At 40.5% G+C, this 57,671-nt stretch carries 48 protein-coding genes and 3 tRNA genes (1 of these 51 only partly in view); 33 read left to right on the forward strand and 18 right to left on the reverse strand.

What is annotated here, in order from left to right; all coding sequences use genetic code 11:
- On the forward strand, positions 1 to 1,785 hold a 1,785-nt coding region (locus G529_RS0108330), incomplete at its 5' end, for a T9SS type A sorting domain-containing protein (RefSeq protein WP_026915092.1).
- Positions 1,786 to 1,858: 73 nt separating this feature from the next.
- Here G529_RS0108330 and G529_RS0108335 read toward each other — a convergent pair.
- Positions 1,859 to 3,001, reverse strand: a complete 1,143-nt coding sequence (locus tag G529_RS0108335) for an acyl-CoA dehydrogenase (RefSeq protein WP_026915093.1) — start codon at positions 2,999 to 3,001, stop codon at positions 1,859 to 1,861.
- A 92-nt stretch (positions 3,002 to 3,093) separates the two neighbouring features.
- Between G529_RS0108335 and G529_RS0108340 the strand changes: the two genes are divergently transcribed.
- The 10 genes from G529_RS0108340 to G529_RS0108385 all read left to right on the forward strand — a co-directional run bounded on the left by G529_RS0108340 (position 3,094) and on the right by G529_RS0108385 (position 10,205).
- The gene (locus G529_RS0108340) at positions 3,094 to 4,158 is read left to right on the forward strand and encodes an anhydro-N-acetylmuramic acid kinase (protein WP_026915094.1); all 1,065 of its coding nucleotides are present in this window, start codon (positions 3,094 to 3,096) and stop codon (positions 4,156 to 4,158) included.
- A gap of 65 nt (positions 4,159 to 4,223) precedes the next feature.
- On the forward strand, positions 4,224 to 5,450 hold the full coding sequence (locus G529_RS0108345) for a Glu/Leu/Phe/Val dehydrogenase dimerization domain-containing protein (RefSeq protein WP_026915095.1): 1,227 nt from the start codon (positions 4,224 to 4,226) through the stop codon (positions 5,448 to 5,450).
- A gap of 113 nt (positions 5,451 to 5,563) precedes the next feature.
- Complete coding sequence (locus tag G529_RS0108350) at positions 5,564 to 6,265, forward strand: MotA/TolQ/ExbB proton channel family protein (protein WP_026915096.1); 702 nt, start codon at positions 5,564 to 5,566, stop codon at positions 6,263 to 6,265.
- A 1-nt stretch (position 6,266) separates the two neighbouring features.
- Complete coding sequence (locus tag G529_RS0108355; RefSeq protein WP_026915097.1) at positions 6,267 to 6,659, forward strand: ExbD/TolR family protein; 393 nt, start codon at positions 6,267 to 6,269, stop codon at positions 6,657 to 6,659.
- A 3-nt stretch (positions 6,660 to 6,662) separates the two neighbouring features.
- Complete coding sequence (locus G529_RS0108360) at positions 6,663 to 7,487, forward strand: hypothetical protein (protein ID WP_026915098.1); 825 nt, start codon at positions 6,663 to 6,665, stop codon at positions 7,485 to 7,487.
- Complete coding sequence (locus G529_RS0108365) at positions 7,488 to 8,708, forward strand: bifunctional folylpolyglutamate synthase/dihydrofolate synthase (protein ID WP_026915099.1); 1,221 nt, start codon at positions 7,488 to 7,490, stop codon at positions 8,706 to 8,708.
- Between the two features lie 157 nt (positions 8,709 to 8,865).
- Complete coding sequence (locus G529_RS0108370) at positions 8,866 to 9,678, forward strand: hypothetical protein (protein WP_026915100.1); 813 nt, start codon at positions 8,866 to 8,868, stop codon at positions 9,676 to 9,678.
- Positions 9,679 to 9,806: 128 nt separating this feature from the next.
- Positions 9,807 to 9,880, forward strand: a tRNA-Val gene (locus G529_RS0108375).
- Positions 9,881 to 9,987: 107 nt separating this feature from the next.
- Positions 9,988 to 10,062: transfer RNA gene (locus G529_RS0108380), tRNA-Val, on the forward strand.
- Between the two features lie 68 nt (positions 10,063 to 10,130).
- Positions 10,131 to 10,205 (forward strand) — tRNA-Val (locus tag G529_RS0108385).
- Between the two features lie 241 nt (positions 10,206 to 10,446).
- Here G529_RS0108385 and G529_RS0108390 read toward each other — a convergent pair.
- The gene (locus G529_RS0108390) at positions 10,447 to 11,763 is read right to left on the reverse strand and encodes a UDP-N-acetylmuramoyl-tripeptide--D-alanyl-D-alanine ligase (protein WP_026915101.1); all 1,317 of its coding nucleotides are present in this window, start codon (positions 11,761 to 11,763) and stop codon (positions 10,447 to 10,449) included.
- A gap of 65 nt (positions 11,764 to 11,828) precedes the next feature.
- The gene (gene gldJ / locus G529_RS0108395) at positions 11,829 to 13,523 is read right to left on the reverse strand and encodes a gliding motility lipoprotein GldJ (protein ID WP_026915102.1); all 1,695 of its coding nucleotides are present in this window, start codon (positions 13,521 to 13,523) and stop codon (positions 11,829 to 11,831) included.
- 417 nt (positions 13,524 to 13,940) lie between these two features.
- On the opposite strand from gldJ, the gene porV reads away from it, so the two are divergent.
- From porV to G529_RS0108440, 9 genes are all read left to right on the forward strand, one after another.
- Positions 13,941 to 15,095: a type IX secretion system outer membrane channel protein PorV gene (gene porV, locus G529_RS0108400; protein ID WP_026915103.1), complete on the forward strand. Its 1,155-nt coding sequence runs from the start codon at positions 13,941 to 13,943 to the stop codon at positions 15,093 to 15,095.
- A 73-nt stretch (positions 15,096 to 15,168) separates the two neighbouring features.
- Positions 15,169 to 15,651: a cytidine deaminase gene (gene cdd / locus G529_RS0108405; protein ID WP_026915104.1), complete on the forward strand. Its 483-nt coding sequence runs from the start codon at positions 15,169 to 15,171 to the stop codon at positions 15,649 to 15,651.
- A gap of 111 nt (positions 15,652 to 15,762) precedes the next feature.
- Positions 15,763 to 16,764 (forward strand): pyruvate dehydrogenase (acetyl-transferring) E1 component subunit alpha, encoded by a 1,002-nt coding sequence (gene pdhA / locus G529_RS0108410; RefSeq protein WP_026915105.1) that lies wholly within the window; start codon positions 15,763 to 15,765, stop codon positions 16,762 to 16,764.
- A 3-nt stretch (positions 16,765 to 16,767) separates the two neighbouring features.
- The gene (locus G529_RS0108415; protein WP_026915106.1) at positions 16,768 to 18,477 is read left to right on the forward strand and encodes a pyruvate dehydrogenase complex dihydrolipoamide acetyltransferase; all 1,710 of its coding nucleotides are present in this window, start codon (positions 16,768 to 16,770) and stop codon (positions 18,475 to 18,477) included.
- Between the two features lie 63 nt (positions 18,478 to 18,540).
- Entirely contained in the window at positions 18,541 to 19,506 is a 966-nt protein-coding gene (locus G529_RS0108420; protein WP_035695873.1) for a M28 family metallopeptidase, read from the forward strand.
- Positions 19,499 to 20,182 (forward strand): SDR family NAD(P)-dependent oxidoreductase, encoded by a 684-nt coding sequence (locus G529_RS0108425; protein WP_026915108.1) that lies wholly within the window; start codon positions 19,499 to 19,501, stop codon positions 20,180 to 20,182. Before G529_RS0108420 ends, G529_RS0108425 begins: the two co-directional genes overlap by 8 nt.
- 3 nt (positions 20,183 to 20,185) lie before the next feature.
- Complete coding sequence (locus G529_RS0108430) at positions 20,186 to 20,785, forward strand: SprT-like domain-containing protein (protein WP_026915109.1); 600 nt, start codon at positions 20,186 to 20,188, stop codon at positions 20,783 to 20,785.
- Positions 20,786 to 20,787: 2 nt separating this feature from the next.
- Positions 20,788 to 21,879 carry a mannose-1-phosphate guanylyltransferase gene (locus G529_RS0108435; protein WP_026915110.1) on the forward strand — a complete coding sequence of 364 codons (1,092 nt, stop codon included), beginning with the start codon at positions 20,788 to 20,790 and terminating at the stop codon, positions 21,877 to 21,879.
- A gap of 1 nt (position 21,880) precedes the next feature.
- A complete protein-coding gene (locus tag G529_RS0108440; RefSeq protein ID WP_026915111.1) occupies positions 21,881 to 23,314 on the forward strand; it encodes a DUF389 domain-containing protein in 1,434 nt (477 codons plus the stop codon).
- A 104-nt stretch (positions 23,315 to 23,418) separates the two neighbouring features.
- On the opposite strand, the gene G529_RS0108445 is transcribed toward G529_RS0108440, so the two are convergent.
- On the reverse strand, positions 23,419 to 24,183 hold the full coding sequence (locus G529_RS0108445; RefSeq protein WP_026915112.1) for an ABC transporter ATP-binding protein: 765 nt from the start codon (positions 24,181 to 24,183) through the stop codon (positions 23,419 to 23,421).
- A gap of 3 nt (positions 24,184 to 24,186) precedes the next feature.
- Entirely contained in the window at positions 24,187 to 24,924 is a 738-nt protein-coding gene (locus tag G529_RS0108450) for an MlaE family ABC transporter permease (RefSeq protein ID WP_026915113.1), read from the reverse strand.
- Between the two features lie 117 nt (positions 24,925 to 25,041).
- Here G529_RS0108450 and pafA point away from each other — a divergent pair, with 117 nt between their 5' ends.
- On the forward strand, positions 25,042 to 26,673 hold the full coding sequence (gene pafA / locus G529_RS0108455; RefSeq protein ID WP_026915114.1) for an alkaline phosphatase PafA: 1,632 nt from the start codon (positions 25,042 to 25,044) through the stop codon (positions 26,671 to 26,673).
- Here the strand turns inward: pafA and G529_RS0108460 are convergent, their stop codons facing one another.
- From G529_RS0108460 to gcvP, 4 genes are all read right to left on the reverse strand, one after another.
- Positions 26,674 to 27,522 carry a glycosyltransferase family 2 protein gene (locus tag G529_RS0108460; protein WP_026915115.1) on the reverse strand — a complete coding sequence of 283 codons (849 nt, stop codon included), beginning with the start codon at positions 27,520 to 27,522 and terminating at the stop codon, positions 26,674 to 26,676.
- 35 nt (positions 27,523 to 27,557) lie between these two features.
- The gene (locus tag G529_RS0108465) at positions 27,558 to 28,079 is read right to left on the reverse strand and encodes a methyltransferase domain-containing protein (RefSeq protein WP_026915116.1); all 522 of its coding nucleotides are present in this window, start codon (positions 28,077 to 28,079) and stop codon (positions 27,558 to 27,560) included.
- Positions 28,079 to 29,137 carry a 3-oxoacyl-ACP synthase III family protein gene (locus G529_RS0108470; RefSeq protein ID WP_026915117.1) on the reverse strand — a complete coding sequence of 353 codons (1,059 nt, stop codon included), beginning with the start codon at positions 29,135 to 29,137 and terminating at the stop codon, positions 28,079 to 28,081. Before G529_RS0108470 ends, G529_RS0108465 begins: the two co-directional genes overlap by 1 nt.
- Positions 29,138 to 29,266: 129 nt before the next feature.
- The gene (gcvP, locus tag G529_RS0108475) at positions 29,267 to 32,116 is read right to left on the reverse strand and encodes an aminomethyl-transferring glycine dehydrogenase (protein ID WP_026915118.1); all 2,850 of its coding nucleotides are present in this window, start codon (positions 32,114 to 32,116) and stop codon (positions 29,267 to 29,269) included.
- A 131-nt stretch (positions 32,117 to 32,247) separates the two neighbouring features.
- On the opposite strand from gcvP, the gene G529_RS0108480 reads away from it, so the two are divergent.
- Positions 32,248 to 33,084, forward strand: coding sequence for a UbiA prenyltransferase family protein (locus G529_RS0108480; RefSeq protein ID WP_026915119.1), 837 nt, complete (start codon positions 32,248 to 32,250; stop codon positions 33,082 to 33,084).
- On the opposite strand, the gene G529_RS0108485 is transcribed toward G529_RS0108480, so the two are convergent.
- The 5 genes from G529_RS0108485 to G529_RS0108505 form a co-directional block, all read right to left on the reverse strand.
- Positions 33,053 to 33,319 carry a hypothetical protein gene (locus tag G529_RS0108485; protein ID WP_026915120.1) on the reverse strand — a complete coding sequence of 89 codons (267 nt, stop codon included), beginning with the start codon at positions 33,317 to 33,319 and terminating at the stop codon, positions 33,053 to 33,055. The two genes, G529_RS0108480 and G529_RS0108485, sit on opposite strands and share 32 nt — an antisense overlap.
- Positions 33,320 to 33,321: 2 nt before the next feature.
- Complete coding sequence (locus tag G529_RS0108490) at positions 33,322 to 33,873, reverse strand: sigma-70 family RNA polymerase sigma factor (protein ID WP_026915121.1); 552 nt, start codon at positions 33,871 to 33,873, stop codon at positions 33,322 to 33,324.
- A gap of 91 nt (positions 33,874 to 33,964) precedes the next feature.
- A complete protein-coding gene (locus G529_RS0108495; protein WP_026915122.1) occupies positions 33,965 to 35,995 on the reverse strand; it encodes a M3 family metallopeptidase in 2,031 nt (676 codons plus the stop codon).
- A gap of 206 nt (positions 35,996 to 36,201) precedes the next feature.
- On the reverse strand, positions 36,202 to 36,693 hold the full coding sequence (gene purE / locus G529_RS0108500) for a 5-(carboxyamino)imidazole ribonucleotide mutase (RefSeq protein WP_026915123.1): 492 nt from the start codon (positions 36,691 to 36,693) through the stop codon (positions 36,202 to 36,204).
- A gap of 1 nt (position 36,694) precedes the next feature.
- Positions 36,695 to 37,858: a 5-(carboxyamino)imidazole ribonucleotide synthase gene (locus G529_RS0108505; RefSeq protein WP_026915124.1), complete on the reverse strand. Its 1,164-nt coding sequence runs from the start codon at positions 37,856 to 37,858 to the stop codon at positions 36,695 to 36,697.
- Between the two features lie 122 nt (positions 37,859 to 37,980).
- Between G529_RS0108505 and G529_RS16375 the strand changes: the two genes are divergently transcribed.
- From G529_RS16375 to G529_RS0108520, 3 genes are all read left to right on the forward strand, one after another.
- The gene (locus tag G529_RS16375; protein ID WP_084509766.1) at positions 37,981 to 39,093 is read left to right on the forward strand and encodes an adenylate kinase; all 1,113 of its coding nucleotides are present in this window, start codon (positions 37,981 to 37,983) and stop codon (positions 39,091 to 39,093) included.
- A 3-nt stretch (positions 39,094 to 39,096) separates the two neighbouring features.
- Positions 39,097 to 40,092 (forward strand): GTPase ObgE, encoded by a 996-nt coding sequence (gene obgE / locus G529_RS0108515; protein ID WP_026915126.1) that lies wholly within the window; start codon positions 39,097 to 39,099, stop codon positions 40,090 to 40,092.
- Positions 40,093 to 40,161: 69 nt separating this feature from the next.
- Entirely contained in the window at positions 40,162 to 40,683 is a 522-nt protein-coding gene (locus G529_RS0108520) for a DUF4136 domain-containing protein (protein ID WP_026915127.1), read from the forward strand.
- A gap of 85 nt (positions 40,684 to 40,768) precedes the next feature.
- Here the strand turns inward: G529_RS0108520 and G529_RS15675 are convergent, their stop codons facing one another.
- From G529_RS15675 to G529_RS0108535, 3 genes are read right to left on the reverse strand one after another with little or no spacing between them, the layout of a single operon-like run.
- Positions 40,769 to 42,463, reverse strand: coding sequence for an OmpA family protein (locus G529_RS15675; protein ID WP_169513787.1), 1,695 nt, complete (start codon positions 42,461 to 42,463; stop codon positions 40,769 to 40,771).
- Positions 42,464 to 42,475: 12 nt separating this feature from the next.
- Positions 42,476 to 43,408 (reverse strand): PorP/SprF family type IX secretion system membrane protein, encoded by a 933-nt coding sequence (locus tag G529_RS0108530; protein ID WP_026915128.1) that lies wholly within the window; start codon positions 43,406 to 43,408, stop codon positions 42,476 to 42,478.
- 22 nt (positions 43,409 to 43,430) lie between these two features.
- Positions 43,431 to 48,497 (reverse strand): T9SS type B sorting domain-containing protein, encoded by a 5,067-nt coding sequence (locus G529_RS0108535; RefSeq protein ID WP_026915129.1) that lies wholly within the window; start codon positions 48,495 to 48,497, stop codon positions 43,431 to 43,433.
- Positions 48,498 to 48,676: 179 nt separating this feature from the next.
- Between G529_RS0108535 and G529_RS0108540 the strand changes: the two genes are divergently transcribed.
- The 8 genes from G529_RS0108540 to G529_RS16190 are packed head-to-tail and all read left to right on the forward strand — an operon-like array spanning position 48,677 to position 56,530.
- The gene (locus tag G529_RS0108540; RefSeq protein WP_157514593.1) at positions 48,677 to 49,555 is read left to right on the forward strand and encodes a tetratricopeptide repeat protein; all 879 of its coding nucleotides are present in this window, start codon (positions 48,677 to 48,679) and stop codon (positions 49,553 to 49,555) included.
- Between the two features lie 44 nt (positions 49,556 to 49,599).
- Entirely contained in the window at positions 49,600 to 50,952 is a 1,353-nt protein-coding gene (locus G529_RS0108545) for a UDP-N-acetylmuramate--L-alanine ligase (protein WP_026915131.1), read from the forward strand.
- 34 nt (positions 50,953 to 50,986) lie between these two features.
- A complete protein-coding gene (radC, locus tag G529_RS0108550) occupies positions 50,987 to 51,682 on the forward strand; it encodes a RadC family protein (protein ID WP_026915132.1) in 696 nt (231 codons plus the stop codon).
- 11 nt (positions 51,683 to 51,693) lie between these two features.
- Positions 51,694 to 52,983, forward strand: coding sequence for a polysaccharide deacetylase family protein (locus G529_RS0108555; RefSeq protein WP_026915133.1), 1,290 nt, complete (start codon positions 51,694 to 51,696; stop codon positions 52,981 to 52,983).
- A complete protein-coding gene (locus G529_RS0108560) occupies positions 52,970 to 53,659 on the forward strand; it encodes a YjjG family noncanonical pyrimidine nucleotidase (protein WP_026915134.1) in 690 nt (229 codons plus the stop codon). The genes G529_RS0108555 and G529_RS0108560 overlap by 14 nt, the downstream gene beginning before the upstream one ends.
- A 42-nt stretch (positions 53,660 to 53,701) precedes the next feature.
- Complete coding sequence (locus G529_RS0108565) at positions 53,702 to 54,253, forward strand: hypothetical protein (RefSeq protein WP_051201403.1); 552 nt, start codon at positions 53,702 to 53,704, stop codon at positions 54,251 to 54,253.
- A gap of 1 nt (position 54,254) precedes the next feature.
- Complete coding sequence (locus G529_RS0108570) at positions 54,255 to 55,664, forward strand: DUF5723 family protein (RefSeq protein WP_026915136.1); 1,410 nt, start codon at positions 54,255 to 54,257, stop codon at positions 55,662 to 55,664.
- Complete coding sequence (locus tag G529_RS16190; protein ID WP_051201404.1) at positions 55,661 to 56,530, forward strand: hypothetical protein; 870 nt, start codon at positions 55,661 to 55,663, stop codon at positions 56,528 to 56,530. Before G529_RS0108570 ends, G529_RS16190 begins: the two co-directional genes overlap by 4 nt.
- Here G529_RS16190 and G529_RS0108580 read toward each other — a convergent pair.
- Positions 56,527 to 57,671: the 3' portion of a replication-associated recombination protein A gene (locus G529_RS0108580; protein WP_026915137.1), read on the reverse strand. 130 nt of this gene lie beyond the right edge of the window; 1,145 of the gene's 1,275 nt are visible here — the last part of the coding sequence; the start codon falls outside the window, past its right edge — the gene reads right to left on this strand; the stop codon is at positions 56,527 to 56,529. The genes G529_RS16190 and G529_RS0108580 overlap by 4 nt on opposite strands.

Below are 57,671 nucleotides of genomic sequence, written 5' to 3' on the forward strand. Positions count from 1 at the left end.
GGAACCTTAACAGTCAATGAAAACCCCGCACCGTCGGTAGATGATCAATCAGTCTGTGCAGGCGCTACCGCAAAATTTAGTACTGCAGATCTTGGAGATGGTTTTACCTACCAGTGGTATCTGAATGATGTTGCTATCGATGGAGCAACCAATAAGGAATATACCACGGCAGCCTTAACACTGGCTGAAGACGGTGATATTTATAAAGTGATTGTGACCGATAAAAATAACCCGACCAATTGTACTGGAGATGATTTTGGAACCTTGTCTGTAAATGCAAACCCAGTGATTACAACAGAAGAGCCGCAATTAACCTGTCAAGGTGAAAGACCGTCGATCAAGGTAACCTCCGATACAAATGGGCTCGAATTCAGGTTAGTTGTTAAAGGTCAATCTGGCGTCGAGTTTACGGATTATCCAATTGATGGATATGACAATTTGAACTATGATACCTCCTATGTTCTGACTGCGAAATCTAAAACGGGTCCAGCATTCTGTGAGACAGATTATGAATTTACCACACCAGTGGAGTTAGATATTCCATCCAGTGTCACTTTAATGGTGAACAGTCCTACTTGTGACTCCTATGATGGTTCTACATATTTTGGCAATATTCAGATTACGAATCATTTTCCAGGATATATGTACGCCGTGGTAATGCAGTCAACATTTGTTGACATCGAGAGTGTGCCGCCATCAGCATATGCAAACTACGACTCAAGCAGCGGTTTAATTGCGAATATTGGAGTAGGTAATTATTATATCATTGCTAAGAGTCCCGATGAATGCCTGTCGGCAATTGCGCCTGCCATATTGATGACTCCAGATTGCCTAACCTGTGAAACGGCCTTCGCTAAAGATACAGCGAGCGCAGACGGCATGGATAGTTCCTATTGTTTTATTACAGAAAGCCCATTTGATGACAACGTGGATGTTCTTAACAGTGAAAGATGGGGTTGGACCAATGAATACAGTCTGTCAGAATATGTCACCTGGACAGAAAATGAGCCTTTGATTCTTAATCTATATGCAGCAGCAGGTCAATGTGATATATCGAAAGGAGCTCTAGCAGGTTATGTGAAAGTCTACTTTGTTGGAGATCGTGATACAGGTGCTGGATCATTTAAAGTTGAATATATATCTAACGAGAGTGAATTAGGATGGCTTATCGAAGGCGCTCAATTCTATATAGGAGAAGATCCTTACCCAAAGAACGGAAAAGGTAAAAATGCCGATGAGTTTACTGTAGCACCAGGAAAATATCCGTTTACGATAGATACAGATGCAACCAATCACGTACTACTTGACGCTCTCGAATGCGATGGTGTAGATAAAATATATATTATTGCACATGCAGACGTATGTACGGCGAATTCTACTGAATATAAGGAGCAATTATGGACAGAAGCAGAAACTGAGTTCTTTGACATTGGACGTAAGAATAATACTATTGTATATGGTAGTACCTCGAAGGGTGGAAAACCTGAAGCATCATCTACCAGTACTTTCTTGACTGAAACATCAGATCCTCTATTTAGTGTGGCTCCGGTGCCATTCAGAGATGTGCTAAATATCGGATACTTGTTTGACTATACTTCAGATGTGACGATCCAGGTGTTTGATCTTAATGGAAGATTACTCGCAACCTATAAAGATTCTGCGGTAAACTCTACCAGTATATCAAGCTTCAACGTGGATTTCAGAACGAAGTCGAATCAAATCTATATTGTGAGAATGACTACAGATCGTGAAATTTATACTGCCAAGATCATTGCAGCGAAATAATTCTAATAATCGACCAAAAATAGAAAGAGCAGCCAGTTGGCTGCTCTTTTGCTTTATAAAAATTCCGAAGAACTTAGTCCTTAAGTATACTTCTTGAGATCACAATTTTCTGAATTTCAGAAGTTCCTTCGTAAATCTGAGTGATCTTTGCGTCTCTCATTAAACGTTCTACGTGATATTCCTTTACATATCCATTTCCTCCGTGAACCTGAACGGCTTCCACAGTTACATCCATCGCGGTTTTTGAGGCGTGAAGTTTTGCCATGGCACCTGAAAGATCATAGTTTTCTCCCTGATCCTTGTCCCATGCTGCTTTCATAACCAGGTGACGTGCCGCCTCGATTTGAGTATGCATGTCTGCAAGTTTGAAGGCGATCGCCTGGTGATTGCAAATTTCAGTTCCAAAAGCCTTACGTTGCTTAGAGTAATCTTTAGCCAGCTCATAAGCTCCTGCTGCAATTCCAAGTGCCTGAGCTGCAATTCCAATTCTTCCTCCAGAAAGAGTTTTCATCGCAAATTTAAACCCGAAGCCATCTTCGCCAATTCTATTTTCTTTAGGGACCTTTACATCGTTAAAATTCAAAGAATGTGTGTCACTTCCTCTAATTCCTAACTTCTGTTCTTTTGGACCTATTTCAAATCCTTCAAAATCTTTTTCAACGATAAAAGCGTTGATCCCTTTATGTTTTTTCTCCTTATCGGTTTGTGCGATCACTAAATAATAGTCGGCTGAACTACCATTGGTGATCCAGTTTTTAGTACCGTTTAGAATGTAATGATCTCCTTTATCTATTGCTGTAGTTCTTTGTGAAGTTGCATCGCTTCCCGCTTCTGGTTCAGAAAGACAGAACGCTCCCAGTTTTTCACCGGTAGTAAGCTTGGAAAGATATTTCTTTTTCTGCTCTTCACTTCCAAAGGTGTCAAGCCCCCAGCAAACCAAAGAGTTGTTTACAGATACCATGACTGAAGCTGAAGCATCGATCTTGGAAAGTTCTTCCATTGCCAGTACGTATGAAATGGTATCCATTCCACCACCGCCATACTCTGGTGATGCCATCATTCCAAGGAAACCAAGTTCACCCATCTTTTTGATAAGCTCCTTCGGAAATTCCTGCTTCTCATCTCTCTCGATAACACCCGGCAAAAGCTCCTGCTTTGCAAAATCACGGGCGGCATCACGTATCATTATATGTTCTTCGGTAAGTTTAAAATCCATTTGAAAAGAAATTTATAAAAAACTGATTTTTGGTGGGCAAAGATAGCTTTTTGGTATCTATAATTCAATTGATATTAAGTATTTTTACGAATATGAAAAAAAGCGAGTACAGGTTACTTGGAATCATGTCTGGCACCTCTCTGGATGGAATCGATCTCGTTTTTACTGAATTGAACTTCAGCAACGCTACGAGCTTCAAAATCATCTATGCTGAAACTGTTTCTTATTCTGAAGAATGGCAGCAAAGACTGAAGCACTCTTCACGTCTCAAGCCAGCTGAATTGAATGAATTGGACCAGGAATATACTAAATATCTTTCCGAAGTAATTCTGAAGTTTATCGCTAAGTATGATATTGATCTTCTGGATGCGATCTGTAGTCATGGTCATACGGTAAAGCACCGCCCAGACAGGGGTTTGACCTTCCAGATCGGCAATTTACCAAGGCTTTCCAGTTTAACCGGTGTTCCTGTGGTTTGCGATTTTCGCGTGCAGGATGTGGAACTTGGTGGACAGGGCGCTCCGCTGGTTCCTATAGGTGATCGCATTCTATTTAGCGACTATCAGTATTGTATCAATTTAGGAGGTTTTGCTAATATTTCCGAAGAAGTAGAGGGCAGTAGAATCGCTTATGATATATGTGCGGTTAACACCGTGCTGAATCACTATACTCGCAGTATTGGAAAGGATTTTGACGATGATGGAAACCTCGCCAGGACTGGTAAAGTAAATATTGAACTACTCGGCAAACTCAATGCACTCAAGTATTTTCAGCAAATGCCTCCCAAATCTCTGGGTATTGAATGGGTCGATAAATATGTCTTGCCATTAATAGATTCTTACTCCCGGGAAGTCTCAGATATTCTTCGAACTTTTGTGGAGCATATTGCTATGCAGATCGCTGCATGTTTAGAAACTTCTTCAACTTCGGAAATATTGCTGACTGGTGGCGGTGCCTTTAATAGCTTTCTAGTGGAAAGATTGAGGGCACATTCAACGTGTCGATTTATTCTTCCGAAGAAAGAGATCATACATTTTAAAGAGGCTTTGATATTCGCACTTCTTGGCGCGCTAAAATTGAGAGGAGAAATCAATGTGCTGGCATCGGTAACGGGTGCCAAAATGGATCATTCCTCAGGACGTATCTATGAACCCTGAATATTTTATCAAATTCGGAATAGAGCCTGCTTAGTTTTTTATATTTGCTTCAAAATAATCCAAAAATGAAAGAATTACTCAAAGTATACGAGAATAAAGAGCCTGAGATTGTATTTAACTGGAAAGATTCAGAAACAGATGCTGAAGGCTGGACGGTGATCAATTCTCTTCGTGGAGGAGCTGCTGGAGGTGGTACCAGAATGCGTGTGGGACTGGATCAAAATGAAGTGCTTTCGCTGGCAAAAACCATGGAAGTGAAATTTACGGTTTCCGGCCCTCCAATTGGAGGAGCAAAATCGGGAATCAACTTTGACCCGTCAGATCCTCGTAAAAAAGGTGTTCTGGAGCGCTGGTATAAAGCAGTCTCGCCATTACTGAAAAGCTATTATGGAACCGGGGGTGATCTTAATGTCGATGAAATCAATGAAGTTATTCCGATCACAGAAGATTGTGGGGTATGGCATCCGCAGGAAGGTGTTTTCAATGGGCATTTTCAACCTACGGAAGCTGATAAGATCAATAGAATAGGGCAATTAAGACAGGGTGTGATCAAAGTTCTGGAAAACACCAACTTCTCTCCAGATATTAGCAGAAAATATACGGTGGCAGATATGATCACCGGATATGGTGTTGCAGAAGCCGTTCGCCATTTCTATGATATCTATGGTGGTGACATTAAAGGAAAGCGTGCAATCGTGCAGGGGTTTGGGAATGTTGGATCTGCTGCAGCCTATTACCTGTCACAAATGGGTGCGAAGATCGTAGGGATCATCGATAGAGCAGGCGGTCTTATCAATGAAGAAGGATTCAGCTTTGAAGAGATTCAGCAAATGTTCCTGGATAAAGATGGAAACGCGTTGCGCCATGATAAGTTAATTCCTTTTGAAGAAGTGAATGAGAAAGTATGGAAGCTTGATGCAGAGATCTTTGCTCCCTGTGCAGCGTCGAGATTGATTTCCAAGCAGCAGATCAGTGACCTGATCGATACCAAACTTGAAGTGATCTCCTGTGGAGCAAATGTTCCGTTTGCAGATAAAGAGATCTTTTTTGGTCCTATAATGGAATATACCGATGAGCGAGTAAGTCTTATTCCAGATTTTATTTCCAACTGCGGGATGGCCAGAGTCTTCGCGTACTTTATGGAAAGAAGGGTTCAAATGACCGATGAGGCGATCTTTAATGATACGTCCATGACAATCAAGAATGCCATTCAGAATACTTTCAATAACAATAGCAGTAAGACCAATATTAGCAGAACAGCCTTTGAAGTTGCTCTGAAACAGCTTGTTTAAAAGTTTGTGCAAATAATTTGAAAAAGCCCGTGAAAGCGGGCTTTTCTTTATTTAAATTTGATTTACAATTTAAAGCGCGATAGCACGTTACATTACAAAACCCAATTATACATATGCTTAATTTTTTTCAGCAGGACGAGGTGGCAGATGCTGCACAGGCAGCAGAACCGGTCGTAGAGGAGAAGACTCTTTCCTTATTTGATTTGATGTTTAGCGGAGGTCTTGGTGGCCAGATCATCATCATCATTTTATTTATCTTATTATTTGCGGCAGTTTATATCTATTTTGAAAGATTGTTCGCTATCAAAGCGGCCAGCAGGGTGGATAAAAACTTTATGCTCCAGATCAAGGATAGCGTACAAAGTGGTAACATTGAATCTGCAAAAATTCGTTGCGCTCAAAGCGATTCTCCGGTGGCGAGATTGACTGAAAAAGGAATTTCAAGAATTGGGAGTCCGTTGGAAGATATCAATACGGCTATAGAAAACGCAGGAAGACTGGAAGTTTACAAGCTTGAAAAAAATGTAAGTATTCTGGCAACTGTTGCCGGAGCTGCACCTATGATTGGTTTTCTTGGAACCGTAATTGGTATGGTGCTTGCTTTCCATGAACTGGCTACAAGTAGTGGGCAGGCTCAAATGGGTGCGCTTGCAGAAGGTATCTATACTGCAATGACCACAACAGTGGCTGGTCTTATAGTTGGTATTATAGCTTATATTGGCTACAATCACCTGGTGGTAAAGACAGATAAAGTAGTCCACCAGATGGAAGCAACCGCGGTTGATTTTCTTGACCTGTTAAACGAACCGGCTTAATATGAATTTAAGAGGTAGAAATAAAGTAAGTCCGGAATTTAGTATGAGTTCGATGACCGATGTGGTTTTTCTACTCCTCATATTTTTTATGCTAACGTCACCTGTGATCACTCCCGAAGCGCTGGATCTTATCTTGCCTAAGGCAAAGGGTAAGACTACCAGTCAGCAAACACTATCTGTGAGCATCACGAAAGATCTGCAGTTTTATATTAACAGTGAACGTATAAGCAGTAGCGCGCTTGAGTCCACGCTTAAAACGAAACTTGCTGGAGAAGAAAATCCAACGATCATTTTACGGGCAGAGGAGGGTGTTCCCATTGAGAAAGCTGTAAATGTAATGGATATTGCCAATCGTAATAGCTATAAGATCGTCTTAGCAGTAAAACCTGAATAGAGAATGTCGATGCTGGAAACCAAACACGAGAAGAAGTCATTTACCATCACGGTAGTATTACATGTGCTGCTTATTCTTCTGTTGATTTTCTTCGGAATGACGTATCTGGATCCGCCGCCTGAAAACGGGATCGCGATCAATTTTGGTACTTCGGAAGTTGGATCTGGCGACAAACAGCCTACTGAACCGGTAAAGTCTGCACCGAAACAGGCAGCAGCTCAGCCGGTGGAGTCTGAACCGGTGATCGAAAAGGAAGTTGTGACCCAGGAAATTGAAGAAGCTCCGGTGATCGAAAAGAGGAAAAAACAACCTACGCCTGTAAAAACAAAACAACCGGAGCCTCCAAAGGAAGAGCCAAAGCCAGTTAAGAAACCAGAGCCGAAACCAGATAAATCCACTAATGATGCATTGAGTAGTATCTTAAATGGTCCTGAAAGATCTGGAACTGCTACTGGCGGTGAAGGTAACGACAACCAGGCGGGAGACAAGGGGAGTCCAGATGGTGATCCAAATGCCAGTTCTTATTACGGCCAGGGATCAGGGCTGGATGGTGATGGAAATTACAGGCTGGGAGGAAGAAAAGCATTGAATAAGGAAAAATTTGTACAGGACTGCAATGAATCTGGAATTGTAGTGGTGAAGATCGTGGTAGATCAAACGGGTCGTGTTGTAAGTGCTCAGCCTGGGATGAAAGGCACTACCAATAGTGCAGCCTGTTTAACAGGCCCGGCTAAGAGAGCTGCGCTGGCTACCAGGTTCAACAGTGATTCCAATGCACCTTCCAAACAGGTTGGAACCATTATTTATAACTTTAAACTTACCGAATAATTGAAATCCTATCAGGAAACCCTGGAGTGGATGTTTCAGCAATTACCCATGTATCAGCGGGTAGGTAAAAGCGCGTTTAAAAAGGATCTTTCCAATACGCTTAGACTTGCAGAACACCTTGGTCATCCAGAAAATAAATTCCGTAGTATCCACGTTGCCGGAACAAATGGTAAAGGTTCGGTAAGCCATATGCTGGCTTCGGTATTTCAGGAAGCGGGATACAAAACAGGGCTTTATACGTCGCCGCACCTCAAGGATTTCAGAGAGCGAATTAGAATTAATGGTGAGGTGATTTCAGAAGAAGAAGTGGTTGATTTTATTGAAGAGAATCAGGACTTTCTTGAAAGCAACCAACTCAGTTTTTTTGAAATGACCGTGGGAATGGCCTTAGATTATTTTGCAAAAAGCGAAGTGGACATTGCGATCATTGAGACTGGGCTTGGAGGACGTCTGGATTCCACGAATATTATCACTCCCCAATTATCTGTCATCACCAATATTGGTCTGGACCATACTGCATTTCTGGGAACAGATCTGCCCGCAATCGCTTCAGAAAAGGCTGGGATCATTAAAAATTCAGTGCCAGTGGTGATTGGAGAAAAACATGAAGCAACCATGCCTGTTTTTAAGGCAAAAGCTGCTGAGATGAATTCTAGTCTTTACTTTGCTGAAGACTTCCAATTTTCCAGCATTAAATCTGACCTTATAGGAACTTATCAGAAGTACAACAAAGGGACAGCTTTAGCTAGCATAGAAGTGCTTCAAGCTCTGGGGTGGAAGATCGCTTCTGAAGATATAATTGATGGTCTATCTAAAGTACAGAATAATACAGGCTTGAGAGGGAGATGGGAGATCTTAGGCAGCGATCCTAAGATCATTTGTGATACTGCGCATAACGCTGAAGGGCTGAAGCTGGTGTTAGATCAACTTCAGCAGGAAAGTTTCAGTAAATTACACATAGTTCTAGGAGTTGTCAACGACAAAGATCTAAACTCTATTCTGCCCTTATTTCCAAAGCAAGCGAATTATTACTTCGCGAAGCCAGATGTGCCCAGGGGAATGTCTGCTGAAATCCTGCAGAATGAAAGCTTAAAGTTTGGCCTGAGCGGTAGTGCGTATATCTCGATTTCTGAAGCATTTGATGCCGCCCGCCAAAACGCTGAAACCAGGGATCTTATTTATATTGGAGGCAGTAATTTTACCGTTGCTGAAGTTCTATAGACTAATGATAATGCGTTAGTTAACATTTATTTGTATCTTTAGAAGACTCTGTGATAGAGCGCTGCCCTATTTCTGAAATATCCTACAGGCTATTATAACTCCAATCCTACATTGGGCTAACCATTTTACTGTGTTTTAATAACTAAAACTCGACAAAATGAAAAGCACTATTCAATTAAGCATTCTGTTATTCCTGGGCTTTCAGCTTGCAGTATACGCGCAGGAAACTGAAGAGACCGAGCAGTACGAACCGGTTTACATTACGATTACCACAACTCACTGGAGCGACGATCCTGACACACATTTCTCGGGATGGTTAGATACTGAAAAGGAGTATTTCGAAAAGGTTACCAGTAAAAATGACCTTATTCTTAGTTCTGGCGTTTATACGCACTATTTCACTCCAGATAATTCTGAAGTTGTTCTGGTGAATGTGTACAGAACCTGGAACGATATAGAGGAGGCGAACAGCAGAACTGAGGAACTCATTGCTGAAGGCTGGAAGGATGAGGAATCCAGAAAGAAATTTTTTGAAAAGCAGCGATCTTATTATTCTGCAGATCATCGGGATGAGATCTATCAATCCATGCAATTTTCAATACCAGAAACTGTAGATAAAGAAAACCCGAAGATTTATTATGTAAGGACTGCAGATCTAAGTATGAATGGAGAGGGAACACCTGAGAACTTCAAGCAGTATTACGAAAATATCACTAAAAAGAGTAAGAAATTAAAAGGTTACTATACTCACAGGCATCTCTGGGGATCAAATGCTCGTGAAATGAACGAAGTATTTGTATTCGATAAACTCGGTGATATTGAAGAATTCTTTGAAGAGGAACAAGGTCTTGTTAATTCTCATTGGGCAGACGAAGATGAAAGATCAGAGTTTATGGAAGAAATGACTAAGCTGTTCACGGGAAAACATGGGGACTATGTTTACAGAAATGTTCCATCTCTAATGAAATAGGTTACAACTAATTCATAATTAATAAGTTCCAATTCAGGAGTGCTCTATCACAGTTTTTCTTTTGTAATTTCTTTGAATTTGTTTTGTGTAAATCAAAATCTAGTCTATATTTGCATCCGCAATCACGCAAGGGCGCGTAGCTCAGTTGGTTCAGAGCACTTGGTTTACACCCAAGGGGTCAGGGGTTCGAATCCCTTCGCTTAAACAAAGAGAATCAAAAGGTTTTCAGTAATGAAAACCTTTTTTTAGCTTAACTCAGTATAGCTGCTGAGTAGTGAATGCGAAAGTTTATTGTATACCGATATAATCGGGCGCGTAGCTCAGTTGGTTCAGAGCACTTGGTTTACACCCAAGGGGTCAGGGGTTCGAATCCCTTCGCGCCCACTTATAGAAAAGGCTTCCAGATTGGAAGCCTTTTTTTATATAATGTCTTTTTCTATATTTGACTGCATGGGTGATTAGCTCAGTTGGTTCAGAGCACTACCTTGACAGGGTAGGGGTCACTGGTTCGAATCCAGTATCACTCACAAGTATGATTACTTCAATTAAAAAAAGGTTCCTAAGGAACCTTTTTGTTTATTTATTCATATTCTTGCCTTAAGAGAGCAGAGTTATTATCATAATGATAAGCGCTACTATTGTAACCCCTAAAGCCGTTATTAAAAGTTTGTATTGTTTTTTTAGCATGTGCGAAGCTAATCATAAGTAACAGCTATTATTAACCGCTTTGAAATAGATAATGCCTCATAAGACTAAAACTTACAATTTTTAACTTTTTGCAGTATTCGATTTTTCTGCAGGAATCTTTTCAAGTACTCTCTCTAATGCCATGCCTCTGGAGCCTTTAATTAGGAAATAGCAATTATGAAAATTTGTTTCTTCCAGATGCTTTTTCAAAGCTTCCATAGATTTAAATTTAAAAGTGAAACTACTGGAGGTCTCGGTTAGGTTAAAGTTGTCTCCAAGCAGATAAATCTCTGTAAGGTTGCCGTTTTCAGCGTCTGTAACGATGGTTTGATGCTCAACCGGGGCAGCGCTTCCTAATTCAAACATATCGCCCAGAATAGCTATTTTCTGTTTACTGGTTTTTAGTGCTGAAAAGTTTTGTAATGCTGCCTGCATGCTCGTTGGATTAGCGTTGTACGCATCCAGAATAATAGTATTGCTTCCAGCCTCGATCATCTCAGATCTATTGTTATTTGGTGAGTACGCTGCTATCGACTTCTCTATTTCATCAAATGGGACCTTGAAATAAAGTCCTATGCATAATGCGGCGGCCATATTTCTTCCATTGTAATTGCCGGTTAGTTTGCTAATGAAGTCAGTTTGATTATAATGCACACCAGCGTACTTTTCACCGTCCAAATACTTTACCTGAACTTCAGATTCTGGATTTTCTCCAAATGCAAAGGTGTGTTTGTAATTTCTGTGTTTGTGTTGAACTTCGTCATCCAGGTTCAAAAAGATTAATTTTGTTTCTTCCTGTAGATGTCTGTACAGCTCAGTTTTTGCTTTGATTACGCCTTCAAGGCTTCCAAATCCTTCCAGATGTGCCTTTCCAAAATTTGTGATATATCCGTAATCAGGATTTGCAATGCTGCATAAGAATGCAATTTCCTTTGGATGATTAGCACCCATTTCCACAATCCCGAATTCGGTTTGCTGATCCATGGATAGCAAGGTAAGTGGAACACCTATATGATTATTCAGGTTCCCATGCGTGGCGATGGTTTTAAATTTCCTGGAAAGCACAGCATTAATCAATTCTTTTGTGGTGGTTTTACCATTGCTGCCTGTAATCGCCAGAATTGGAAGTCCTAAGTAGTTTCTATGGAACAGCGCTAGCTTCTGTAAAGCTTCCAGTACGTTCTTCACTAATATATACTGCTCGCTGGACTCCGCTACTAACTTGTCATCTACTACCGCATATCGCGCACCGGCGGCAAGTGCATCTGCTGCAAATAAATTTCCGTCAAAATTTGCGCCTTTCAGGGCGAAAAACATGGATCCATGTTGAATTTTTCTGGTATCTGTACTTGCTCCACTGCATAGTAGGAAGCGCTGGTGTAGTCTGGCTGTATTCATAAAATAAAGCTATAAAAAAAGCCCTAAACAGGTTAGGGCTTTAAGGTTAATTTATGTTTGCTATGCTAGTTGCTTCTGGCAGTCTTATTGTTGTCAAGCGACTTGGAACCAACTCTGGACATCGCATTTCTAAAACCAATATAGTCTGTTGCCATATCCTGCGGGAAATATCTTCTTTGTGCTGGATCTAACCAGTAAGCACGATCTCTCCAGCTACCACCTTTGTACACTCTAACTTCGTCGCTTACAAGGGTAGTTCTCTTTTCAGTATCATAACCTCTCTTGGATAGGGATGCATCAGAGCTACTGTCGGCATAAGTGAAGTTGTCATATTTCGGAGAATTATACATTCTCTTGTTTGGATCTTCATCATCCTGCTGAAAAGCCTGATAATATCTACTTGAACTCTTGTCACCATCACGAAAGTTTCTCTGGTCACTATCCGTAAAGTTAGTTCTCATATAAGTGTCTTCTTCAGTAACCGCTACCTGAGCAATTTCCCCGGGAAGATTTCTTGCAACCAGTTTTCCATTGCTTAAAGTGTCGTATACCACATCATCTGTCCCAACCACTTTTACTGAGCCATCTTCATTGATAGCATGTTTGGTGTAAACGTTACCACGATAGTAGTTGAAGTCATTAAATTCATCATCCACTATAGGTCTGTAAACATCTGCCACCCATTCTGAAACGTTCCCGGCCATATCGTAAAGACCAAAATCGTTGGGTTCGTAAGATTTAACTTCAGCAGTAATATCAGCTCCATCATCGCTCCATCCGGCGATTCCACCATAGTCACCATCACCTTGCTTAAAGTTAGCCAGCTGATCTCCCATTTTCTTTACATCACCATTTCTGGTATACTGTCCATCCCACGGGTATTTCTTTCTTCCACGATAAGTGTTGTAACTTCTAATGCCTGTAAGACCCAGGGCTGCGTATTCCCATTCTGCTTCAGTTGGAAGCCTGTATTCGGGATATATCAAACCACTTTCACGGCCCGGATATACCTTTTTAATAGGGTTTCCTGCTTCGTTGGTTTCAGAAAGTCTGTCCTGGGATTTGTCTCCACCCTGGCTAATTTCAGTATTACCTCCATAAGCCTTGCTTGGTGAATGAATGTAAGTATCGGTATTAAAGGTAGAACCTGCAGCTACATCTGTATATCTTGCACCTTCCTTAATAAAGCCTTCTTTCTCAAGATTACTTTCATTTACACGATCTGTTCTCCATTTACTAAATTCTACCGCCTGTATCCAGCTAACTCCCACTACAGGATACTCAGCGTAAGCGGGATGACGAAGATAGTTTGTAACCATGGTTTCGTTGTATCCCAAACGGTTTCTCCATACCAGTGTATCTGGCAGAGCGCCAGTATAAATATTTCTGTAGTTCTCTTCACTTGGTGGGAAGACCTTTCTTAGCCAATCGAGATATTCAAGGTACATTTTATTAGTCACCTCGGTTTCATCCATATAAAATGATTGCACGTGCTGCTGAGTTGGAGTATTGTTCCAGTCATGCATCGGGTCGTCTGCAACACGTCCCATAGTGTAGGTTCCTCCTTCAACAAATACAAGTCCCGGTGCAGCTTCCTGCTCCTTGTAATCTGTATTGTACTGGAAGCCACCTTCGTCAGAATTGATATCCCAACCGGTTGCTCTAGAGGTGTTTTTGTAATTGTTCGACTTATTACAGCTTAGTAAGCTTACGCCACAAACCACAGTAATTACGGCTTTTAAAGCTACATTCAATTTCATAGTATTCCCTTCTTAAATGATAGAAAATTAGGCTTTGCAATATACTAATTAACGATAAATGTACAAGATTATTTTGTTAATTCTAAAAGCGTCACAGATCCCATAACTGCTTGATATACTTGCTGGTATAAGTTGTTTATAGATGCTTAATTTTTAGATTGTTAGCTTTTAATTGAACTGTGCACCAGTAAATGTCTATCGGGTTTTGATAGTGCGGGTAGAAACCACAAGTTGTTTAGGTATTGCAAAACTCATCATATGTACAATAATTTATTGTATTTTGAGTTATAACTGTTTAAGATCTAGTGGTCTTATAATATCCTCAGTTTAACCCTTAACTAAGGCATTTTAGCTAAATGAAGCTTTCTTAACAGGAATATTACTATATATTTGTTTATCATTCATTCATAACCAACAATGAAAAAAACTACAATCTTGTTGATCGCGACAATTTTCCTTGTCGACTTTTCAATTTTTGCACAGGAGGATAGTGGCGATCGTGTGATAACTACAGCCGTTCCCTTTTTGCTTGTAGCGGCAGATGCCAGGGCTGCAGGGATGGGAGATCAGGGGGTTGCTACCTCTCCAGATGTTTTTTCGCAGCAATGGAATCCTGCAAAATATGCTTTTGCAACCAGTGAAAACGGGGTCTCAGTCTCTTATACACCTTATCTAAGCGAGATAGTGAATGATATTTTCCTGGGAAGTCTAAACTATTTTCATAAAATTGATGATAGAAGTGCGGCGGCCGCTTCATTAAGGTATTTCAGTCTTGGTTCCATCGAAACCCGGGAAATTTTTGAACAGGCGCCAATCCTGGTGAATCCAAACGAACTGACTTTCGATGTTTCCTATTCCTTAAAATTGAGCGATTTCATATCCATGGCCGTTGCAGGTCGTTATTTAAGATCTGATCTTGGTTTACAGGATAACGAGGATCTTGGAGCAGCCTCTACCTTTGGGGTGGATGTAGCAGCTTATTATCAGAGTGCTAATCTAACTTTTGGAGGTTTTGACGGGCAATGGAGATTAGGTGCTAATATCGCCAATATTGGACCTAAAATGAAATATGATGATGCAGGTCAGGAAAACTTTATCCCAACTAACCTAAAGCTTGGAGGTGGTTTTGATTTTATCTTTGATGTGGACAATAAGCTCGGGACTTACGTGGAATTCAATAAACTTTTAGTGCCAACACCACAGGATTTTAATGGAGATGGTCAGATTACTGCGGAAGATGATTTGATTTACAATGAAACCAGTTCTATAGGTGGTATTTTCGAATCATTTGGAGATGCCCCAGATGGCTTTTCGGAAGAGCTGAAAGAAGTGACAGTAGCGGTGGGTGCAGAATATTGGTATCAGGAAAAATTTGCTTTGAGAGCAGGTTACTTTAATGAAAGTGATCAAAAAGGTTTTAGAAAATTCTTTTCCCTTGGAGCCGGGTTCGCTTATGAGTCTGTAGTGATTGATGCTTCTTATCTGTTCTCAACTTCCACCGTGCCCAGTCCACTGGAAGGAACTCTTAGATTTGGTTTGAGTTATAACTTTGGCGAAACTTTCAATAATTAAACAAAATATTTTCAATTATCTGCAAATCGGGGGTCCCATGGATTTCCGATTTTGTTGTCTTTAATAAGCACTGATGAAAAAATTAGAAATTACTACAAGTCTCGAAATTTACGATTCTATTCAGGAGCTTTCCGTAGAGCTGCAGGACCTCATGAAGCAGGCTGTAGAAGTAAGAGAGAAAGCCTATGCACCATACTCGCAATTTAAGGTAGGTGCCGCAATTCTACTGGATAATGGAGAGGTTGTAGTAGGTAGCAACCAGGAAAATGCTTCCTATCCTTCAGGTCTTTGTGCTGAAAGAACCGCGGTGTATTATGCCGGGGCGAAATTCCCGGAATCGAGGATACTTAAGATCGCCATCACGGCACGTTCCATGAATCAGGAAATAAGTACACCTGTGCCTCCCTGCGGTGCTTGCAGACAGGCGCTTGTAGAGTATGAAGTGAAGCAAAAGGAACCTATTGAGCTATTTTTCATGGGTGAAACCGGAGAAGTGATGAAAGCAGCATCGGTAGCCGAGATTCTTCCTTTGGTTTTTGACAGTGATTGTCTATAAGGTTTTCGTAATTTTTTGCTTTAAAACTGTTTTCGTTTCTTGCTGAAAATAGTATTTTTGTTATCCGCTCGGCAAAACCAATCTGTCTGGCCTTTTAAATATAAATTTTAGATGAAGAAAATTACAAAAGCCACATACTTAAAGTGGTACGAGGATATGTTGTTCTGGCGTAAATTTGAGGACAAGCTTGCGCAGGTTTATATTCAACAGAAAGTTAGAGGTTTTTTACATTTATATAACGGGCAGGAAGCAATTTTAGCCGGAGCACTACATGCGATGGATCTAGAGAAAGATCGTATGATCACTGCTTACCGAAATCACGTTCAGCCAATAGGTATGGGTGTGGACCCAAAAAAGGTAATGGCAGAGCTTTACGGTAAGAAAACAGGAACATCTATGGGGCTTGGAGGTTCTATGCATATTTTTGCTAAAGAACATAGATTTTACGGAGGTCACGGAATCGTTGGAGGTCAAATTCCTCTGGGAGCCGGTCTGGCCTTTGCAGATAAATATCATAAGCGTGATAACGTAACCCTTACTTTTATGGGTGATGGAGCAGTAAGACAGGGTTCTCTACATGAAACTCTAAACATGGCCGTAAACTGGAATCTTCCGGTAGTATTCTGTGTTGAGAATAATGGTTATGCGATGGGTACATCTGTAGCCAGAACTTCAAAAGATACTGAAATCTGGAAGCTGGGTAATGGCTATGAAATGCCGTGTGGACCTGTAGATGCTATGGATCCTGTAAAAGTAGCCGAGGCACTGGACGAGGCAATTACCAGGGCTCGTAAAGGTGACGGTCCAACTTTCCTTGAATTGAAAACGTATCGATACAGAGGTCACTCCATGAGTGATGCTCAAAAGTACAGAACCAAGGATGAGGTGGCAGATTATCAAAAACTTGACCCTATCACGAAGGTTAAGAAGATCATTAAAGATAAGAAATACGCATCAGACAAGGAGATCAAGGAAATTGACAAGCGCGTGAAAGAAAGAGTGGCGGAGTGTGAGAAATTCGCAGATGAGTCAGATTTCCCAGACAAGAACATCATGTACGATGTAGTTTACGAACAGGAAGATTATCCATTTCTAGCACATAAATTAGACTAAAGTATGGCAGAAGTAATCAAAATGCCACGTTTGAGCGATACCATGGAAGAAGGTACCGTTGCAAAGTGGTTAAAGCAAAAAGGAGATAAGGTCGAAGAAGGTGATATTCTAGCTGAAATCGAAACCGATAAAGCGACCATGGAGTTTGAGTCTTTCTATGAAGGTACTTTACTGCATATAGGTGTTGAAGAAGGAGATGGTGCTCCCGTTGATGAGCTTCTGGCAATCATTGGCGAGGAAGGAGAAGATATTTCAGATCTTATCGAAGGTGGTGGATCTTCAGATTCTTCGGATGATAAAGAAGAAGCAAAAGATTCTTCAGATGATGATTCCGAAGAAAAGAAAGAAGATAAAGAAGAGAGCTCGTCTGATTCTAATGAGGACTCTTCTGAAGATTCTGATTCTTCCGGAAGTATACCTGAAGGTGTTGAGGTGGTGAAAATGCCACGATTGAGTGACACTATGGAAGAAGGAACTGTTGCAGCCTGGCTGATACAGGAAGGTGATAAAGTAGAAGAGGGCGATATTCTTGCTGAAATCGAAACCGATAAGGCAACCATGGAATTCGAATCTTTTTATGAAGGAACACTTCTGAAGATTGGTATCCAGGAAGGTGAATCTGCTAAAGTAGATAGTTTACTGGCTATTATTGGGCCTGAAGGAACCGATATTTCCGGAATTGATGGTTCTACAGATACTTCTGCTAAGAAGAAATCCAAGGACTCTTCCGAAGACAAGGAAAAAGATACTTCGAAAGATTCAGATAAGCAGGACAAGGAAGAAAAATCCAGTGCTTCATCTTCATCGAGCGACGGAAAGCGAATCTTCGCTTCGCCGCTTGCCAAAAAAATGGCCGAAGACAAAGGAATTGATCTTGCAGATGTAGATGGTTCTGGAGAGAACGGTAGAATCGTTAAGAAAGATATCGAAAACTTTAAAGGAGCAGAGAAGAAAGATGCTGCTGCAGAAGCCAAATCAGATTCTGCCAAAGAGACTACTGCTTCAGTACAACCTTACACTCCAGCGGGCGAAGAAAGCTATGAAGAGCGTAAAAACTCTCCAATGCGTAAGACGATTGCCAAGAGACTTGGTGAATCTAAATTTACAGCGCCACACTACTATTTAACCATAGAGGTAGACATGGCGAATGCGATGGCTTCACGTAAGCATATCAATGAAATGCCTGATGTTAAGGTGTCTTTCAATGATATGGTGATCAAAGCTTCGGCAATGGCGTTAAGAAAGCATCCGCAGGTGAACAGCCAGTGGACAGGTGATACGATGAAAATTGCCAAGCATATCCATATGGGTGTTGCTGTAGCTGTTGATGAAGGATTGGTTGTTCCGGTATTGAAGTTCGCTGATCAAATGTCGCTGACTCAAATTGGTGGGAATGTAAAGGATCTTGCTGGAAAAGCCAGAAACAAGAAGATACAGCCGGCAGAAATGGAAGGAAGTACTTTTACGGTTTCTAATCTTGGAATGTTCGGGATTGTGGAATTTACAAGTATCATCAACCAGCCAAACTCGGCAATTCTTTCAGTAGGAACTATTGTAGAGAAGCCTGTAGTTAGAAATGGTGAGATCGTGGTTGGGAATACCATGAAACTTACCCTTGCCTGTGATCACCGTACTGTAGATGGAGCAACAGGAGCACAGTTCCTGCAAACTCTAAAAACATATATGGAAAATCCGGTTACGATGCTGGCATAAGTTCAGCCGTCATAAGTATATTTGAATCCCGCAGAATTGCGGGATTTTTTTATCTTTAACTTTATGAGAAACACTATATATAAAGGTAAAATAATTGGTTTGACCCTAACAGTTGCAGGATTGTTGTCCTGTAATGCTCAAACTACAGAAAATGCAATTGATAGCAAGGAGGTTGCGGAACATCTGGAATACTTAAGTTCAGATGATCTATTAGGGAGAAAGACCGGAACGGCAGGAATCGAACATGCTGCCAGCTTTATTGAGCAAGAATTTAAGAACGCCGGTATCAAACCTTATTTTGAAACCTACCGGGACAGTTTCCAGGTCAAAAATACTGATGGGTTTAACATTGTTGGATATCTGGAAGGAAGCGATGAAAAATTAAAGAATGAGTTTATTGTCATTGGCGCCCACTACGATCACATTGGTGAAGGAAAGTCAGTAGATGGAGATGAGATTGCTAACGGAGCCAACGATAATGCAGCGGGAACAGTCGCAGTTCTGGCGCTGGCAAAAGAATTTGCAAAGCTTCAGGATAATAAAAGAAGTATACTGTTTGCCTTATTTTCTGCGGAAGAAATGGGGTTGGTAGGATCAAAACATTTAGCTAAGAGATTGAAATCTGAAGAGCTTGATCTTTATGTCATGTTCAATATTGAAATGATTGGAGTTCCAATGAAAGCCAAGGATTACCAGGCCTATCTTACAGGTTTCGAGAAATCCAATCTCGCTGAAAAGTTCAACGAATACAGTAACGGCGAGAAGGTACTTGGTTTTCTTCCACAGGCACAACAAATGAGTCTTTTTAAAAGAAGTGACAATTATCCTTTCTTTGAAATTTTTAAGGTGCCGGCGCAAACTGTTTCTACTTTCGATTTCTCCAATTACAATTATTACCACCATGTAGATGATGAAGCTGAAAACCTTGATCCTCAATTTATGTCTGAGCTTATCAGCGCATTGATCCCAGGACTTACCAAAATGGCAAATTCTGAAGAGAAAGAAATTAAAATGACGAGTGATGAGTAAAGTTGTAATTACCGGAACCAGTCGTGGAATTGGATTTGAAATGGTAAAGATACTGGCAGAACAGGGTCACGAAGTACTGGCGCTGTCCAGAAATGCTGAACCGGTAAAATCATTGCATCTAGAAAAGGTTCACGCCATCGGTTTTGATATCACCAGTATTTCTGATATAGAAAGAGTTCAACAGTGGATTGCTGAAAACTGGAACTCTAAGCTTAATATACTCATCAACAATGCAGGTTCGCTATTAAATAAACCTTTTGCAGAATCTACGATGCAAGATTTTTCAGAAGTTTATAAAGTGAATGTGATTGGAGTGGCAGAACTTACCCGCCAGTTGCTGCCTTTCATGGATAACAAAGGACATGTGGTGAATGTAAGTAGTATGGGTGGAATACAGGGAAGTATGAAGTTTCCGGGACTTGCCGCTTACAGTTCCAGCAAAGGAGCCTTGATAACGCTCACCGAGTTACTTGCTGAAGAATATAAAGAGAACGGCCCGGCCTTTAACGTACTTGCACTGGGCGCTGTTCAAACAGAAATGCTTGAAGAAGCTTTTCCAGGATATGAAGCCCCGGTTTCTGCGGAAAAAATGGCTGCCTATATTTCAGAATTTAGTCAGAATGGCCAGCAGTTCTATAATGGTAAAATCATGCAGGTTTCAAACAGTACTCCCTAGTTTATGAAGGAAATTCTTTTGAAATATCTTCCGGCGACAGCGGTGGAACCTATCTCTGAAATGATTCGGTTGCATTCAGTTCATTTGAAGATCGTAAACGAAAGAGTAACCAGGCACGGTGATTACCGTAGAATGCCAGATGGCTCCCAGCAGATCACGGTTAATTCCAATCTAAATAAGTACAGGTTTCTCATAACAACCGTGCATGAGATCGCACATCTGGTAGCTTTTGAGAAATATGGCAGAAATATCAAGCCACACGGGCAGGAATGGAAACACTGTTTTAGAAGTTTGATGTTGCCTTTTATAAGACCAGAGGTTTTTCCTGGTGCCCTATTACCGGTGATAGCAAATCACTTCAGAAACCCGAAGGCATCAAGCGATACAGATGCGCATCTTTCGGTCGCATTGAAAAGTTATGATCCGGAAAATGATAAGAACTACGTCTTTGAGATCCCTTCAGGAAGTATTTTCAGAATTCATAACGGGAAAACATTTAAGAAGGGCGCTAGAAAAGTAAAAAGATTTGAATGTCTGGAAATTGATACCGGACGCATATATTTGTTTCAACCCAACGCTGAAGTACAGTTGCTAAAAGTCTAGATATGAATGGAACCAAGAAAGATAATTATTACGCTATTCTTATGGCCGGAGGTGTTGGTTCCAGGTTCTGGCCTGCCAGCAAGCGATCTACTCCCAAGCAATTCCTGGATATATTAGCTGTAGGTGAAACCTTATTTCAAACAACTTTTAAAAGACTTTCGAGGTTAATCCCCCAGGAAAATATTTACGTGCTCACAAATGAAGATTATGTAGAGACCATCAAAGCACAGATCTCCTCGATCCAGGATGAACAGATCGTTGCAGAGCCGGTCATGAGAAATACTGCGCCAAGTATTCTGCTTGGTTCTATGAAGATCTACCAGAGAGACCCAAAAGCCAGTATCGTGGTGGCGCCAAGCGATCACTGGATCAAAGAGGAAGAAGATTTTATCAAAGCGCTGGAAATTGCTTTTACTGAAGTTGAAGACAGTGATAAGTTAATTACTCTCGGGATTAAACCCAACAGCCCAAATACAGGTTATGGGTATATTGAATATGATAAAGATGAAGTTGCGGAGGTTAAGCCTGTGATTAAATTCACAGAAAAACCAAATGAGAAAAAGGCACAGGAATTTCTTGATGCAGGAAATTATGCCTGGAATGCCGGTATTTTTATCTGGCGGGCAGAGATGATCATTGAAAATTTCAAGATACATTTACATGAAATGTATGAACTGTTCGCAAAGGCGAATAAGCTTTTAAATACTGCGGAAGAAAGGCAGTTTATCAAAAATAATTATCATCTGGCAGCAAATATCTCGATTGATTACGGGATCATGGAAAAGTCTGAAAACGTTTATATGATCCCAGCTCGTTTTGACTGGAATGACCTGGGAACCTGGTCATCTGTTCAGGCTGAACTCCCGGCAGATCAGGATGGTAATACTCTAATGAAGGCTCGTGTACTTTCTAAAGACTCGAAAAACAATATTATTTCTACCTCCGGGAATAAACTGGTGGTGGTGCAGGGACTGGAAGACTATATAATCGTTGAAGACAAGGATGTACTTATGATTGTGCCTAAAGCGAACGAACAGGATATCAAAGAATGGCGTAAATCTGTAATGGATAAATTTGGTGAAGAATTAGGTTAAGATGGAAGAACAACAAGCTTCGAATAAAGAGCCGAAAGAGAAGGTTTCAGAAAACCTGAGTAAGGACGCCAAGCAAATAAGCAGCCAGGCCAGAAACTTCCTGAGCCGATTGCTGGATATTCGTCCAGATACCGATAGAGAATCTACTGTAGAGGCGGTACAGAAAGATATTTCCTTTAAAGGACATAACGCCTGGATTCTTATATTTTCAATTTTCGTAGCCTCCATTGGTCTCAATGTAAGTAGTACGGCTGTTGTTATAGGAGCCATGCTTATTTCCCCATTAATGGGTCCAATCGTTGGTATTGGGATGGCAGTTGCCATCAATGATGTAGATACCTTGAGACGTTCATTTGTCAACCTTGGAATCATGGTAGGTCTTAGTGTGCTTACTGCAACGGTCTACTTTTTTATATCCCCGGTAAAGAATGAAACTCCAGAGCTTGTGGCCAGGACATATCCAACCATTCTGGATGTTCTGGTAGCGATTTTTGGCGGTCTGGCTTTGATAGTGGCGAAGACAAAAAGGGGAACTATTGCCAGTGTAATCCTTGGAGTTGCCATTGCAACCGCTTTAATGCCGCCTTTATGTACGGTAGGTTATGGTATTGCCAATGCAAAATGGGAATATGCACTTGGTGCAATATACTTGTTTTCTATTAACGCGGTTTTTATCGCCTTATCAACCTTCGTAGTAGCGAAATTACTTGGTTTCCCGCTGGTGCGCTATGCGAATAGTAAACGAAGAAAAAGAATCGCGCAAATCGCCTCTACGATTGCAATCATTGTGATGATCCCCAGTGTGGTTTTATTCGTAAAACTTCTGAGAGAACAGGTTTATCATAGTAAAGCAGAGGAATTCATTACTAACAATTTGAGATATAATGGCGCTGAAATCATTAAAAATACGAGTGATTTTAAAGAAAAGGCAATCGACATCTATTTTATAGGAAATCCTGTTCCAAATGCAACAATAGAAACCTGGAAAAGCCAGATGAGGGAGATTGAAGCACTGGCAGATGCAGAGCTAATAGTTCACCAGGGAGCAGATCAATCTCAGGATATGGATATGCTGTCTAGTCAGCTACGAAGTGGGATTTTAGAAGATCTGTATGTTAAGAATCAGGAGGTGATGGCTAACAAGGATAAAAGAATCGAACTTCTTGAAAAAGAGTTGTCTAAATATCGAGGAGATAAATTCAGTTTTACTGAATTGAGCAAAGAAGCGAGGATCAATTATGAAGATATTGCAGAAATTGGATATTCTAATCTAATTACGACCAATTTTGAAAAGACTGATACGGTTCCAACCTTTACGGTAACCTGGAAAAGCGATCTGCGTAGCGATCAATTAAAAATTCAGCAGGAAAAATTTGGGGAATGGATGAAGGTGAGACTGAAGTTAGACACTTTGGCTATTAAGAATGTTCGCTAATTAAAGCTGGGGCATTCCATTCAAAATAAAGAAGAGCTTCTTTTTTAGTTTTGGCATTAGACATCTTTTTGAACAGTGCCTGCACGATTCTACATTCTTGACGTTTATAGCCCTTTCAGCTGTGCTTCCCGAACCTTCTTGAAAAGATTGGAGGAGTAAACAAAGTCTGTTACGGTTTGATCCTGTGTTTGAAAAATGTCTTCCTTGGTTCCTTTCCAGGCCAGCAGTCCGTCCTTTAGAAAAGCAATTCTTTCTCCAATTTCCAGAACTGAATTCATGTCGTGGGTAATAACAACAGTGGTGATCTCATTTTCATGAGTAAGCTGCTGGATAAGATTATCAATAACAGTAGCGGTTTGTGGATCGAGTCCCGAATTTGGTTCGTCACAAAACAGATATTTCGGTTTGTTTACAATTGCTCTGGCAATCGCGACCCTTTTTTGCATTCCCCCACTAATTTCTGAAGGCATTTTGTTTTCGCTACCATCTAAATTCACCCGTTTAAGAACTTCAGCCACCCGATCTGTCATTTCTGATCTCTTCTGGTTAGTGAACATTCGTAGAGGAAACATGACATTTTCAGCAACCGTCATAGAGTCGAACAATGCGCCTCCCTGAAATAACATACCAATTTCGGTTCTTAATTCACGCTGTTCCTGGTCTGAAAATGTAGAATAAGGCTTTCCGTCATATTCGATAGCTCCCTGATCTGGTTTGAAAAGGCCTAGCATACACTTCAGAAAAACACTTTTCCCGGATCCGGATTGTCCTATGATAAGATTGGTTTTGCCTCGCTCAAATTGATAGTCAATCCCCTTTAATACTTCCTGCCCATTAAAACCTTTATGTAAATCCTTTACCTGTATCATCTGCTAGCTTAATAAAAGTTGAGTTACAACATAATTGGTTATGATCAACACCACACTGGTCCAAACGAATGATGTGGTAGAAGCTTCTCCAACTTCGAGAGCTCCACCTTTCATATAATATCCATGATAAGATGGAACGGTAGCCAATATAAATGCGAATAGGATAGTTTTAATAAAAGCATAGGTTAAATGAAAACCTATAAAATCATCCTGCAAACCCGTTAAGAATTGATCACTGGTTACAAAACCACCATAGACCGCAGCGGTGTATGCGCCGGCAATTCCCAGAAACATAGAGATGGCAATCACGAATGGATAAGTGAGCATGGCCATGATCTTAGGGAAAATAAGATAATTCTTGGAGTTGATCCCCATAACTTCCAAAGCATCAATCTGCTCGGTAACTCTCATCGAGCCAATGCTAGACGTGATAAAAGATCCAACTTTACCAGCCATGATAATAGAAATGAAGGTAGGAGCAAATTCCAGGATGATGGACTGTCTTGCCGCGAAAGCAACCAGGGATTTAGGAATTAATGGGTTGTTGAGATTCAAAGCTGTTTGAATCGCGACAACTGCACCTATAAAAAAGGATAGGAATGAAACGATTCCCATGGATCCCATGATGAGCTCATTGATCTCTTTAAATATCAGATTTCTTAGAACCGAGCCTTTGGTCATTCGGCCAAAAACACCCTTAAGCATTATAAAGTATTCCCCAATGGAGTACAGGTATGTCATCAATTCAAATTTGTCCAGCTAAAATACTAAAATTTCGTTCTAAAGTATTTAACGCTTAATTAAACTTTAGCGTTTCAAGTTTAGTAATTTTGGGAATTCAAATTAACTTTTTACATCATGAAACGAAGCTTGATCATACTGCTAATGCTAATAAGTTTTAAACCCGTTAGTTCGCAGATCACAAAAGAAAAACCAAAGCTGGTAGTTGGTATCGTTGTAGACCAGATGCGCTATGATTACCTGACCCGCTTCTGGGATCAATTTGGGGAGAATGGATTTAAAAGAATGGTAAACCAGGGTTACAACTTTAAAAACCATCATTTTAATTATGTGCCAACATATACCGGTCCCGGTCACGCTTCTGTTTTTACCGGTACAACACCCGCGAACCATGGGATTATAGGAAATAACTGGTATGACAAATTTGAGGATGCATTCGTTTATTGCGCTGGCGATGATGAAGTTGATCCTATTGGAACTACAGACCGGGCTGGAAAAATGTCGCCGCATCGCATGAAGTCCACAACTTTTGGCGACGAGAACAGGTTGCAAACCCAGGGAAAAGGTAAAACCATTGGGGTCGCTTTAAAAGATCGTGGAGCGATTCTCCCGGCGGGTCATGCGGCCAATGCGGCTTATTGGTTTCATGGCAGAGATGAAGCTAAATGGATCACAAGCTCTTACTACATGGAGCAATTGCCACAATGGGTAAAGGATTTTAACGAATCTGGGAAAGCAAAGTCATACCTAAAAGAATGGTCGCCATTAAAGGATATCAAAACATATCAGCAAAGTGGTGTGGATCGAAATGAATTTGAATTTGGTTTCGACGGAAAAGAAACGGCAGACTTCCCGTATGATCTTAAAAAACTGGCTAAAGATAATGGTGAATTTGATCTTATCAAGGCCACACCTTTCGGAAATGATCTTACTGCAGAATTTGCTAAAGCTGCAATAAAAGGTGAAGAGCTGGGAAAGGATAATATTACAGACGTGCTTACCCTTAGCTTTTCCAGCACCGATTATGTAGGCCATAACTTCGGAGTGAACAGCAAGGAAATCCAGGATACTTATATGAGACTGGACGAGAACATTGCAGATGTTTTGGAATTTCTTGATGCTGAAGTTGGCGCTGGGGAATATGTGGTTTTCCTCACTGCAGATCACGGCGGGGTAGATGTACCAGCTTACCTGAAGTCTAAGAAAGTACCCGCTGGTTACTACGATGAGTTAAGTATGAAGGAAAAGCTTCATAAATTTTCTTCTGAGACTTTCAAAAACGATAGTCTGATCAAAAATATAAGTAACAGCCAAATCTTCCTGGACTACGACGAGTTACTAGCTGCAGATCTTAGTGTGGAGGAGGTAGCTTCCAGGATGTCACATTTTTTACTGAAACAGGAGAGAATATCCAGAGTTTTCACGAGAAACGAATTACAGATAGGTGCGTTTTCAAACCAGGTAGGTGAACTGGTTCAGAATGGTTTCAACCAGAAACGTAGCGGAGACCTTGTCTTCGTCATTGATCCCGGGTATATTGTATATCCAGAGAAAGGTACAACTCACGGCAGCGGATTTTCTTACGATACCCACGCGCCTCTAATTTTCTTCGGAAAAGGTGTTAGTCATGGTGAAACTTACGAGAAAACATACATTCGGGATATAGCCCCTACAATTTCGGCAATGCTGGGAATTGCATTTCCAAACGCTGCTACAGGAAAACCTTTAAAGGAAGTACTGGGCAGGTAACTACAAGAACTTATTTCTAATTGCGTCCCAGCGCAATTTTCTAATAAAACGGCCTTCTTCTTCTGAAACAAGAAAAGGTCGTTTTTTCTTTCTCGCATTGAAGTAGCCTGAAACATAGTGTAAAAATGCAAAAGGATTCATCTTTAAAGCAGCAAGTTTGGCTGAAGCGATCATGCTTAAAGCAACTCCATATCGAAGTCTGTAAAAAGCTTCACCCTGCTTTCTCCCGGAATGCTCAAAATAATTCATACCAGTTGGGCGAAGATGTTTAACCAGTAAGTTTTCATCTGTAACCACTTTCCAACCATGAAATCTAGCCAGAAGTTCATCTGCTGTGTCCCATCCCATGGCAGGTTTAAGTTCTCCTATTTGTATAAAACAATGTTTGCTATAGGCTTTCAGCGCTCCGCGAATATGGTCTTTTCCAGTTAAGTTTTCTGGAACCCATTTATCCTTTCTTTGTACGCTACAGAAACCTCCGGCCATTCCAATACCTGGTTCAGACTCAAAAATTTCGGCTATTCTCTGGAGATAGTTTTCAGGAAAAATAAGGTCAGCGTCAAATTTGCAAATGATATCAAAATCATCGTCAAGCTGATAATAGCCCTGGTAGAATGCGTTGATTACCTTACTGCCAGGAGCATGCTCTGTAGAAGATACATTCCCAACGAGATCTATAAAATCATACTTTTCAGCAAAACGAGCTACAATTTCTGAAGTTGCATCTGTAGAATTATCATCCACTACCACGATTTTCGCAGGTTTCAGCGTTTGATTAGCCAGGGATTCCAGAGTCCTGCCAATGATATTGGCTTCATTATGTGCGGGGATGATAATATAGATTCTCACGCAAGGAAAATTTCAGTAAATGCTAAGATAGAGTATTAGATTCTTTCAGCATAAACAGCATAATACCTTGGAGTAAACTTCCGAAGAATTGGGCGTATTCCAATTTTCTTTACTGGATGGGCCCATTGAATGCTATCTTTTATCTGCCAGCCACTTTTTTCAAGCAACCAGTCAAACTGCCATTTTTCAAACTCGTGGTAATGCCGATCCCAGGGGTCGGTCTTGCTGCGATAGGAGGGAGCAAACCATAATTTCAAGGGTACACTTGCTACAAGTTTTGGAGCTTTAATCTCTTTCAAAATATTGTATGGAGCAAGTAGATGTTCGAAAATCTCGAAAGCTGTAATACAATCATAGGAATTTGTTTGAACCGCCTCGAAGTGGTCGTCCAGATCTTCCCCAGTAGTGTTAGTTACCTGAAAACCTTCCTTTTCCATGATTTTTGAAAACGGATTGGGAACTCCCAGATCCAGAATTTGTTCATCTCTGGAAATATGATTTTCTAAAAATTCCAGTGTTTTCTGAAAGCGTTCTTTCGGGAAACTTTGTTCGTACATTATACCTGGTAAGTGATTGCGTTTATGTTCATTCCTGCACCAACGCTGGCAAACATTACAACATCACCTTTCTCCAGTTTTTGATCGTCGATCTTACCTTTACGTACAAGGTCCAGAAGCGTTGGTACAGTGGCTACACTGCTATTTCCCAACTCATGAATGGTCATAGGCATTACATGTTCAGGTGCCTGCATTTTGTGTAATTTGTAGAACCTGTTGATGATGGCTTCATCCATCTTTTCATTAGCCTGGTGAATAAATACGGTTTTAAGATCTTCAATGGATTTCCCGCTATTTTCCAGACAGGTCTTCATCGCTTTCGGTACGTTAACCAGGGCGAATTCATAGATCTTGCGACCGTTCATCTTTATAAAACGAATGTCTTCGGAAGATTCGCTGTTATTGGATTTTCCGAAGTAAATATATTCAGATTCCTGTAACGAGAAGGTAGCCGACTCATGAGACAAAATGCCACCTTCTTCTTCTGAAGCTTCTAAAATTGCCGCTCCTGCACCGTCGGAAAAAATCATACTATCCCGGTCGTGAGTATCTATCACTCTGGATAAGGCTTCAGCTCCAATTACAAGGCATCTTTTCGCAAGACCTGCTTTGATAAATGCGTTCGCCTGCACCATGCCTTCGATCCAGCCGGGACATCCAAAGAGAATATCATATCCAACACATTTTGGATTTCTGATCTTTAATTTTGCTTTTACACGGGTAGCCAGGCTGGGAACAGTATCACTTTGAACAGTATTGGACTTGACATCCCCATAATTATGAGCAACAATTATATAATCAAGAGTTTCAGGATCTATACCCGCATCCTCAATAGCCTTTTCACTAGCCAGAGTTGCTATGTCTGAAGTATTCATTTCAGGTTCTATGTACCTGCGTTCTTCGATACCAGTTATAGCTTTGAACTTTCGAATTGTGGTAGGATTGTCCTGAGGAAAAGAACTCCCGTCGAGGTTAAAGAACTCATGTTGCTCAAAGTCAGCATTTCTTGTGACAACATTGGGTATGTAACTTCCAGTACCGGTAATTTTAAAATTCATCTGACTCTGAGATTATAAATATTTCACAATTTAATTAAATAGCCTTAAGCTACATTTAAAATTTAATACTTTTTGGTCGAAAAAAAACCTGCCAGTTGACAGGTTTTTATTTCTAAAGTGCTATCTGGCTTATACTTCGGCGTATTCTTCAGTAGGAGGGCAGGTACACATAAGGTTCCTGTCTCCGTAAGCTTCATCTACACGTCGTACACTTGGCCAGAACTTATTGTCATGTAAATGACTTAGTGGATATGCTGCTTTCTCACGAGTATACGGTAAATTCCATTCGTTAGCGGTAAGCATATGTATGGTATGCGGAGCATTCTTCAAAACGTTATTAGGTTCATCTATCGATGCTTCGTCAATTTCTTTTCGAATTGAAATTAGCGCATCACAGAATCTGTCCAGTTCAGGTTTTGATTCACTTTCGGTTGGTTCGATCATTACAGTTCCAGCTACCGGGAATGATACTGTTGGAGCATGAAACCCATAATCGATCAAACGTTTGGCGATATCTGTCACTTCAATCCCTTTTTCTTTGAAAGGTCTGCAATCTACGATCATCTCATGTGCAGCACGTCCTCTTTCTCCAGAATAAAGGGTTTTATAATGTCCGTTTAAACGTTCCTTTATGTAATTAGCATTCAAAATTGCATATTCCGTTGCCTTTTGAAGGCCTCCAGTACCAAGCATTTTGATGTATCCGTAAGAAATAAGGCAAACGAGAGCAGAACCCCATGGTGCTGAAGAAATTGCACCAATCGCCTGATCCCCGCCTGTTTTTATCACCGGGTTTCCAGGAAGGAAAGGTTTCAACTGCTCAGCTACACATATTGGACCAACTCCAGGTCCACCACCTCCGTGAGGAATGGCAAAAGTTTTGTGCAGGTTAAGGTGGCAAACATCAGCACCAATTTTACCTGGATTGGTAAGTCCAACCTGGGCGTTCATGTTAGCGCCGTCCATATAAACCTGACCGCCATTTTCATGAATGATATTGGTTACTTCACGAATTGCAGATTCAAATACCCCGTGTGTAGAAGGATAGGTAACCATTAGTGCAGCAAGATTGTCCTTGTGTTTTAATGCTTTTTCGCGTAGATCATCAACGTCTATATTTCCATTTTCATTGGCCTTGGTGACAATCACTTTCATACCGGCCATTACTGCTGAAGCAGGATTTGTACCGTGAGCAGACGATGGGATCAGGCAAATATTTCTATGACTGTCTCCATTCGCTTCGTGGTACGCACGTATAACCATTAAACCAGCATACTCGCCCTGAGCACCGGAATTTGGTTGTAATGAGGTTGCTGAAAACCCTGTAATTTCAGTTAACTGGTCTTCCAGTTCTTTTAATATGGTTTGATAACCCTGAGCCTGGTCTACAGGAACAAATGGGTGCAAGTTCCCCCATTGTGGATTACTTAAAGGTAACATTTCTGAAGCGGCATTCAATTTCATGGTGCAGGATCCAAGACTTATCATCGAGTGGTTCAATGAAAGATCTTTGCGCTCCAGTTTTTTGATATAACGCATCAATTCAGTTTCTGAATGATACAAATTGAATACTTCGTGAGTTAAAAATTCAGTGGTACGTTGAAGTGACTCCGGAATCCTAATTTCTGAAGATAACTCAGATACTTCAGTAGCCTCTTTATCTTTTAATTCAGCAAAAACTGAAATGATCGCGTTCAGATCATCTGTAGTAGTGGTCTCATTGATCGAAATACAAGCGCTTTCAGAATCGGGATAGAAAAAGTTTATCTCGTGCTTTTCAGCAATAGTTTTCAAAGATTTAGCGTCAACCTTTACATGTAGCGTATCAAAATATGCTGAATTCTGCTGTTCGAAACCAAGTTTCTTCAAACTATCCTCCAGGCTAACTGCCGTCGCATGCACAATACCGGCGATGTACTCCAGGCCGCGTGGACCATGATATACTGCATACATTCCTGCCATTACCGCAAGAAGAACCTGTGCAGTACAAATATTGGAAGTTGCTTTATCTCTTTTAATGTGTTGCTCACGGGTTTGCAATGCCATTCTAAGGGCGTTATTCCCGTCAACATCCTTCGTAAGACCAATAATACGTCCTGGAAGGTTTCTTTTAAAATCCTCTCTGGTTGCAAAAAATGCTGCATGAGGTCCTCCATATCCTAACGGAATTCCAAAACGCTGCGTAGTTCCAACAACCACGTCTACTCCAAGTTCTCCCGGAGCCTGAAGCATTACAAGGCTAAGAATATCTGCTGCGAATGCGGTCTTAATGTTGGCTGCTTTACAATTTTCAACGAAGTCCTTGTAATCGAAGATTTGTCCGAATTTCCCAGGATACTGTACCAGTGCGCCAAAGTAATCTTCAGAGAAGTCAAATTCTTCATGATTTCCTACGACCATATCGATCCCAAGAAAATTAGCACGCGTTTCCATCAGAGAAATGGTTTGCGGCAGTGTTTGTTGCGAAACGAAGAATTTATTGACGTTCCTTTTTTTCTGATCCCTTTCGCGAACAGAAAATAGCAGTGCCATCGCCTCAGCAGCTGCAGTAGATTCGTCTAAAAGCGAAGCATTCGCAAGCTCCATCCCGGTAAGATCGCTTACCATGGTCTGGAAATTCAGAAGAGCTTCCAGTCTACCCTGAGCGATTTCTGCCTGGTACGGAGTATAGGCAGTGTACCAACCCGGATTTTCCAGGATATTTCTTTGGATTACCGCTGGAAGAATACTCTGGTGATATCCTAAACCAATGTATGTTTTATATAATTTATTTTTTTCTGAAAGCTTCTTGATATGTTCTGCATACTGGTTTTCGCTCATTGCTTTTGGCAAATTAAGCGGGCTCTCCAGCCTGATATCATCAGGAATAGTTTCGTATATAAGTTGCTCTATAGACTCAACACCAATCGTATCCAACATTTCCTGAAGATTTTCAGCTTTGGGACCAATATGGCGTAATGCGAAAGAATCTGTTCTCATCAATAAATCTAGTTGTGTTTTTGTGGCGCAAAAGTACATAATTCCGAGCTAATTTAAACTGGTTTAGAGGTATACAGTTGTTAAGATTTTTGACTAGCAAGAAACTAGCTGAGAATATGTAATTTCGTAGGATGAGGTACTTTCGTCATGCACTTGATCTTTATATTAACAGCAGTATTCATGTTGCGCTGGCTGTTGTAGCTTTTACGATCATTAGCATGATCGAATTTGGCCTGCCTTTATCATTAATTCTGGTTGCTTTTGTGTTCTTTTCCACGATTACCGGATATAATTTTGTGAAGTATGCCGGTATTGCCAAACTACATCATTCCAGTCTGGCGGGAAACCTCCGTATAATCCAGATCTTCTCCTTTGGCAGTTTTATAGCATTAATATACTTTGCCTTCTCACTGCACCAAAATGTATTGATTGCGACGGGTCTGCTAGGTTTGCTAACCTTGTTTTACGCCTTGCCCGTGTTTGGTAAAAAAAGGAATTTAAGAAGTCTTGCAGGGATAAAAATCTTCGTGATCGCCATGGTGTGGGCGGGAACTACTGTTCTGTTACCCGTAATCAATGCTCGGGAACTACTCGATCAGCCAGTCTTAATTAATTTCTTCCAGCGTTTTTGTATCGTTGTCGTGCTTACGCTTCCTTTTGAAATTAGGGATCTGGTCTATGATTCGGATTCGCTGGAAACAATACCACAAAGAATTGGAGTACGAAAAACCAGGCTCTTTGGAATTTGTTTGTTGGTGCTCATCAATATTATTGAGATATTTCAGCAGGAGAGTAGTGCAAATCTGCTCAGTTTGTTTCTGGTAAGTGTGCTAATTGGTGCATCTCTGCTTGATAGTAATGAGCAGCAGGAGAAATATTATGCTTCTTTCTGGGTGGAGTCGATCCCCATTATATACCTGGGAATTCTACTGCTAATCAAGAATGTTCTTCCCGGTGTAATTTATTAATGCTTTCCCGCCATTCTCTCTTCTTTTCTTCGGAACAGCACTTTAAATTAGCTTCTTCAATTTTACGAGTAAGTTTGGAATTTTTGCTGGAAAATGTACGGCAGGTTCTGCAGAAAGCCAGATGGATCATTAGCTTGATCTTTTCAAAAAAACCGGCCTCATCATACTGAGCTTTTGTGCAACAGGTTGCAGCTTCAGAACAGTCGACAAAAAGTGATTTGTTTTTCTTACTCATTTTTAAAACCAGTTTTTTTCCATACATGCGGCCAAAGCAGTTCTGGCTCGATGAATAATTACCCACAAATTAGACGGCGTGATATCGAATTCATTACAGATAGCTTCCGTATCTACACCATCGATAGTTTTACGTTTAAAAATTGCAGCCTGCTTTTCATTGATCGAATCCAGGCAGTCAAGAATTGCCAGTCCCAGTTCATTATTTTCCATCTCATCTTCAGCAGTGCGGTCAAATTGATCTGCTACCTGTTCTTCCAGCCATTCACCTTCACTGTCCTCACCTGTATAATTGATCTTTACCTCTGCCTGACCCTTTTTCGAATTATTGCGACGATAATGATCTATGATCTTTCTCTTGAGGATAGAAATAAGCCAGGTTCTTTCGCTTGCTTCACCTTTAAAATTTTTGGCAGACTTCAAACCCGCCAGGAATGTTTCAGAGATGAGATCATTGGCGACTTCACGGTCATTTACACGCACGATCGTATAATTAAACAGATAATCGGAATATCTGTCTACCCATTTATTTGGATCAAGTTGGTTTGAAGGCATGTGTGCTAGTGACGATTGCAACTCAAAAATATGAAAAGAATGGCGATCCTGTTACTTTATGCTCAGGTTTTACCATTCTTTTCAGATTTGATTACTTACTTATCAAACCAGCTCTTCGTAACAAAGCATCTGGTTTTGGCTCTTTTCCACGGAAGCGTTTGTACAGTTCCATTGGATGTTCTGTACCACCTTTAGATAGGATATTCTCTTTAAATTTATCTGCGATCTCCTTGCTGAAAATTCCGTTTTCTGTAAAATATTCAAAAGCATCTGCGTCCAGTACTTCTGCCCATTTGTAGGAATAGTAACCTGCAGAGTAACCGCCCTGGAAAATATGAGAGAACGCCGTACTCATACAATTGCTATCCACTTCCGGGAATAATCTGGTAGGCTCAAAGGCCTCAACTTCATGAGCCTTTACATTGGTTACATTTGAAGGGTCCTTTGCATGCCAGCTAAGATCTAGCATTCCAAAACTTAGCTGTCTAAGGGTTGCCATCCCTTCCAGGAAACTGGAAGATTCCTTGATTTTGGTGATATATTCCTGTGGAATGGTTTCGCCGGTTTTATAATGTTTAGCGAATAGTTGCAGGGCTTCTTTTTCATAACACCAGTTTTCAAGAACCTGGCTTGGTAGTTCCACAAAATCCCAGTAGACATTCGCTCCGGAAAGACTAGGGTAGGTTGTATCTGCCAGCATGCCGTGCAGCGCATGGCCAAATTCATGGAACAAGGTTGTAACTTCATTAAATGTAAGCAATGAAGGTTGTTTTTCTGTTGGTTTGGTGAAATTACATACTATGGAAATATGCGGTCTTTCATTCTTGCCGTTTTCCATAGACTGCTGTTTGTAGATAGTCATCCAGGCACCATCCCTCTTTCCGGGACGTGGATGAAAGTCGGCATAGAACAGGGCTACATCATTTCCTGAATTATCGGTTACATTATAGGTTTTCACGTCCTTGTGATACACATCTACCTTCGTAGTCTGCTCAAAATTGAGTCCGTACAGTTTTCCTGCAATGGTGAAAACGCCATCAATCACATTTTCCAGCTGGAAATAAGGCTTTAGCTTTTCATCATCCAGATCAAATAATTTCTGTTTCAGTTTTTCAGAGTAATATGCTGAATCCCATTTCTGCAGCGTGTCGACCTGGTCTAGTTCCTTTGCGAACTTTTCCAGTTGATCAAACTCTTTTTCTGCCGCGGGTTTAGCTTTATCCAACATTTCCTTAAGAAAGGAATCAACTTTTTGAGGGGTCTCTGCCATGCGTTCTTCCAGAACGAAATGCGCATGGGAATCATAACCCAGCAACTTCGCTCTTTTGTACCGCAGTTGGGCGATATCAAGTACGTTTTGCTGATTATCCAGTTCATCCCCTTTAAAAGCTCTGGACCCGAAAGCCAGCGATAGTTCTTTTCGCAATTCCCTGTCATCAGCATATTTCATGAAAGGAATGTAGCTTGGGTATTCAAGACTGAAAATCCAGCCTTCAATATTTTTGGATTTTGCAATATTTCTGGCTTCTTCCTTAAAACTTTCTGGTAAGCCGCTTAAACGGGATTCTTCAGTAACAACCAGCTCGTATTTATTGGTTTCTGCTAAAACATTTTCACCAAACTGCAATTTTAACCTGGATAGTTTTTTATCGATTTCACGTAGAGCCTGTTGGTCTTCGCTGGATAGGTTCGCGCCATTTCGGGAGAATGCCTTGTATTTTTGCTCAAGTAAGGTAGTTTGCTCTTTGTTCAGTTCTAACGATGCTCTATTTTCATATACTTTTTTGACTCTTGCAAACAGTTTTTGGTTGAGAATGATGTCATTCTTGAATTCTGAAAGTAAAGGCGAAACATCCTGAGCTATCTTTTGAATTTCTTCATTGGTTTCCGCAGAATTGATATTGAAAAAAATGCTGGTAATGCGATCCAGTTTCTTTCCAGAAAACTCTAAAGCCTCGATAGTATTTTCAAAGGTTGGACCTTCCTCACTGGACGTTATGATTTCAATGTCATTTTTGGCAAATTCTATAGCTTTAAGAATAGCAGGCTTATAATCTGAAGTTTTGATGCCTGAGAATGGAGCCTGATTAAAATCTTCTAGAAGTATATTTTGAGAGCTCATATTTTTTATTTTAACGCTATTGCAATATTAAATGAACGTTTTCGCGCTGAATTTGATTTAAATTTTTATTTTAGCCTTTTAATCGATTAAATATCAACTATTAACGATATAGTAGTTAAACAGGTTCTGGTTAAAATTTAGAATGGTTAATAAATAATAACGGATTAAAAGTTTACTGCTTAGGGATCACTTTGTGATCCCTTTTTTTATTCCTTTTTCTGAACGCTTTTCGCGCCTTCGATCACCTTCTGTTTAAGACCTTCTTTGTAGACAAGGATCTTATCCATTACACATTTATCGGCTGTTCCTATGATCTGTGCCGCAAGGATTCCTGCATTCTTGGCACCGTCGAGTGCAACAGTCGCAACAGGAACACCACCTGGCATTTGCAGAATCGACAGGACAGAATCCCATCCATCTATAGAATTTCTGGATTTCACCGGAACGCCAATTACTGGCAATGGGGACATGGAAGCTACCATGCCTGGAAGGTGTGCTGCTCCGCCAGCCCCTGCGATGATCACTTTAATCTCTCTTTCGTGGGCATTTTTACTGAAATCAAATAATTTTTCAGGAGTTCTGTGGGCAGACACAATATCCACTTCTACCGGAATGTCAAATCCTTCCAATACGTCGATTGCCTCTTGCATTACTGGCATATCACTGGTGCTACCCATGATCACGGCTACTTTTCCCATCTTATTTATTTTTACTAATAACTTGAATGCTGTTCTTTACTTCTTCGGCGATCTTACGAGCTTCACCAAGATCCTTATTTACGATCGTTACATGCCCCATTTTCCGAAACGGCCTGGTGATCTTTTTGCCATAGATATGTGGAGTTACTCCTTCCATACCCATGATCTTATCTATGTTCTTGTACTGGACTTCACCTTCATGATTTTCATCGCCAACCAGATTTACCATGATCCCGCCAAGTTTACTATCGGTTTTACCCAATGGCAGGTCCAGAATTGCTCTAATTTGCTGTTCGAACTGGTTGGTGTAGGAAGCTTCTATACTGTAATGTCCGCTATTATGTGGTCTTGGAGCCACTTCATTAATTAAAATCTCGTCATCTTCAGTCTGGAACATTTCAACGGCAAGGAGTCCTACATGTTCAAATGCTTCAGATACATTTTTAGCAAGTTCTCGTGCTTTCTCTGCAACATGATCTTCAATACGTGCGGGGCAAATAACATATTCTACCTGGTTGGCAGTAGGATGAAATTCCATCTCCACCACAGGATAAGTGCGAACTTCACCTGAGGGATTCCGCGCTACGATAACCGCCAGTTCATTCTTAAAAGGCACCAGGTTTTCAGCAATACATTCAGCATCCGGAAGATTATCAAGATCGGCATTGGTCCTGATGACAGAAACACCTTTTCCATCATAGCCGCCGGTAGCACTTTTCCAGACGAAAGGTAAACTTACTTTCTGCTCGTTGACGTCTGATTTTAAAAGTTCCAGATTTGGAAATCTTTTGAAAGCTGCAGTCGGTAAATTGTGTTTTTCGTAAAATTCTTTTTGTACCGCCTTATTCTGAATTTTCTCTAGTGTTGCTGCGGAAGGGTATGTTTTAACGCCTTCGCTTTCCAGCTGTTTTAAAGCTTCTATATTAATACCTTCAATTTCGAAAGTTAATATATCTGCTTTTCTACCAAACTGAAGAACAGTTTCGTAGTCCATTAGATCTCCCTGCTCGAAATAGTCGCAGGAAATTCTTGAAGGAGCCTCTGGACTTGGATCCAGCACAAGTGTCTGGATATCGTACTTTCGGGTCTCATAAAGCATCATTTTACCAAGCTGGCCACCACCTAGAATTCCCAGTTTAAAGTCTGATGAGAAATAATTTACCATAAGTTAATTCGGCTTTTCGCAAAAATAAGTTATTCCTGATTCCTGCCATATTTATTCAGCAAGAATTCGGGAAGGCCGGCTTGTATAGAATCCTTATCTTTGCCACTTAAAATTGCTGAATTTTGATAAAGCTACACGATCTGGAATTCGAACCTTATATCTCTGAGGAGGAAATTACGAAAGCCATTGATACTATTGCTAAACGATTGAATGACGAATATACAGGCAGAAAACCTGTATTTATCGGGATCCTGAACGGCTCTTTTATGTTTGCTTCCGAAGTGATCAAACGATTTGAGAGTGACTGCGAGATAAGTTTCGTGAAAATGGGTTCTTATGAAGGCACCAAAACAACCGGGGAAGTTAAAACTTTATTGGGTTTAGGACAGGAACTTGCAGGTAGGGAAGTTGTGCTTTTGGAAGATATTGTAGATACCGGTAATACGCTCGTTGAGGTGGATAGAATTTTAACTGAGGCAGGTGTAGCTAATTACCAGGTGGCAACACTGTTCTTTAAACCTTCAGCTTACAAAAAAGATGTTCCGGTACAAATTATCGGGATGGAGATACCTAATAAATTTATTGTTGGTTACGGTCTTGACTACGACGGTCTGGGCAGGAACCTAACTCAAGTATATAAACGCAAAGAAAGCAAAATGACAAATCTAGTGCTGTTTGGCCCTCCGGGTGCAGGCAAGGGAACTCAGGCAACCATTTTAAAGGAAAAGTACGATCTTATACATATTTCTACAGGAGATGTATTCAGGTATAATATCAAGAATCAGACAGAACTTGGGCTCAGCGCAAAATCATTTATTGATAAGGGACAACTCGTTCCAGATGAGGTTACCATCAATATGCTGAATGCTGAAGTTGAAAAAAATGAAGGTGCTAATGGATTTATTTTTGACGGATTTCCAAGAACTGAAGCCCAGGCTGAAGCATTAAGTGAATCTCTGGAAACGAAAGGTACTGAAGTAAATGCCATGATTGCTCTGGAAGTTGAGGATGAGATCCTTGTTGAAAGATTGCTGGAAAGAGGGAAAACTTCAGGCAGGCCAGATGACGCTGATGAACGCGTGATTAGAAATCGTATCAAAGTTTATTATGCTGAAACTGCTATTTTGAAGAATTTCTACCAGAAGCAAAATAAGTATTACGGAGTTAATGGAGAAGGTAGCATTGAAGAAATTACTGCCAGACTGAGCTCTGTGATCGATGATTTAATGAAATAAGATATGACTGAAGGGAATTTTGTTGATTACGTGAAGATCCATGTATTCTCCGGAAAAGGAGGAAAAGGGTCTGCACACCTGCATAGGGAAAAATATATAACCAAAGGTGGTCCCGATGGGGGTGATGGTGGTCGAGGTGGACACGTGATCGTGAGAGGTAATGAAAACCTATGGACATTATTCCATCTCAAGTTTAAGCGTCATGTAAAGGCAGAACATGGTGGCAATGGTAGCAAACAAAGAAGTTCTGGAGCTCAGGGTGAAGATGAGTATATCGATGTGCCTTTAGGTACGGTAATCAGGGATACTGAAACCAACGAGATCATTAAGGAGATTACTGAAGATGGTCAGGAATTTATTGTTGCTGAAGGTGGTAAAGGTGGATTAGGGAACTGGCATTTTAAAAGTTCCACGAACCAGACTCCAAGATATGCCCAACCAGGTATTGATGGGCAGCAGGTAGATATTACTCTGGAACTAAAAGTTCTTGCAGATGTTGGTCTGGTAGGTTTCCCTAATGCTGGAAAATCCACTTTACTTTCAGTAATTACTGCTGCAAAACCAAAGATTGCCAATTATGAATTTACCACTCTAAAGCCAAATCTAGGGATTGTTCAGTATCGTGATTTTCAAACTTTCGTGGTTGCAGATATTCCTGGGATCATTGAAGGAGCAGCCGAAGGTAGAGGACTGGGACATCGATTCTTAAGACATATTGAGCGTAACTCAACACTGCTATTCCTCATTCCTGCAGATGCGAAAGATATTAAAGAGCAGTACGATATTCTTGTTGATGAACTGCGTCGATACAATCCTGAATTGATGGATAAGGACAGGCTAATCGCGATTTCAAAAAGTGATCTTTTAGACGAAGAACTTAAAGCGGAAATGAAGACACAATTAGATAAAGAACTGGACTTTCCTTACCTGTTTATATCTTCCGTAGCCCAGAAAGGCTTACAGGAATTGAAGGACAAACTATGGCAAATGCTTAATTAGGCGTGTTTAAATCCTGTTAAACAGGTGTTTGCTCCGGCTGGTTTTGGCTATTTTTAGAAAAAACCGGTTATGAAAATTCTAAAAATATCTACTTTATTATTATTCATGGCTGCCTGTAATACACCACGGGCAGTCTACGATTACGATCAAACGGTTCAGTTCGATCAATACAACTCGTATTCAATTTATTCAGATTTACAAACAGGACTCAATCAGCTAGATCAGGGAAGGCTATTAAATGCTTTAAACTCTAAGATGCAGGAAAAGGGCTTCAGTAGATCTGAGACGGCCGGACTTCAGGTAAATGTATATACGCAGGAGTACGAAAGAGATAATCGTAGCAGAGTTGGTCTTGGTCTTGGTGGAGGCGGAGGAAACGTAGGTGTAGGAGTAAGCGGCGGAATTCCAATAGGTAAAATGGATACTTATATGAAGCTTACGTTTGATTTCATCGATGTTGAAAAAGATGCATTGGTCTGGCAGGCGGTAGTAGAAAGCAATTTTGATATGGATGCCAATCCCGAAAAACGTCAACAAACCTTTGATAAAATAGTCGAGAAGGCATTGGAGGCTTATCCGCCAAAACAATAATCAGCTTAATAGTTATCAATAAAAAAGCCCCATGCAATTGCATGGGGCTTTCCATTTTGATTGGTTAGTTAGTACAAGGTTGAACCTAATTCTCGTTGTCTTCAATCATATCGTCATCCATGGAATCTTCAGAATTCTCTTCTGTCATTGACTGACTTTTAGAATTTCTGTTTGATACTACAAATGCACTTCTTCTGTTCTTAGCATATTCTGCATTAGTACATCCGGTTGGTTGAGTACAGTCATTTACTGGACGTGTTTCACCATAACCTTCAGATGTTAGTCTGCTTCTGTCAATTCCCTTCTTAACAAGGTAGTCTACTGTAGAAGCTGCTCTTCTTTTAGATAATGCCATGTTGTAGCTGTCTGAACCTCTAGCATCTGCATGAGACTCAACTTTCACTTTGATATTTGGATAATCATTCATGTAAGTTACCACTGAATCCAGAACAACTTCAGACTCTTTCTTGATTGTTGCTTTGTCAAAGTCGAAATAGATTTTGCTGCCATCGATCGGGATAAGATCCTGACCACTTGTTGGGTCAACTTCAGTAGGAGCTTCGACGATCTCATTCTCTTCACGTGTGAATTGATATAGATTATCTGTTCCTCTTCTATTTGAAGCAAAGTATCCAGTTTCATCACTCTCTTTCACAACATATGCGAAATCATCGTTACCACTATTAATAGAAGATCCAAGGTTTTCTACTTCACTGAAGTCGCCTTCAGTTCTGTAGATGTCAAGGTTACCAAATCCCTGGTGTCCATCTGAAGTAAAGTATAAAACATCATCTTCACTGATGAATGGGAATTGTTCTCTATGTGCAGTGTTAACTCCAGCTCCAAGATTTTGCGGAGTTCCGAAGGTTCCATCTTCATTGATGTCTACCATATAGATATCAAACGATCCACTTCCTCCAGGCATGTCGCTGGCAAAGTATAGCTTCGATCCATCTGCGCTTAAGCTTGGATGTTCTACGGAATAGTCTTCACTGCTAAAAGGAAGTTTTTCCACGTTCGTCCACTCACCATCTACCATCTCGGCACGGTAAATACTAATGTGCGCTACACGAACATCATTTTCATTCTTCACACGATCTTCATTAGTTCTGTCAAAATAGATAGTGTTTCCATCCTGGCTAAATGTTGCTGAACTTTCATGCTCATCTGTATTGATAACATCTGAAAAAAGAACTATGTCCTTCATCTCGCCATCTTCATCCATCTGTGCGCTGTAAAGATCCAACGCAGGCATCTTATTCCAAGGGTAGATAGGACGCTCCTGGTTCCTCGTAGAGGCAAAAGCCACTCGGTCACCATAGAATCCAATTCCGAAGTCTGAAGATGAAGCATTGTTCATGATCTGATCGTATTTGAACTTGTGAGGAACCACGGTATCAAGAGTGTTCTTGAATTCTTCATGATTCCAGTCATTTCCTGTTAGCTCATTCATTAGCTCATCGGCTTTTACATAATTACCCTGAGCCATCAATGCGTGAGCATAACGGAATTGATATTCCGGCGCAACAGCACCGGAATGTCTTAAAAATAACATCTCATATACTTCAGCTGCGTTCTGCATCTGGTTAGTATAGAAGTAGGAGTCTCCAAGATTCTGAAGAATCTCCTGAGATTTCTCATTTACGTTTTCATAAGCATCAGCGGCATCGATATAGGCTGCATTGGCGAAAAACTTGTTTCCGTCTCTAATGTCAGACTTTTGACCGAAAGCGGTAATGCTCACGAATAAAATTAAAAGTGTACTATATATATTTTTCATCTTAGTCTGGTTTTAGAAGAATCTTGGTGATTTGTCATATCCTTTCTTAAGTCCGAATAGGTCCAGATCAAACAATAGCATGATCTCATGTGAACCATCGTCGCTCAGGTCGTAAGTTGGGTAATCATATGCATACCCAATTCTTAATCCCGGAGTAACCTGAAAGTTTACCAAGCCTGTAACAGACTTATCGAATCTATAACCAACACCTGCTTCAAAACGATCGTAAAGCAACGCGTTAGCATTTACATCAACAGATAGCGGTGATCCTTCAACCCCTCTAACCATGGTAGAAGGTTTCAGTTTAAAGTTTTCAGTAATGTCAAACACATAACCACCGGTAAGGTAGTAATGAATCTCCTCTGAACCTTTGTCTCTAAGCAACTGACTGTCATCAAGGTGATCTGCTGTTAACAAGTTGGGTGCAGAAACTCCTAAATAGTGTTTGTCACCAAACCAGAAAGCTCCAACTCCAAACACAGGAAATACTTCGCTGATGTTCTGAAATGCTGCATCACCTGGATCATTTAAACGTAAGTTAGCAAGGTTAGCATCAAAAGTCGTAAGACCTGCTTTTGCACCGAAAGATAACTTCGTGTTGTCACCAGTTGGGATCACGTATGCGAAATCTGCCGTGATATTGTTGGTTTTCTCAACATCACCAATTTCGTCATGAACTACAGTTAGTCCAAGTTCAACACGCTCACTTACCGGAGTGTGGGCAAAGAAGTTGAGGGTGCGTGGTGCACCATCAACATCTGTCCATTGCATTCTGTAAATCGCACCCAGGTTCAACATGCCCGGGTCGTCTGTCGCATAAGCAGGATTCACAACACTCATGTTGTACATGTATTGAGTGAAGAGCGGATCTTGCTGAGCCATACCCTTTATAGAGAAAAGGATAATGCCTGCGAATAATAAATATTTTGTGATTATTTTTTTCATCTCTTGTTCTTGTTTATCCTAATTATCTACTTAAGTATACTTTTCCTCGTCTTGGCTCAGTGCTACCATCTTTGAAGTCCAGGTAATAGAAGTAAACTCCTACTGGTAACAAACCGTCACCGAATGAACCTTGATTGCTGGTACCATCCCAGTTTGGAGTATTTGCATTCCCCTTGTAAACTGAGTCACCCCATCTGTTGTATATCTCAATAGTGTAGTTAGGATAGAAATCTTCGATATATCTAATCTCGAAATCATCATTTAATTGATCACCGTTTGGTGAAATACCTTCTGGTATGAAAAAGTCACATTCCAGGCTAACGTTCACGGCAAGTCTTTGTGAGCTATCACAATCTGATGCCGGGTCGTATAGTGAAGCGAAATATGTCACTCCATCCTGAAGTGCGGTTCCTGTACTTAATGGATCTGTGCTATCTGCACTTGCATACCAGGTTACATTTGAAGTCTGGTCGATTGCATCATTCAGGTCTGCGATCGTTGGATCGTCGAACTGGCAGAAAGTTTGATTCGCATCGTCGATCGTAGGAGTTCCAGGATCTGTAATGCTTACATTAAAGGCAGTAGCCTCAGACTCACAACCAGCTTCTCCACGCTGAGTTACGTAGTAAGTTCCTTCGGCTAAAGGAGCATCTTCAGCAACCATCATTGTAAGATCAGCATCAGTATAGAAAGTTAGATCTTCACTACCTGCTGTTAGATCAGCACCTGTTGGATCAAGGATCGCACAGAAAGTTGCATCTCCAACTACCGGAGCATCTCCTACTTCCTGAACGGTAATTGCAAATTCAGCAGTATCATCTCCACAATCATTGATGGCAGCTACTGTATAAGTCACAGTGTAAGTTCCTGCATCAAAAGTTGAAGGATCCATCATTCCATCTGTTACAACCGTACCATCTTCAAGAGTGAACTCACCGTCTGTATCAGCATCTACTGATAAGAAATCAAACAGGTTCTGTACACCATCGTTTTGACAAACGGCGATTTCCATATCCATTCCTGCAAATGCAGCGTCTTGTACAGTAATTGTAAAGGTTGCAGCATCAGTACAGTTCTCATTTTCTAATGTGTAGATAACAGCATAGTTTCCGGCATCAAAATCTGCTGGATTCATTAGACCATCTGCAAGTACATCTCCATTAAGACTGAAAGATCCAGTTGAATCGGTATCATCAGACAAGAGAGTGAATAGATCTACTACATCATCGTTCTGGCATACGGCAACAGCCATATCATCTCCAGCATCTGGCGATTCGTTCACAGTTACACTAATCATTGCAGTATCATTACCACAATCATTTTCAGCATCTACTGTATAGGTGATCATATAAGTGCCAGCCATAAAGTCTGCCGGATCCATAAGACCATCTATGATTACAGATCCATCTATTGTGAAGGTTCCATCATTATCTGTAAACTCACCATCCAGAATATCAAAAAGGTTTTGAACTCCGTCATTCTGACAAACAGTAACAGCAACATCATCTCCAGCAAGAGCTGAGTCGATCACAGTAATCGTGAACGATATAGAATCTGTTCCAGAAACGCAATCTGAAAAATCTTCACTCAAAGTATAAGTTATGCTATAATCACCAGCCGCCATCATGGAAGGATCGAACGTTCCGTCTTCATATCCTTCGAACACTCCGAAATCTGGATTATCTCCCAGGAAGCTAGTTAGATCCTGTACGCCTGCATTTTGACAAATTGGAGCTGGATTAGCAACTTCGTCTAGTTCAGCATCGATATTCTCCCGAACAGTAATAGTTAGTTCTACTGAATCTGCACATTCACCTGTCCCAATACTATAGGTAGTAGTGAAATCACCAGTAGTCATACCTTCAGTGTACATTTCTGCCAGTTCAGAGATGCTTGGATTGAAAGATCCAGTTGGAGCATCTTCTGGTAGTAAATCGTTGAATTCTGATGTTAGGTTTGCTTCAGTAAAGAAAGCAGCATCAACGTCATTCTCACAAACGATCGTAGTTACATCTTCTCCAAGATCAAAACCTTGCACTACAACAACAGTTATTGTAGAGCTATTAGAACCTGTTATGCAAACATCAGTTGTTGCATCTACTGTGTAGGTAGCTGTAAATGTACCTGCACCACTAATACCAGTGTCAAAAGTAGAGCCTGATAGTGTAAGATCATCACTAGAGAAAGTTCCACCAGCATTCGTGCTGCCAGATAGAGCAGTGTTTAAATCAACAACACCCTCTGTACTGCAAAATGTCACCATGGTATCTTCTCCAGCATCAGCAGTCTCATTTGGATTAATTGTGATTGAGTAATCTGCAGAACTTGTACATGTACTACTGCTTACAGTATATGTTGTTGTAAAAGTCGCAGGAAAATTTGTGGTAGCGGCATACTGAGCTAACAGTTCACCAAGGTTGTTATCTGTGAAAGTACCACCTCTGGCGATAGTTGGATCAAATTCGTTCAGTAATTCTTCACCCTGTCCACTTGGATTGGCAGCAATTTGCGCAGCTAATGCCGTGAACTCAGCCTGACAGAAAACAAAATCTCCTCCAGGTCCAGCATTAGGAGCCTGTTCTACTGAGATGGTAAAGTCTACAGAATCTGAACCGGTCACACATGCGTCATCCTCATCAATAGTATAAGTAATGGTAAAATCGCCTGCACCGGCTACAGATGGATCAAATATGCCATCTGAAATAGTGGTATCATCACTTGAAAAAGTTCCACCAGCGATGCTGTCTGGACCTAATAAGTTTGAAAGTGTGATCACATCATCATTAGAACAAACTCCGTCCACATCTGCAATAGTTCCTGCTTCAGCATCAACGGCTTCGTTAATAGTGATTGTTGCAGTGGATGATACAGCGTCACAGGCTACAGTTGCAGCAATAGTATAGGTTGTGCTAAAATCTTCAGCTCCAACTACTCCGTCATTATAATTTGAAATAAGTGTCGCGATTGAAGGGCTAAAGCTTCCACTGTCGTCATCTGTTCCTAAAAGGTTTAGAATGAAAGTTTGAAGCGAAGCTTCGCTGGCGAATGCAGTCATAACGTCTTCGTCGGTCTCACATAAACTTGCAGTAGCATCTGTTCCTGCATCTGGAGCGTCAAGTACTGTAATCGTAAAGGTTTCAGTATCTGTTGTACTCACACAAGCCGTTTCTGGTGATACGGTATAAACTATTGTGAATTCTCCAGCTCCGTTTGATGGATCAAAATTACCATCTGCTGAATCACCTCCGTTTACGCTAAATACGCCATTAGGGTTTCCACCACTAATTAAAGTCTGTAAATTGAATGCCGAATCTGTGGTGCAGAAACTTGAATCTGTTCCTTCACCGGCATCGGCCACAACAGCAGAATTAACGGTTAGAGTCGCGGTAGAACTTACTGGTTCACAAGCTCCGGTATCAACTGTATACGTTACTGTAAAATCTTCAGAAGGAGTAGATACACCATCACTATAAGCATTTCTAACGCTGGTTAGATTTGGTGAGAAACTACCTCTGTCATCTTCAGTACCTAAAAGATCAAGATAATAAGATCTTAAGTTAGCATTCGAATCAAAAATATTTCTATCCTCAACCTCATTCTCACATAAGGTTTCAGAATTGTCTGTTCCTGCATCTGGATCTGCGAGTACATTCACTGTAAGAGTTGAAGAATCTGAACAGTCAGAATCGTCTGTAGTTCCAGTTGTAACCGTATAGGTTACTGAATATGACGCAGGGAAATTATTTGTAGCTACATCATTTAAATATTGAGTAGCAATGGTTCCAAGCTCTGGGGAAAAAGTTCCACCGGCATCTGCACCAGCAATAAGATCTGCAAATGCATCTTCAGCTGCAGAAGGGTTGGTAGCAATTTGAGTTATAAGTGCTGCAAGATCGCTCTGGCAGTAAGTCAATTCGGTATTATCACCTGCATCTGGATTTTCTACTACAGTAATTGCAAGATTAACTTCATCTGTACAATCCTCGGTAAATTCTACACTATAAGTAGTCGAGTAAGTACCTGGGCCAGTGTATGCAGCTACAAGTTCACTTAAACTGCTATCTGAAAAAGTTCCATTTGTTGGTACATCATTATCTGTATCTGAATCGAAGTTGTTCTCCAATAATCCCAAAAACAGGTTTCTTAAGTTCTCAGTAGAACTAAAGGCGTCATCTGCATTGGCTTCACAAGTTGATTCATCCAGGTTGTCTGGTCCTGCATCAGAAGGTATAATAGTCACAGTCACTGCTCTCCTGTTTGTGCTTTCACATGGAGGTTGAGTAGAGTTAGTTCTGTTAACGATCTGGCTTACGTAATAAGTTTCTCCATCTATCAACCGCGTAGAGTTGGCCAAAGGTGGTTGAGAAGTTCTTGTGCTATACCATCTAAAGGCTTGAGTATCGGGACTTGTAGCGCTAGCTTCAAGATCTCTTACCCTTGGGTCGTCACTTTCGCAGAATACCTGATTTGCAGCGGCATTCGGAGCAAAAGCATTCACAGGATTAAATTCAATTGCGATACGGCTGGAAAATCTGCAATCAGCATCACTTGGGTCATCCTGTCCAATAAAATAATTTTCACCAGCAACTAAAGCGGTAGCATCAGACAATTCATCGTCTGCATCACCAAATTCGTTGGCGTAAACGTTGAGATCGAATGAAGGATCTGCAGGAGTTATCAAGTCCTTTAAATCCCCAACTGTGGTGACTGAACCTGTAGAATATACACATGGTTCGAAGAAATTTCCAAAGGTGGAAACCGGAGCTCCAAGATCATCAACTGTTACGTTGATTTGCGGTCTACTTGTACAAGATCCATCTTGATTTCCTGCAAAGTAAGTACCTGTTCTTAGAATTTCATTGTTTGGAATAGGATTTGTAGAAGTTGCGGTACGGTAAAATCTTAATGTCTTACCAGGTGCTGGTGTAGCTTCTAAATCACCAACAGTATCTAGATAGCAGAACTCTTGATCAGAATTGCTAACAGTGGGGCATTGTTGTCCATAGGCAGACGACATGCTCACCAGAATTAGGGTTAAGATAAAAAGGTAAAACATTTTACCCTTAAACCTCATGGTAAAATTTTGCATAGGCTAGGTGTTAAATTCAAAATTAGTATTAGGTTTAAACTCAATATAAGTTGCACAAATATTAAAATTATTTTTAATATGCTTTGTTAAATTAAGAAACATCTTAGTTGCAAGAATTCTAAGGTTTTAACGTTGAACTTCAATAGTTTGGGCGATTTAAATTTAAGAAAATATAATTTATGTTAACAAAATTTCGAATCATTCTTCTAATATGTTGCTTTTTTAGCATTAGTATGAGCTCGCAGAATGATATTTCCAAGGCACAAAATTTGCTAGAATCTGGTGATCATCAAGCGGCTGAAGAGCTACTATTAAAACATGATTCAGAGCTAAAGGCCATAGAACTGCTAGGTGATATTTACAGCTTTAGACAACAATGGGATGCGGCTATTTCGCATTATGAAAAACTTGTTAAAGCCAAGCCGAACGATGCGAATTACAATTTTAAATTGGGTGGTGCTATGGGGATGAAAGCCTATTACGGTTCTAAATTCCAGGCAGCGATGCTGATTGGTGATGTTAAAAAATACTTGTTAAAAGCTGCTGAACTCAATCCTCAACATGCTGAGTCAAGGCGCGCTTTGGTAGAGCTTTACATGCAGATACCTGGATTTGTGGGCGGCAGTCAAACCATCGCTAAAAGTTATGCTTCAGAATTGCATCGAATTAATGAACTGGATGGTCTTTTAGCAGACGCTTACATCTATAAATTCCTGGACTATCAAAAGCTTGCGGAGACTAAATACGAAGCAGCAATTAAACTTTCAAGAAGAAAACCGGAGCTGATTTCCAGAAACTATTTGAATTATGAGCTAGCTGAAGTCGCTGCCATCTATTCGATCGAGCTGGAACAAGGCAGGAAACTCGTGCAAAAATATATTAAAGATTACGGTTATAAAGACATTAAGGACCCGTCATGGGCTTATTATAGGTGGGCTCAAATAGAAAGACTGAATAATAATCAGGACATGGCGCTGAGTTTCATTGAAAAGTCATTAGCAATTGCCCCAGAGTTTGACAAAGCTTTGATCGAAAAACAGAAAATTAGGAGGATGTAACTTCAGGCCTGTTATTTACTTTTATATTTGTACAAACCTTTTTCATGAACATACATTTTATAGCCATAGGTGGTAGTGCCATGCATAGTCTTGCAATCGCACTTCAGCGCAAGGGATACCATATATCTGGCAGTGATGATGCTATTTTTGAACCTTCCAGATCACGTCTCAAAACCGAAGGACTACTTCCGAAGCGAATGGGGTGGGATGTTGCAAATATCACCTCAAATCTGGATGCGGTAATTCTGGGAATGCATGCGAAAGAGGATAATCCGGAATTGATTAGGGCGAAAGAATTAGGGTTGAAAATCTATAGTTACCCGGAATTTATTTTTGAGCAATCGAAGGATAAAACTCGCGTTGTGATTGGAGGTTCTCACGGAAAAACTAGTATTACCTCGATGATCCTTCATGTAATGAACTATCATGATCGTGAGGTTGATTATATGGTAGGTGCTACTCTCGAAGGTCTTGACAATCCGCTTCATTTGACTCAAGAAAATGATTTTATTGTTATTGAAGGAGATGAATATCTAAGTTCTGCTTTGGACAGAAGGCCTAAATTTCATCTTTACCAGCCAAATATCGCCTTGCTAAGTGGTATAGCCTGGGACCATATCAATGTGTTCCCAACCTTTGAAAATTATGTTGAACAATTTAGAATTTTCATAGACTCTATTGTGAATGGGGGGATTCTGGTGTACAATGAAGAAGATGAAACTGTAAAACACTTAGCAGAGAATACAGAAAATCCAATTCGAAAGCATTCATATTTCACTCCAGATTATCATACAGAAGATAATGCTACCATTCTTGATGCTCCGGAAGGCGAGTTACCTCTGGAAATTTTTGGTAGGCATAATCTTAACAATCTGGCCGGGGCAAAATGGATTTGCCAACATATGGGAGTTGATGAAGACGATTTTTACGAGGCCATTGCGACATTTAAGGGTGCTTCCAAAAGACTGGAGAGAGTAGCAGAATCTGAGAACACGGTTATTTTCAAGGATTTCGCCCATAGTCCTTCCAAAGTTGCCGCTACCACAGCTGCCGTAAAGGAACAGTACCCAGATAAAAAATTGATCGCATGCCTGGAATTGCATACATATTCCAGTCTTAATGCAGATTTTTTAAAGGAGTACAGGCATACATTAGACAAGGCAGATGAAGCTATCGTATTTTATTCTCCTGATGCTGTTGCAATCAAAAAATTAAATCATGTTTCTGTAGCCCAGATCGAACAGGCTTTCTTAAAGCAAGGTTTGAAAATATATACTAATCCGGAAAACTTTCAGTCTGATCTTAAAAACATGGATTTTGACAATGCGGTATTATTAATGATGAGCAGTGGTAACTACGGTGGTTTAGAGTTGGATTCATTAAAAGAACTCATCTAACGCACCTATTAGCTCATATTGATCTATTCCTATTATGAGCGAAAATTCATCAAAAAGTATTAAAACATGGGCGGAAGATGATCGTCCCAGGGAAAAACTGTTATCTAAGGGGCGCCTGGCCTTAAGCGATTCAGAATTATTGGCAATTCTGATTGGTTCAGGAAGCAAAAATGAGTCGGCAGTTGAGTTGTCAAAAAGAATCCTGGCTCAGTCAGAAAACAATCTTAATCAATTAGGAAAGTTAAGTATTAATCAGCTCTGCCAATTTAAGGGTATTGGAAGTGCGAAGGCGGTAGTGATAACCGCCGCGTTGGAATTGGGCAGAAGACGACGACTTGAGGAAACGCTGGAATTAAATAAAATATCCTCCAGCTCTTCGGTTTTTGAGATCATGCAGCCTGTGATTGGGGAGTTGCCTCATGAGGAATTCTGGATTCTGTATCTTAATAATAGCAACAAGGTTCTTGAAAAGTTCCAGGTAAGCAAAGGAGGTATTACCGGTACACTGGTGGATGTGCGAATAAGCTTGAGAAAGGCCCTGGAAATTGGGGCGGTATCCTTAATTTTAACACACAATCATCCAAGTGGAAACTTACGTCCTAGTGAGGCAGATAAGCAATTAACCCAAAAACTTAAAACTGCTGCGGAAAGCCTTGACATTAAGATCCTCGATCATATCATTGTTACTGAAAAGTCATACTTTAGCTTTGCCGACGACGGAATTCTATAAGACTCCAATAAATGCTTTTAATCTATACTCAGAAAGTTACACCAAGAATTGTTTATATCTTCAAGCACTTGTGTACACATATTCTGGGTATTCCAATCAACTTTACCTCAAAGATCGAAGAGTTTATTGCTCATGATGGTCCCAAATTAAGCTACGGAAAGCAGGCATTAGGGAATGAATTTTTTATTCAGAATGTTGAATTACTTTTGGAGCAGGGTTTTTCAGAATTGGAAATCAAAATACAGCCCTGGGATGATACGATAGGTTTTTTTGCGGTAGCAGAGTCCAGCGATCTGCCCTTTGATATTTTTGCGGCTTCTTTTTACCTGCTTAGTCGTTACGAAGAATACTTACCACATGTAAAAGATGAGTACGGAAGATTTCCGGCTTCTGAAAGCATTGCCTATCAGGAGAATTTCCTTCACAAACCAATGGTAGACATCTGGGCGTATAAGTTCCAGGAAATTCTGATGGAACGTTTTCCGCAGCTGGAACACAAGAAAAGAGCATACCATAGCAGCACCATCATAACTTCAGAAAATACTTTTATCTTTAAAAACAAAGGTTTTTTAAGAAGCTTGGTAGGAATGCTGTCTGATCTTGTTCATTTTAATATAGGAAAGGTAATCGATAGATTGCAGGTCTGGATCCGGATTAAGTCCGATCCTAACGACACTTTTGAAGATCTTATCAGTATTATTCGGGAAGATAAGATAGACACCCTGTTCATGTTTCAGTTGAGTGATTTTTCCAGGCATGATCGAAATATTAGTCATAATAGAATACCTCACAGAGCAGTAATTAAATCTGTTGCAGATTATTCCCAAGTAGGTCTGTTGATGGGTTACTATGCCATGGAGGACATTAAAGAATTACGAAAGGAAAAGTTGAGAATGGAGGACATCATACACAGTTCTGTTGAACATGCCATGAATCATCAATATAATTTAAGGCTTCCAGATCAATATAACAATCTTATCGAACTGGAAATTAACAATGACTATTCTATGGGGTATCCTGATAAACCAGGCTTCAGAGCAGGTACCTGCACTTCGTACCTGTTTTATGACATCAATATGGAAGTAACCACACCATTAAAAGTACATCCATATGTTTTCAATTCGAATGTGGTACCAAAAATGACCCGGAATAAATTGAAGGATGATCTTCGTAGGATCATTATGGAAACAAAGGAAGTGCAGGGCACTATACGTGCGGTTTTTTCCAATCATCACTTCTCAGCCTATTCAGATTCTAATTCTTATTATTCAGTATTAAATCAGATCCATGAAATTGACTAATATCAGGGATGTTTATTTTGACCTTGACCATACCCTCTGGGATTTTGATAGGAATTCTTCTATGGCTTTTCAGCAAATATTTATAGATCAAAAGCTGGATATCAAACTGCAGGATTTTTTACAGATCTATATGCCTATAAATCATCAATACTGGGAATCATATCGAAATGACCTGGTTAGTAAAGAAGATCTTCGTTATGGCAGGTTGAAAGATAGTTTTACTGCGCTGGAGTTGGAAGTGGACGACTCAATGATCTTTAAAATGTCTGAAGACTATATCAATTACCTGCCAAATCACAATTATCTTCTGGATGGTGCAATAGATATCCTGTCATATTTATCCACATCTTACAATTTACATATAATCACCAATGGTTTTGAAGAGGTTCAACATTTGAAGATGGAAAAATCTGGGATCCTTAAATACTTCAAGACTATCACAACTTCAGAAGATGCGGGCGTGAAAAAACCACATTCACGCATTTTCGAAAAGGCAATTAGTAAAGGGACTGGTAAGGCGGAGACTTCAGTAATGATAGGCGACAATTTCTCTGCAGATATTTGCGGTGGCTTTCAGTATGGTATGAAGGTTATCTATATCGATTCCAGGCAGGAAAATTCACGAACCGAACACCCCAGAATAGAAAAGTTAAAACAACTAAGGGATTATCTATAATAATAAAGATTAGGTATTTTCGTTGGCAAAGAAAGCTTTCTCGTGTCTATACAAACCTTCTTTCCCAGATTTATTGCAGGCCTGTTATTGTTGGTACTGTTCACTTCATGTTTCAAGGACGTGGATTTTAGCCAGACTGAGGATATCCAGATCACTCCAGATATCGATGTTGACATTATCTATTATGATTTGAATAAGGTTGACTTTCTGGATTCCGATACCGGCGAATTTACAGCCATCATCAGGGATACGGTTAGACTTGAATATCTCGATGATAGTTATATACAGGATGGTCTAACCTATGCTGAATTTAGATTTCGCCATGAAAACAGTTTTCCCTACGAAATAAGAAGTGAGCTTAATTTTTTAAATGCACGCAACAGGAAGGAATTTGATGTGAATTATATTATCCCGGCGGGTAGTGATACAGTAATTTCTGTAATTGATACCATTCATATCGTACAGGGTTCTAATATCGATGAGGTAAAAAATTCAATAGAACTTGCAGTCGAATTAGAACTTCTTGAGCCTTCTAAAAGTCTTGAAGGAAATTTGAAATTTTTATCCAAAGGATTATTCAGACTAACGTTTTAGCATGAGAGTAGCAATTGTCCTGCTTATCTTCTTCTATTGGAGCTCTGTGTCCGGGCAGAATAAACCCCTGCTTTATAATGTGGACGATTTGCCTCAGGCTTTGTTGCAAAATCCAGGCGCACGGATCGATTTCACCAGGCATTTTGGTATTCCATTATTTTCACAGATCCATGTAGGAGTTGGTTCTACCGGGGTTACAGCGAAAGATATTTTTGAGGATGATGGTCGAAATATCAATGCTAGAATTCAAAGCGCCATCAGGAATCTTACATCAAGCGATTTTTTCACAATCAATGAGCAAATAGAGATCGTTTCCTTTGGATGGAAAATGGGGGAGAGGGGTTATTTTTCTGCAGGTGCCTACCAGGAAGCAGATATTTTTGCTTACTTCCCAAGCGATCCCGCAAAACTGGCATTTGAAGGGAATGCCGATTACATAAACCGGCCGTTTCGATTTGACGATGTTAGTTTTACTGGCGAAGTGCTAACGGTATATCATGCAGGTTTCAATTACAAGATGGATTCCAAGCTTACCGTTGGTGGTCGGATTAAATTATACTCTGGAATTTTTAATGTTGAAAGTACGGATAATGATGGAACGTTTGTAACTAATGAAACTCCTGGAGGAGTCAATTTTTACCAACATGCGGTAAATGGGCTGGATATCGTTGTGAATACTTCAGGTTATGCCAGTCTTCGTGATGAGGAGAACATGACAGTGGATAAAGCCGCAGCAGAGTTGTTGAGCAGGTCCTTTTTCGGTCAGAACATTGGAGTGGGAGTAGACCTGGGATTTCATTATAGAGTAACAGAACAATTCTCTGTGAATGCGGCGATTCAGGATTTTGGAGTAATGTTTCATCAAAAGGATATTGAAAATTCAAGATATTTTGGTTCTTATGAGACCAGTGGTTTGCAACCTTTGTTTCCAGAGTTAAATCCAGGACAGGAAACAATTCCTTACTGGGATGTATTAGAAGAGGAGCTTGATGTCAATTTAAAAGACGAGAAGACTTACGGGGCATATAATACCTGGCGTCCCTTGAAATATAACGCTTCCATACAGTTTGGAACCGGGAAGTCGATCCTGCCCTGTGATTATTTGATCAGCAAGAAGCCTCGTTACATGAACTTGTTTGGGATGATCGTTTCCGGAGTGAATCGTCCTAAGGGTCCAACCTACGGAGTAACTACCTATTGGGATAGGAAAGTGAATGACTATTTTAGGTTTAGAGTGGCCTATGGACTGGACCAGTTTTCACTTACCAAGTTTGGTGTGATGGCTTCCAGTAGATTTAAAAATTTTAATGCCTTTTTAGCAGTAAATGACATTATTGGCTATACCAATCTGGCAAATGCTCATAGCGCATCCCTGCAATTAGGCATACAATATGTATTCAAAGACTTATGAAAAAAATAATAATCTTAGCGGCAATGATCTTTAGCGGAAGTATTTTCTCTCAAGATCTGAATGATTATAAATATGTTATTGTACCAGAAAGTTATGATATTCTGGGCAAGACGAATCAATATCAGTTAAATGCGCTAACAAAATTTTTGTTTGAGAAGCAAGGGTTCGAAACTATTATGAAGTCTGAAGCCTGGCCAGAAGATCTTCAGAAAAACCCATGTCTGGGTGTGAGTCCTGTTCTTGTGGAGGACTCTGGCTTGTTTGTGACTAAAGTCGCCATTCAGCTTCAGGATTGCAAAGGAACGGTCATTTACAAAACTAGTGAGGGAAGGAGCAAGCAGAAAGAATTTGAAGCCGCCTATCAGGAATCGCTTAGAGACGCTTTTCAGGATCTGGCTAATCTTCAATACAACTATACTCCTAATTCAAACATTGCTGGAACTGCCCAGGTGAGCAAAAACAATACGACCATCCAAAGCGAAGAGAAAATAAGCATTTCTGAAGAGGAGGTAAATGAAAATTCAACTTCTGAAAAGCCTACGGATCTTGAAATACCAGCCTCCAATGATTTGGCAGTTATAAAAGAAAAAGAGAAGAAATTATCCCCTTTGGAAAATCGCCACTGGACCTATGATGGTGCTGTCTTTGAATTGAAAATCAACAATTCTAATTATGCATTATATCAATTAAACGCTCCTGAACCTCTGGCTCTGATTCTAAGGACCGAAAAACCTAACGAATTTTTATACAGATCTCTTTTAAATAGCGGAACTGCAACTTTTGTACCGGGTGAGGGACTGCGAATAACTTATTTTGACAGCGAAACCAATCAGCAGAAATCTCTGATTCTTCAGCCTAAAGATTAGTAACCATATTTCTTTTGCCACCGTTTCCGAAGAAATTCGCGTTGGGCATTTTCTCGCTGATTATTCCCAGGTTCATAAAACGTGGTGCCGGCTATATCATCTGGAAGAAACTCGGCTGCAACAAAGTTCCCTGTATGATTATGGGCATATTTATAATCTTTCCCATAGCCAATATCTTTCATCAATTTGGTAGGTGCGTTTCGAATGGATAACGGGACAGAGAGATCACCGGTCTTTTTCACCACACTTTGAGCTTTGTTGATCGCCATATATGCTGCGTTGCTTTTTGGCGAAGTTGCCAGGTAGGTTACACACTGGCTTAATATGATCCTAGCTTCAGGATATCCAATAGTATTAACTGCCTGGAATGAATTATTTGCAATGACCAGGGCGGTAGGATTTGCGTTTCCAATATCCTCACTTGCCAGAATCAAAAGCCTTCGTGCAATGAACTTGACATCTTCACCTCCTTCGATCATTCTTGCCAGCCAGTATACCGCAGCGTTCGGGTCACTACCTCTAATGGATTTGATGAATGCTGAAATAATATCATAATGCTGTTCCCCGGTTTTATCATATAACACCGTGTTTTGCTGCACCTTTTGGAGCACGAGATCATTCGTAATCTTTACATTATCTTCTTCGGAAGTTACCAGTAGTTCGAAAATATTCAGAAGTTTCCTGGCGTCCCCACCACTTAATCTAAGCAATGCTTCAGTTTCCTCCAGTTGCACGTTTTTAGCTGAAATTACTTTGTCCTGTTTCATGGCTCTCTTCAGAAGATCTACAAGATCATCTTTAGAAAATGGCTTCAGAATATAAACCTGACACCTGGACAAAAGGGCAGATATAACTTCAAAACTAGGATTTTCGGTCGTGGCGCCAATTAAAGTGACCCATCCTTTCTCTACGGCTCCAAGCAAAGAATCCTGCTGGGACTTACTGAATCTGTGGATTTCATCGATAAACAGGATAGGACTTTTGGTAGTAAATAAGCCGTCACTTTTCTTTGCCTTCTCGATGATCTCACGTACATCTTTCACACCACTGCTAATAGCACTAAGTGTAAAAAAAGGACGCCCAGATTCGGTTGCAATGATGTTTGCCAGTGTAGTTTTTCCAACGCCCGGAGGGCCCCATA

It is taken from the genome of Christiangramia portivictoriae DSM 23547 (assembly GCF_000423045.1).
GTDB lineage: Bacteria > Bacteroidota > Bacteroidia > Flavobacteriales > Flavobacteriaceae > Christiangramia > Christiangramia portivictoriae.

What these genes read in the sequence shown, in the direction of transcription:
- G529_RS0108450 (WP_026915113.1), bottom strand. Translation starts at nt 24,924, where the DNA reads ATGACATACCTGTACTCCATTGGGGAATACTTTATAATGCTTAAGGGT.
- G529_RS0108465 (WP_026915116.1), bottom strand. Translation starts at nt 28,079, where the DNA reads ATGTACGAACAAAGTTTCCCGAAAGAACGCTTTCAGAAAACACTGGAA.
- G529_RS0108445 (WP_026915112.1), bottom strand. Translation starts at nt 24,183, where the DNA reads ATGATACAGGTAAAGGATTTACATAAAGGTTTTAATGGGCAGGAAGTA.
- radC (WP_026915132.1), top strand. Translation starts at nt 50,987, where the DNA reads ATGAGCGAAAATTCATCAAAAAGTATTAAAACATGGGCGGAAGATGAT.
- cdd (WP_026915104.1), top strand. Translation starts at nt 15,169, where the DNA reads ATGAAAAAATTAGAAATTACTACAAGTCTCGAAATTTACGATTCTATT.
- G529_RS0108535 (WP_026915129.1), bottom strand. Translation starts at nt 48,497, where the DNA reads ATGCAAAATTTTACCATGAGGTTTAAGGGTAAAATGTTTTACCTTTTT.
- G529_RS0108340 (WP_026915094.1), top strand. Translation starts at nt 3,094, where the DNA reads ATGAAAAAAAGCGAGTACAGGTTACTTGGAATCATGTCTGGCACCTCT.
- obgE (WP_026915126.1), top strand. Translation starts at nt 39,097, where the DNA reads ATGACTGAAGGGAATTTTGTTGATTACGTGAAGATCCATGTATTCTCC.
- G529_RS0108505 (WP_026915124.1), bottom strand. Translation starts at nt 37,858, where the DNA reads ATGGTAAATTATTTCTCATCAGACTTTAAACTGGGAATTCTAGGTGGT.
- pdhA (WP_026915105.1), top strand. Translation starts at nt 15,763, where the DNA reads ATGAAGAAAATTACAAAAGCCACATACTTAAAGTGGTACGAGGATATG.
- G529_RS0108520 (WP_026915127.1), top strand. Translation starts at nt 40,162, where the DNA reads ATGAAAATTCTAAAAATATCTACTTTATTATTATTCATGGCTGCCTGT.
- porV (WP_026915103.1), top strand. Translation starts at nt 13,941, where the DNA reads ATGAAAAAAACTACAATCTTGTTGATCGCGACAATTTTCCTTGTCGAC.
- G529_RS0108390 (WP_026915101.1), bottom strand. Translation starts at nt 11,763, where the DNA reads ATGAATACAGCCAGACTACACCAGCGCTTCCTACTATGCAGTGGAGCA.
- G529_RS0108480 (WP_026915119.1), top strand. Translation starts at nt 32,248, where the DNA reads ATGAGGTACTTTCGTCATGCACTTGATCTTTATATTAACAGCAGTATT.
- G529_RS0108530 (WP_026915128.1), bottom strand. Translation starts at nt 43,408, where the DNA reads ATGAAAAAAATAATCACAAAATATTTATTATTCGCAGGCATTATCCTT.
- G529_RS0108570 (WP_026915136.1), top strand. Translation starts at nt 54,255, where the DNA reads ATGAGAGTAGCAATTGTCCTGCTTATCTTCTTCTATTGGAGCTCTGTG.
- G529_RS0108495 (WP_026915122.1), bottom strand. Translation starts at nt 35,995, where the DNA reads ATGAGCTCTCAAAATATACTTCTAGAAGATTTTAATCAGGCTCCATTC.
- G529_RS0108485 (WP_026915120.1), bottom strand. Translation starts at nt 33,319, where the DNA reads ATGAGTAAGAAAAACAAATCACTTTTTGTCGACTGTTCTGAAGCTGCA.
- G529_RS0108435 (WP_026915110.1), top strand. Translation starts at nt 20,788, where the DNA reads ATGAATGGAACCAAGAAAGATAATTATTACGCTATTCTTATGGCCGGA.
- G529_RS0108545 (WP_026915131.1), top strand. Translation starts at nt 49,600, where the DNA reads ATGAACATACATTTTATAGCCATAGGTGGTAGTGCCATGCATAGTCTT.
- G529_RS0108345 (WP_026915095.1), top strand. Translation starts at nt 4,224, where the DNA reads ATGAAAGAATTACTCAAAGTATACGAGAATAAAGAGCCTGAGATTGTA.
- G529_RS0108420 (WP_035695873.1), top strand. Translation starts at nt 18,541, where the DNA reads ATGAGAAACACTATATATAAAGGTAAAATAATTGGTTTGACCCTAACA.
- G529_RS0108415 (WP_026915106.1), top strand. Translation starts at nt 16,768, where the DNA reads ATGGCAGAAGTAATCAAAATGCCACGTTTGAGCGATACCATGGAAGAA.
- G529_RS0108555 (WP_026915133.1), top strand. Translation starts at nt 51,694, where the DNA reads ATGCTTTTAATCTATACTCAGAAAGTTACACCAAGAATTGTTTATATC.
- G529_RS0108560 (WP_026915134.1), top strand. Translation starts at nt 52,970, where the DNA reads ATGAAATTGACTAATATCAGGGATGTTTATTTTGACCTTGACCATACC.
- purE (WP_026915123.1), bottom strand. Translation starts at nt 36,693, where the DNA reads ATGGGAAAAGTAGCCGTGATCATGGGTAGCACCAGTGATATGCCAGTA.
- G529_RS0108440 (WP_026915111.1), top strand. Translation starts at nt 21,881, where the DNA reads ATGGAAGAACAACAAGCTTCGAATAAAGAGCCGAAAGAGAAGGTTTCA.
- G529_RS0108360 (WP_026915098.1), top strand. Translation starts at nt 6,663, where the DNA reads ATGTCGATGCTGGAAACCAAACACGAGAAGAAGTCATTTACCATCACG.
- gldJ (WP_026915102.1), bottom strand. Translation starts at nt 13,523, where the DNA reads ATGAAATTGAATGTAGCTTTAAAAGCCGTAATTACTGTGGTTTGTGGC.
- G529_RS0108370 (WP_026915100.1), top strand. Translation starts at nt 8,866, where the DNA reads ATGAAAAGCACTATTCAATTAAGCATTCTGTTATTCCTGGGCTTTCAG.
- G529_RS0108490 (WP_026915121.1), bottom strand. Translation starts at nt 33,873, where the DNA reads ATGCCTTCAAACCAACTTGATCCAAATAAATGGGTAGACAGATATTCC.
- G529_RS0108470 (WP_026915117.1), bottom strand. Translation starts at nt 29,137, where the DNA reads ATGAATTTTAAAATTACCGGTACTGGAAGTTACATACCCAATGTTGTC.
- G529_RS15675 (WP_169513787.1), bottom strand. Translation starts at nt 42,463, where the DNA reads ATGAAAAATATATATAGTACACTTTTAATTTTATTCGTGAGCATTACC.
- gcvP (WP_026915118.1), bottom strand. Translation starts at nt 32,116, where the DNA reads ATGAGAACAGATTCTTTCGCATTACGCCATATTGGTCCCAAAGCTGAA.
- G529_RS0108540 (WP_157514593.1), top strand. Translation starts at nt 48,677, where the DNA reads ATGTTAACAAAATTTCGAATCATTCTTCTAATATGTTGCTTTTTTAGC.
- G529_RS0108430 (WP_026915109.1), top strand. Translation starts at nt 20,186, where the DNA reads ATGAAGGAAATTCTTTTGAAATATCTTCCGGCGACAGCGGTGGAACCT.
- G529_RS0108425 (WP_026915108.1), top strand. Translation starts at nt 19,499, where the DNA reads ATGAGTAAAGTTGTAATTACCGGAACCAGTCGTGGAATTGGATTTGAA.
- pafA (WP_026915114.1), top strand. Translation starts at nt 25,042, where the DNA reads ATGAAACGAAGCTTGATCATACTGCTAATGCTAATAAGTTTTAAACCC.
- G529_RS0108350 (WP_026915096.1), top strand. Translation starts at nt 5,564, where the DNA reads ATGCTTAATTTTTTTCAGCAGGACGAGGTGGCAGATGCTGCACAGGCA.
- G529_RS0108355 (WP_026915097.1), top strand. Translation starts at nt 6,267, where the DNA reads ATGAATTTAAGAGGTAGAAATAAAGTAAGTCCGGAATTTAGTATGAGT.
- G529_RS0108335 (WP_026915093.1), bottom strand. Translation starts at nt 3,001, where the DNA reads ATGGATTTTAAACTTACCGAAGAACATATAATGATACGTGATGCCGCC.
- G529_RS16190 (WP_051201404.1), top strand. Translation starts at nt 55,661, where the DNA reads ATGAAAAAAATAATAATCTTAGCGGCAATGATCTTTAGCGGAAGTATT.